Source organism: Streptomyces sp. NPDC050704 (assembly GCF_040654355.1).
GTDB lineage: Bacteria > Actinomycetota > Actinomycetes > Streptomycetales > Streptomycetaceae > Streptomyces.
Genome location: NZ_JBFAHW010000026.1, coordinates 55,753 through 111,999, shown reverse-complemented (window position 1 = coordinate 111,999; position 56,247 = coordinate 55,753). Strand labels below are relative to the sequence as shown.

Sequence of the window (56,247 nt, the reverse complement as noted above, 5' to 3'; positions counted from 1 at the left end):
CGCCGACACCCGGCACACCGCCGCGCTCGCGCTGGAGGCCGAAAAGGCGGGCGCGGACGGCCTGTTGGTCGTCACGCCGTACTACAGCCGCCCCCCGCAGGATGCCGTCGAGGCGCACTTCCTGGCGATCGCGGACGCCTCCGGGCTGCCGCTCACGCTGTACGACATCCCGGGCCGCACCGGCACCCGCATCGAGCCCGAGACGATGCTGCGGCTCGCGGAGCATCCGCGGATCGTGGCGGTGAAGGACTGCGCGTACGACCTGCTCGGTACACAGAAGGTCATCGGGCAGACGGACTTGGCCTACTACACGGGCTGCGACGAGTACGTGCTCGCGCAGTACGCGATCGGCGGTGCCGGATACATCAGCACGGTGGCGAATGTGACGCCTCGTCACTTCCGGTCCGTCATCGACGCGTTCGACGCCGGGAACACCGGCGAGGCTGCCCGGCTCCAGCAACTCACCATCCCGCTCACGGAGTTGATGATGGCCTCCGGTCTGCCCGGCACGGTGACGGCGAAGGCCCTGCTGGGCGCCCTCGGCCTGCCGTCAGGACCGGTCAGGGCACCGCTGCGGCCCGCCGGACGCGAGGCGACCGACGGGCTGCTGGCGGCGTACGAGGAACTGTCCGCCGTCTGATCAGCGTTCGGCGAAGACCGGATCCCAGCGCCCGGCCGCGCCGTCGTTCCCCTTGCGGAAACCGCTCAGCGGAACCACCTTGTCGCTGCCGATCGTGATGAGCACGAGCCGGTTGTGGAACTCGTTCGAGCCCGGCGTGATGTCCCAGGCGATGAGCCGCTTGTTGTCGACCCAGGCGAGCAACTGCTGACCGTGCACCTTGTGGAGCCGCTTGCCGGTGTAGGGGTCGTTGATCTCGGAGGCGGTCGTCTTGGCACCGCCCGCGAAGTCGCCCGCGGCGAGCTTGCCGTCCGGAGACAGCCCCGCCTCGACGAACCAGTGCAGGTACTTCTCGTTCGAGGGCGTGGGGACCTCCTTGCCCTCAAGGTCGTAGTACTGCTGGTGGGGCTCCGAGGTGAGCCCCGAGTAGACGAGCTTGCCGTCATGGCTGAAGGAGAAGTCCTGGCGGACGTTGAGATCGTCGCCGCTGTACGTGACCTCGCTCCAGGAGCCCTTGCCCGAGTCCACGTCGATGACGTAGAAGCCGGTCCGGTCGGACTCTCCGAACTGCCTGTCCCAGTCGTTCTTCTTGCCGTCGCCGTCGAGGTCGTAGTCCTGCTTGTACAGCAGGTCGGGGTTCTTGCTGTACGTCGTCGCGACGAGCTTGCCGCCGTCGGGCGAGAACTCGACCCCGGCCACGCCCCGGTCGACCGGGATCCAGCGCACGACCTTGCCGGTGAGCAGGTCGAGCAGGCCGATCCGCTTCGCCGGGAGGTCCTTCTCCAGGACGGCGGCAGTCCGCATGCCGGGAGCGACGTCGAGGAAGGACCACTTGGTGCTCTTCACGTACTTGCCGGTCTCCTGGTCGAGGAGCCGGTAGGTACGGGTCGAGACGGCGCGGTCGTCCGTCTCCTTGACGGTGCTCCGGGTGAAGTACGCGGCCAGCGCGGTGTTCCCCGCCGCGATCAGGTCGCGCGGCGGTGTCTGGTCCGGGTGGGCGATGATGTCGCTCTTGTTCATCTCGCTCGCGAGCCGCGGCTCGTCCGTGCCGGCGTCCAGCATCGGCACCGCCACCCCGACGGCGATCGCGACCACCATGGCGACCGCGGCACCGGCGATCGTACGGGTCCGGCGGCGCCGCCGGACGGCGAGGACGCGGCCCGCGAAGTCGGGCGGCGTGCTCGTGGCCTCCTCCGCGGCCTGCTCGTGCAGGGCGTCACGCACCAGCTGATCCATGTTCACGGGCGTACCTCCACGGGCGAGAAGTCACGGGAAGGGGTCTCTTCGCCGTCGGCGGGGCCGAGCGCGGCCAGCTCCGGCGCGAGGGCGCGCAGTTTGGCGAGCGAGCGGTGCGTGGTGGACCGCACGGTCCCGACCGAGCAGCCGAGGATGCGGGCCACGTCGGCCTCCGGCAGGTCCTCGAAGTAGCGCAGCACGAGGACGGTCCGCTGCCGCGCGGTCAGCCGCGCCAGCGCTCCCCGCATCACGATCCGCAACTCGGTCGCGGAGGAGGCGTCGTTCCCTCCGCTGCCCCCGGACCCTGCGGTCCCGTCGGGCGGCTCGGCTACCGTCAGCTCCCGCCGGCGCCACTTCAGCCGCCACCGGCTCACCTGCTGCCGGTACAGGATCTGCCGTACGTACGCCTCCGGCTCGTCGATCCGCTGCCAGCGTCCTGCGGCCTTGATCAGCGCGTTCTGCAGCAGGTCCTCGGCGGCGTGCCGGTCGCCGCCGCTGAGCAGCACCGCCGTCTTCAGCAACGCCGACGACCGGTTCTCCACGAACTCCCGGAACCGCTCGTGCCCTTGGGCATCCATCGTCACCTTCTCTTCCCCGGCGGGCCCTTCCCCGCTCCCACCCCTATGGACGACTCCGACCGACCTCCGCTATGCCGGGTGGCGCGAGGAGTTCTTGCGGCCCGGTGGTTCCTCGCACCCCAAAGACGAAAGGCAGGGGCTCAGCCCCGCCTTTCAGGGGCGCGGGGAACTGGGCGACCAGCCCCCACGCACCCGCAGCGAACACACGAGCGAGCGCCCTCCCACAGCAGCGGGAGGGCGCTCGCTTCATACAACCGCGTGGCTCAGTTGTGGCTGTGGAGGACCTCATTGAGGCCACCCCACACCGCATTGTTCGGCCGCGCCTCAACCGTGCCGGTGACCGAGTTACGACGGAACAGGATGTTGGACGCCCCGGAAAGCTCCCGCGCCTTGACGATCTGCCCGTCGGGCATCGTGACCCGGGTCCCGGCGGTGACGTACAGCCCGGCCTCGACCACACACTCGTCACCGAGGGCGATCCCGACGCCCGCCTCCGCACCGACCAGGCACCGCTCACCGATGGTGATGCGGACGTTGCCGCCACCGGACAGCGTGCCCATGGTGGACGCGCCGCCGCCGATGTCCGAGCCGTCGCCGACCACGACGCCGGCCGAGATGCGGCCCTCGACCATGGACGTGCCGAGCGTGCCGGCGTTGAAGTTCACGAAGCCCTCGTGCATGACCGTGGTGCCCTCGGCGAGGTGCGCGCCGAGGCGCACGCGGTCGGCGTCGGCGATCCGGACGCCCTTCGGCGCCACGTAGTCCGTCATGCGCGGGAACTTGTCGATGGACGTCACGGCCAGGTGCAGGCCCTCGGCGCGGGCGTTCAGGCGGACCTTCTCCACGTCGTCCACGGCCACCGGGCCGAGCGAGGTCCAGGCGACGTTGGCGAGGTGCGCGAACATGCCGTCGAGGCTCTGCTCGTGCGGCTTCACCAGACGGTGCGAGAGCAGGTGCAGGCGCAGGTACACGTCGTGCGCGTCGATCGGCTTCTCGTCGAGCGAGGCGATGACCGTGCGGACCGCGACCACCTCGACGCCACGGCGGGCGTCCGGGCCGATCGCTTTCGCGGCTCCCTCGCCGAGCAGTTCCACCGCGCGCTCGGCGGACAGCCGCTCGGTACCGGCCGGGCCGGGCGCGTCGGCCAGGCCGGGCGCGGGGAACCAGGTGTCGAGAACAGTGCCGTCGGCGGCGAGCGTGGCGAGCCCGGCGGCGACGGCGCCGGTGGTGCGTGTAGCAGTCGTGTCGGTCATGAGGGAAACCTAACTTGGCGAGGCCCGCCCGGGCCAACCGGTGCGCCCGGCGTCTCAGGTGCCGGGCGCACCGGCGGCCGTGGGCACCCCCGTGTCCCACGGCCACCGACTCAGGACTACCGCCACCGACTCAGGGCCGCTCCCCCTTGGCGTCGACGACGGCCGTTTCGAGCCGGGCGCTCTGGTCGACGATGTCCCCCGCCTTCCACGGCCGGGGCGGGGTCTCGCCGTCGGGGTACTGCTCCTCGTAGTCGCGCAGGACGACCCAGCGCTGCCCCACGAGCTCATAGGTGCTCGGGTCGATGAGGATCTCGGGGCGCTGGTTCGCCCGGGCGTTCACGTCCAGGTACACCGCGATGGCGTCACGTCCGGCGACGTCCTGGACCAGCCGGTCGCCGACGTCCACACCCGGCACCGTGGCGAGCGCCCGGTACACCTTGGCGAGTCCCTCCGGTGGCATGGGGTACGTGTCGAGGAGCACGCTCAGGGCCCGGAAGTCGTGCTGGGCCCGCGGCTCGTTCTCCCCCTCGCCGGACGGGTAGAACTCGCGCGCCTTCTTCAGCAGCTCCGCCGGGTCGTCCGGCAGCTGCTGGATGAACCGGAACCGCTCCCGGGGCGAGTGGTCGTCGCCCTCCTTCCAGTTCTCGAAGCGCGGGTCCGCGTACTTCATCCATTCCTCGTCGGTCCGCGGGGGCTCCTTCGAGCCGCCGGGCCAGCCGCCGCTCGACTGGGACATCGTCTTCTCGTAGATCCATTGGCCGGTGCCGGGCGCGCTGACCGGGTCGTACCGCTCGACGGTGTCCGCGGCCCGGCCGAGGACCTCCGCCGCGTCGCCCAGCGCTGTCTGCGAGGTGCCCGGAGTCACCCTGTCCGGCGAGCCGTCGCCACCGACCGTGCCGGCGACGAGCAGCGCGGCGGCCGTGACGGCGACGGCCGCTCCGACCGCGGCGAGCCGCCAGTCGGCGCGCAGCCGGCGGGTCCGGCCCTGTCCTTGCGCAGCCTCCGTGAGCCGGGTCCGCCCCGGAGCGAGCCGCGCCCGGTCGGGAGCGGGCGCGTCCGCGCGGAAGTCCCGCACCTGGGTCATCTCGTCCACGTCAGATCACCTCCTGGGTGTCGGGCACGAACGCGGGGTCGGCGCCCAGCGACGTACGCACTTTGCGCCGGGCCCTGCTGAGCCGGGAGCGGACCGTCCCGATCGGGATGTCCAGCGCCTGGGCGACCTCCTGGTAGCTGAGGTCGGCCCAGGCGACGAGCAGCAGTACGTGCCGGTCACCGGCCGGCAGCGCGGCCAGGGCGCCGGCGAGCGGTGCCTGCGCGGCGACCCGGGTCTCGGTCTCCTCGACCCAGGAGGCGGCGACGGGATCGTGCCCGGTGCGGGCCAGCGCCTTGAGCGCCCGTACCTCGGCGCGGCGCTGCTTGCCGATGAGGTTGCCCGCGATGCCGTACAGCCAGGGGCGCGCGTTGTCGCGCGTCGTGTCGTAGCGCCCACGGATGCGGAACGCCGTGAGGAAGGTGTCCGCGGTGATGTCGTCGGCCGCGCCGTCCCCCAGGCGCCGGGTGACATACCGGTGGATGTCGGGTGCGTACCGGTCGTAGAGCCGGGCGAACAGCTCCGGTTGCTCCAGCGACTGGGCGACGACGTCAGCGTCGTCGTGCACCTCTGCCTCCGGTGGCGGTGGTCCGCTCACGAGTCCTCCCCCTGCTGCGTCCTGCCGAGCCTTCCACCCCTGTTCCCCGCAGGCTCACAGAAAGTTCACGGTTCGCGGACAGCGGGCGGAGAGCAGCCACCGGAGGCGGAACCAGCCGCGGCGAGCGACGAGCAGCGAGTGATGAGCGGACGGTTCAGGGAATCACCCGTGCCAGCACCTCGCGCGCGTACTCCTCGTCGTACTCCGTCCCGGTCAGCAGGACCTGCAGACAGATCCCGTCCACCAGCGCGACGAGCGCCCGCGCGGTGACCGGGTCGGTACGGCGGCCGAGCTGCTCGGCGAAGTCGAGGCCGCACTCGGCGGCGACGGGGCGCAGGGCCGGGCGCCGGAGAGCCGCGAGGTAGAGCTCGTACTCCAGCTCCACCCCCGTACGGTCGCCCGCGAGCCACTCGCCGATCAGGCCGGCGAGTTCACCGGCGAGGTCGGTCCGGCTGTCGTCGAGGGCGCTGCGTGCGGCGACGGCCTTGGCGAAGCCCTGGTTGGCCTGGCGCAGCGCGGCGACCATCAGCTCGTCGAGGGTCTTGAAGTGGTACGTCGTCGAGCCCAGCGGCACATCCGCCTCGGCCGCGACCGAGCGATGGCTCAGCCCGCCGATGCCCTTGGCGGCCACCACCCGGATCGCCGCGTCGATGATCCGCTGCCGCCGCTCGGGGTCGTAACGCCGGACCATCGGCCGTCCTCCTCTGTGCGGTGCTCCATCAGTGCGCCCCGCCCAGGTTGAGCAGCACGACCCCGCCGATGATCAGCATGATCCCGGCCAGCTTCGCGACACCCAGCCCCTCCCCGAGAAAGACCGCCCCGATGGCCGCGATGGCCGCGGTGCCGACCCCGGCCCAGATCGCGTACGCCGTCCCGACCTGCACGGTCTTCAGCGTCTGCGCGAGCAGCGCGAAGGCGACGAGGTATCCGAGACCGGTCACCAGCGAGGGCCACAGCTTACTGAAGCCCTCGCTGTACTTCATCGCGGTCGTGGCGGCCACCTCGGCGGCGATGGCTCCGGTGAGCAGCAGATATCCCATGTGTACGAGTGTACGCATCGATGCGTACGACCGTACACAGCGAGGCCGCGACTCAGTCGAGGAGCGTCTCCTTCGGCCGCAGCACACAGAACTCGTTGCCCTCGGGATCTCCCAACACTCCGTTCTAGCGGTTCTGGAGTGTCGGCATGGTGGCATCGGTCCTGGTCAAGCCCGGTAGCGGGAACGCGTCCGTCCCTACCGAGGGGATGACGACCACTCGCAACCCCCTAGCCGGGACGGTCTACACCGAGACCCTTCGGGGCGTGCGGTGCGTCCGGCTCTCTGTTCTCACTGACGAGACGACCAGCCCCGAGCGGCAGCGCGAAGCCGACGACATCGCGGCGGCAACCCTCGGAATCGACTTCGGCGAGGGTGACGCGCTCCGCGAAGCCGTCGACCTGGACGTGAGCGCGTCCGCGTTCGGCCCCTTCGACCGTCCGCAACTCGGCGGATGGTTCGCCCGTCCCGACGACTTCGACGCACTTGTGTGGTGGCGTTTCGACCGTGCCATCCGGTCCATGAGCCACATGCACGAACTCGCGAAGTGGGCGCGCGAGCACCGCAAGATGCTGGTCTTTGCCGAGGGCATCGGCGGGGGTCGGCTGGTGTTCGACTTCCGCAACCCCATGGACCCCATGCCCGAACTCATGATGTTGATGTTGGCTTTCGCCACTCAGGTGGAGTCGCAGAGCATCAAGGACCGGGTCACCGGGGCCATGGCTGCCATTCGCAAGATGCCGTTGCGGTGGCGCGGCTCGCGTCCGCCGCACGGCTAGATGCCCGCCCCGATGCCCGAGGAACCGGTAGGCGGTGGAGGCCGACAGGCCGTTGTCGCAGGCAAGTTGGGAAAGCCGGGTGCCGTCGGGGAACCAGCGCAGGATGAACACCGCCTGCGGAAAGCAGCCCAACACACGTCTGCCCTTGCGGGTTCCGGCCACGGTGCGGTGATCACGCAGCAGCCGGGCCAGGTGCTCGGCGGTGGACCGCTTCACATCGAGCACGGCGGTGTATGTGACACTGATCGACACGTGAGGCCCCTCGGTCAGAACAATCCGTCGCAAGATCGTTCCTACCAGGGGCCTTACGCCTGCCCGGACTTGGGGACCGCACGGGCCCCCGCGTCAGCTTCGCGATCACAGCGAGCGAGGGGCACTTACCGGGAAAGACTCACTGACCCAACGGTAGAGGTGCGCGGTACCGGCCCCGACTCGGGGATATCGGCCGCAGAGTTCCCCGGTTCGAGTCCGGGGGTGGGCACGCAACGACGAGCACCAGGACGACGGCCAGGGGGTGAGCATGCGGTGTATTGACTGCACCGAGCCCGCCACTCACCGGGGCCACTGCGAGGGTCACTACCAGGTCTACGAACGGCGTGCTTCGGTACGTGCTCGGCGCGTCCGCCGTGCGGTGCTGGTCCGGGTGTTCTCGGGTGCCGCTCGGCTCCGTGCTCTGGTCGGTGCCCGTGGTGGTGCCCGGTGCGCCCGGTGCGGGTCGCTCGTCCTCGCGGACGTGGTGGACGTGGACCACGTGCAGCCGCTCACCCTCGGTGGCGAGGACACAGACGGGAACGTTCAACCACTCTGCCGTGACTGCCACTTGGCCAAGACCGATGAGGACTTCTCGGCAGGGACCATCACCGAGTCGTAAGCCACGCTGCAAGCCCGCTTCCCGTGGTCGTGGCGAGAGCTGCCACCAGCCATCCGGGGACTCGCTGGATCGTCAAGTGCAGCCCTCCCACCCTGAGTTCAAAGGCTGGTATTTGCTGCTGTTGGCGGGTGGTCTGGTGCTCCATCGAGTCCCCTCTACATCGGCGGTGCCCGGCGGCATCGGTCCTAGCTTGCCCGGCAACGGCATAAGGAACGCGTAAGGGGTTTTACGCGCAGTGACTGCACCTCTTATCTCGTCTTTATGTTCAGGTTGCTGGCCTGGGCCCTCGCTGGAGGTGGTTCCACATGCCCCGCAAGCCCCGCCCCCCGTGCTCGGTACCCGGCTACCCCTGCAACCGTCAAGGGCGAGGGGTTCGCGCCGCCACCAATCCGTTGATGACCAATACCCCGAGGACGGCAACAAAGAGGGTTGCAGCAAGCACCAGTTGGACTCGCTCCGTGACGTTACCCATCCGCAAGTAAGCCTTGCCACAACCGAGTTCGATGTCACTGGCGGGGGTGGAGGCAGCGCCGCTGCCACTCGTGTTCCTGGTCATGGACGCAGGACACCGCGTCTCGGGCGGTACGTCAAATTCCGCAGCTACCGGGGCGTTCAGATGATCAAAAACGAACAGAGCGCCCGATCCGAAGTGAATCACCGGGACGTGAGCCACGCGGCAAGTCCGCTTCCCGTGGTCGTGGCGAGGGCTGCCACCAGCCATCCGGGCACGTGCTGAAGCGTCACGTGCAGTCCACGGAAGCGGAGTTCGAGTTCGGGGCGTTGGTCGTTGTCTGTCGTTCGATGCATGCCCCTCATTCAGCCGCACGTGCGGCGGCATTGCCACGCCAGACCGGGTCCCATTTCGTGCCCACTTTTAAACGGGCGTCAGCCTCCGCTGTGGGGTACCTGCAAATGTTGGGCCGCATGTCAACCTCAAATCAATCCCACATCGGTCCCACATCGGCCCAACATTGGCGGCCCGCCCATGTTGGGCCGCATGTCAACCCCACATCAGTCCCACATCGGTCCCACATTGGCGGCCCGCCCCGGGTGGAGGTGCCCCCGTGCCCTGTAGACCCCGCCCCCCTTGCTCGGTACCCGGCTGCCCGGAACCGACCACGGGCGGACGCTGCCCCAAGCACGCCAAGGAAGCCGAGCAGCAGCGCGGGACGACCACGACCAAGGGAGGGATACGGGGTCAAGTGGGAACGCATCCGTGGTGCGTGCTGTGCAGCAAGACCGCGACAGTTGCCGACCACTTCCCCGAGTCTCGCCGCACTCTCGTTGCTCGGGGTGTGAGTGATCCGGACGCCTGGTCTCGGCTCCGTCCGCTGTGCACGTCGTGCCACAACAAGGAGACCGCGAAGCACCAGCCGGCGGTTGGGCTGCCGAGCGCGTGAAGCCTCGCCGGTCGTAGCCGACCAGGCGGGGACCCCCTCGCCCTCCCGCAAAAGAACGACAGGGAGGCAAAAAACTCGCGCCGGGGCAGCAGGAGACTTTGGAAGCCCCGGAAGAGAGCAGCCATCAGGAAGTGAGAATGTATGGCCGATAGATACAGACCAAAATCCGCCGTCCAGAGAGCACGCGAGGGCAACCCTTCAAAGACCGCAATCAAAGAAGGTGTGATCGTGCCGCGCGCGATCCTCGCCGAGCCGGATTGGAGCGAGGTATTCAAAGCCTCACCCGATCCCGTTGTTGAAGTGGTGAACGCCCGATGTCGGGAAGTCGCGTCCGAGGAATGGCGCCGCGTGGTGCCCGTGCTGGAAGTCTCCGCAGGTATCGGCGAGGTGGACCACGCCACCGTGAGAGACCTGTGCGTGTGCGTCGCCCGCATCGACCAGGCGGAGCGGGACCTTTCAGAGCGCGGGCTCATGGTGACCGCCGAGCGTGGCACTGTGCAGAATGGTGCGGCCACCATCGCGGCGCAGCACCGGACCCAACTCGCCCGGTACATCCGAGAGTTCGGGCTCTCGCCGAGCGCGCGAACTGCAATCACCGCACCTAATTTCGACGACATCGAGTCGGACGTGTGGGACTAATTCACCTCACAACAAGAGCCCCATATCTGACCTTCGTTGGTCCGGTGCGGGGATCTTCGCGTTTCCAGGCTGTCAGCGAGCGGCACGGAGTATTTCGGCACGCCCGTACAGTCCTGCAACTGGAAAAGAATTACACGCCCAGCCATACGGCTGTCAGATCCGGTGGGCGGGTGCGACTTAAATCAGCTTCGCCAAATACCATCAACAAGGTTCACGTTTTTGAAGCTTCCCTCTGTAACTCGCCGGGGTACTTCTTCCCATTCTCGGATCACTCGGCGCTTACCATCCGGAATGTAGGGCCAATCGATTCGACTGACCACCTTGCCCGCATAGATTGGCTCCCAAGAGAAGGCGTAAAAGGAGTCGATTTCCGGGGCTAGAGTTGCCAGACAGTGAAGAGTGCGGCGGTGGTACCACTTGCTGATAGCCGTAACTTTCAAACCGGATTCCACGGCTTCTCGCAAATAGGGAAGAGAGAGTTCTACATTCTGCCACGTGTTGGCAGCCTGATCCTCGCAACGGATGGCAGAGTCAGGAACGCCGCGCTCGACGAGGAGCTTGCGGAACTCATGTGCTTCTATAATGCCGGTGTGCCGATTGACTCCCCCGCTTACAATGATTAGCGGCGCTAGCCCCTTATTGTATTGCTCTGCTGCGATTTCAGCCGGCTGGCCTTGGTTCGTTCCGAAGATGAAGTGAGCGGTCGGTTCGTCCTGAGGCGGCGGTGCCTCAATGTCGACGAAACCAACGATTTCGCGGATCTGTTCCGCGCTAAGCTCCTCGCCGCTCATTGCGCCCTTCCGAGTGAGTGGATGGTTAGATTTTGTGTCCGGTCAATTGGCTAGTCACTTCCAGGTATATTGTTCGATATTCTTCCACCTGAAGAGCGTTAGTGAAGTTGCGTTCAAGAACACGGTTGAGTTTTCCAGCGAGCGTTACCGTCGGCCATGCCGGTCGGCTCCCTGCAAGAGCGGCATGCCCTGCGGACACAGCTTCGTCCAGGTTTCCGGCTCCCGCTTGGGCAAGTCCCAGGATCAGCAGGGCACGGGCATAGCTGGACGGATGCTCACCGCGCTGCCGCGCCTCTGGGCTGTAGAGCGTTTGAATCACACGGTTCGTCGCGGACACTGCATCTTCATGGCGCCCCAGCAGCATCAAGGACGTTGCTGTATATGGAGGATCTTCTCCCAAGGAAATCGAAAAAGCTCCCGTGACCTTCGCATCGGAAGGTAGTCCGGCCATTTCTTTTGAGGCGTAGCGCCTTGCCGTTTCCGTGCGATCGGCGTCGCCCGCCATTGCTGCTGCCCGCATTTCCTGTGTGGCAAGCTTCGCATGTACCAGAGTGCCCGCCGCTGTGACAGCTTGCCCTTGAGAGGCCAGCGCCACGGAATGATGCGGTCGTCCTTGATAGAAAGCGATCAGCGACTTCGTCAGAACAGCCCATCCCGACAGTTCCGGATGTCCTACTTCTTGACTTCGCCGCTCGGCGTCACTGCACCAGATATGAGATGCCGCATGCACCCCCATATCGCACGCAGCGATACCCAACAGGCAAGAGAGCCAACCAATAGATAGCGTTATTTCCCTGCGGCGCCCGTCAGGCATAGCAGCGTCGAGAAAACGGCTTGCATACGTCCTGACGGTAAGCAGTTCGTCGTACACATCAGCCGGAGGCATAGAGCAAATCGTCAAGGTGTAGTGATCGATTAGCTCACCCAGAATCTCAGGGAACACGCTCGTGCTGTCATTTCCCATTACTTCGAGAGCCTGAATGACGCGCTGGCCGCGATTCATCTGCGTCGCAGCCACTGACAGCGCGGCGGCAGTCGTGGAGACAAAAGCGCGCCGGTCTACGGATGGCGCCTCCCTCTGTTGCGCTTTCCCCTGGGAGTCAACCGCAATCTCACCGCTCGACTGTGTTTGATTTCCGCTGCTTTCCCACGGGCGCACCGCTAAGCCAAGCATGCCCCCGGGGATGCCAAACCCATCGGCAACGCGCTCAATGACTTCAGACCCCCGGATTCCCCTGACACCACGAATGATGTCGCTGACCCTAGAACTGGTCATCTTTCCGATGGCCGCCGCCATCACAGCGTGACTTGAGCCAGTACGGCGATTTACGAGACGGAAGATCTCTTGGAAGTTCCGGGCGGCACAAGATTGCCGCATGGCATCGCTGTTGAGGAGCGCGTCAGGGATCGTCAGCGGATATCCGCTCCGCTGAGCCGCACGGTCATCCATGTAGCCGCCTAACGGGAACTGAAGTGATCTACGTCCAGCGTAGCCCCAGGACTTCAGAGGGGAACCCCAAACGAGTTGGAACGGGGTTCCCCAAATGGGCTTGCGGGGTTCCCCGTTCGTGGTTCCCGGAGGTGTCCTGTCCGGCTGAAGCTCTTCAGACGGCGCGACCCACGTGCCGAACGGTCAGACCCCCGCGACGCGGCGAACGTCCGGGGGCGTGGTCACCAACCGGTAGGAGGTTGACGGCAGTGCCCAAAGCTACAACCAGACTTCTCGGAAGTCCCCAGCGCGCAGAGGCTGACACCGACGCGAGACAGGGTGAGTACACGACCTATGCGCCCTCAGGGGAGACGTGCCCCGACTGCACACAGCGGATCAAGTCGCTTGAACCCTGCCGCCGGGTTGAGCTTCGGCAAGCCTCACGCGGTCCGGCCGTTCGGTACCGGCACCTGGAGTGCCCCCAGTGACCGCCCCCGTGAAGCGGGCCCGCGTCCGCGTGAGCGCGTTACCTGCCCCTGAGCTGGTCAGTCTCGTAAATGATCCTGCCGGGCCGTATACGGGTTCGACTGAGGGCTGGTGGACGGAGTACGGCGGGGCGCTCGACACAGAGTCCGGGGTCGTCTATCTCCTCGGCCCCAACTCCCCTCCCTGCCCGCTCCCATGCCCCCGGCACCAGGGGGTGAGCAACAAGTGAGCGAACCGCCGCTGTTGCTCTTGGGCGCAGACCTGAGAACCCCTCGCGCCGACCGCGTAGACCCCGACAGGTGCCCGGTGTGCGCCCGGCTACGCACAAGCCTGACTGCCGCCATCACGACGAACAGTGCCGCAATGGCCCGCCGAGTCGTGATCGACACGCACACGCACACCTTCTCCGGCCACCCGAACGACCTCCGCAACGCGACCAGGGAGACCAGCCAGTGACCATGACCGATGACCGAGACCTCCTGGCGCCCACTGGCGAACTCACGGGCACGGTCGGGGACGACGTGCTGACCGTTCACAAGCTCAGCGAGGGAAACCCAGTATGCGGCGCTACCGGCAGGGTCACCGAGTGGCAGCGAGCAGCCACGTGCCCTACCTGTCTGGAGACAGATGAGAGCTGATGCCCTGAGGTCCTCGCAGGACAAGCCCCACCCGCGCACATGAAAACGCCCCGTGCGGCCCAAGTGCCGTGCGGGGCTTCTGTGTTGCCTGACCAGCCGATACGCTCAGAACCGGTAGTCAGAAGTGTTGGGGTCAGCCAGAGTGACCCAGGTGGCGTCCTCGCCCTGACCGACGTCCACCCTTCGTGCTCCGAGCGCGAGGATCCTCCCCCAGCCTCCGGTCGGGGGGCCCACCTCGCTTCGTTCGACTTCGACGGCCTGGCCGTCCGGGGTGAGGTCAATTTGCAGCCGGTTCTTGAGCGTCTTGCGCTCGCCGACCGGCGCGAAGCAGATGCCGGGCAGGGCTTGCGGGCCGGCCCCGATGACGATCTCGGCCTCGGCCTCGAACAGCACGCGCCAGTCGAGGACTTGACACCAGAAGCGGGCGAGCGACGGCAGATCGTGCGCGTCGACGAGGACTTGGTACAGGGAAACGGCCATACGCCACAGTCCTCCCTCGCGTTCCGGCCCCGGACAACCCACTGTCCGGATGTGCGCAGGACAGCGCCCCGGTTTGCTCATTTTCCTTATGGCCCAAGGAAGTTACCGCTGGGTACAGTGCGGCACTCCGAACCGCCGCCCCCGTCTCAATGGAGAGATCATGAGCACAGGAGTCCCCCGCCGCCGCGGCCGGTGGCCGCGCGCGCTGGCCGCCGGAGCGCTCACCGCGGCCGCGCTGACCATGGCGCCTTCGGCCGACGGAGCACCGACACCCTCGGCCGACGGAACACAGGGCCGCACCGAGACCCCGGTGTCCTCGGCCTCCCCGGTCAAGGGCATCACCGAGACCTCGGTCTCGGTACGGATCCCGCTGCCCGCCTCCGCCGGCAGCCGCCCGGCGCGCTGCGACCGGCTGTCGTATCTGCGGTACCGCTCCTCGGCCGGGCCGTCGAAGTCCGCCGACGCGGACCGGATCCTGGTCGCCCAGCCCGGCATCCTGGAGGGCGCGGGCGCCTTCGACAGCGTGGCCCGCAACACGGTGAAGGCGGCGGCCGAGAAGGGCGAGCACATCGAGTTCTGGGCGCTGGACCGCCGCTCCAACTGCCTTGAGGACAACGCGGGAATCGCAACGGGCAACGCGAACAAGGCCGTTGACTACTACTACGAGGGCAAGAAGGTCGACGGGCGCGCCTTCGACGGCTTCCTGACGAGTGATCAGGTGGGCTGGCTCGCCGAGGTCGGCCTGGAGCAGACGGTCCGGGACCAGTACGACCTGCTGGCCGCCGAACTGCCCGACCAGAAGCTGCGCAAGGAGAAGGTGCTGTGCGGCGGGCACTCGCTCGGCGGTGTCCTCACCGGCGTCTTCGCCACCTGGGACTTCGACGGGAACAAGGCGACGACGGCCGACGCGGGCTTCAACCAGTGCGGCGGCTACTTCGCGCTGGACACGACGATCTCCACGTCACTCGACGACCTGAACGGCAACACGTCCGGCTCCCAGGGACCGCTGGACGGACTCGTCCCGGACACCGGCATCGGGTACGCCGCCGTACAGGCCGGCCTGCGCACGAACACCCTCCCCCGCTTCCTCGCACTCCCCGCGGTGATCAACCCGGAGACGATGAACCTCCTGTCGATCAACGGCCTGGCCGCCGCCGAGGCACCGGACGCCGAGGCCACGATCCCGGACGAACTGCCCACCAGTTCCAACATCGAGACGACGGTCCGCACGCTGTTCTCCAAGAACACGGACGTGTTCCTCGCGGGCAAGCCCACCCTCCGCGACTTCCGGCTCACCAACGAGGCGGTCCTGGGCACCTTCATGGACGACAACTCGGCCTCACTGGCCTTCATCCAGACCAGCGTGGGTTTCTACGACAGCCCGGACCGCGGCCGCGTCGTCGACAAGAACTTCCCCTTCCCGAACGACGCCGAGGGCTCACCGGCCTTGGGCGGTACGGAACTCAAGGCGATCCCGGACGAACCGAACGGCCCCCTCTACACCTGGCGCAACTTCGACCGGGTGGGCGCCGCCGACGACCCGGTGTACCGCTCCGCCGACGGCACGCCGTTCACCACGGCCGCCAAGGAGGTCTCGGACATCGACGAGTTGGCCCGCAGCCTCTCCGAGCATCCGCTGGACTTCACCGAGGACTACTTCCCCACCAAGCTGGTGACGGACATCCAACTGGTGAAGGACCCGCAGATCGCGAAGCACATGGTGCACCCCGACGGCCTGACCGCGAACCCCAGGATCACCTTCCTCGCGGGCGACGGCATCCTGGCGGACCACATCCCGGCGGACGAGAACCCGGTGGTCCTGCCCGGCTACCAGCACCTGGACGTGCTCACGGCGGCCCCGGTCCAGAATGACGGCTCCCGCGAGAAGATCGCCGCAGGCCTGTCGGCATTCGCGACGCCGTAAGTCCCCACTCGGGCCCTGAGCTCCACTTATTGACCCTTGAACCACCTTGCTCGGGGCCCGAGTTCCAAGATCGTCTCCAAGTGGCCGACAACGGTCTTGAGTTCCAGGATGAAACCGCTCTCAGAAACGTCTACTCGCAGACCACATGGTCCACTAATGTTTCACCCGTCGCACACGCGGATCCCCCGGCCACAGCCGTCCCGTGTGTCCGCGACCTCCGCTCCTGCTGTGCCCACACACATGACCCACCGATGTGCCGCAGCACATGACCGATCCGCGTGCGCCTCCGGCGACGCTGGGGGACCGCACATGTCAGAACGAAATCCCGGGTCGGCGCCCGACCCGTCCGCACACCCTCCGAAGGTGTGGGAAACCGGCGAAGCCCTGGACGAGTCCCGGATACCGGGGACGCGCAGGCTCTGGCTGGCCGGAGCGCTCCTCCTGTCGGTCCTCACCGCCACCGTGACGGCGGTCTCTTTACTGGAGAACGGTACGGACAGCGGCTCGAAGGACCGCACGGAGAACACCACCTCCGCCGCGAACGAGCCGGTCCTGCCCGACCCGCCCCCGGCCGCGCCGCCCACCGGGAAGAGCGGACTGGCCTCCCCGGAGTCCTCCGACGCCACCCCGGACGGTTCCTCCTCGCCCGAGGCACAGCAGGGCGACCCGGAGCCCGACCCGGCCCCTCGGCCGTCGAAGCCCGCCTCCTCCGAGAAGCCGCCCACGAAGCCGCCCTCGTCCTCCTCGTCGATGAAGTCCGTCCAGGCGGTCAACTACCCCGGCCGCTTCTGGCACCTCGGCGGCGACACCGTACGCCTCGACCCGATGAGCGCCGGCAGCTCGTCCGGGACGAGGCAGGACGCCACCTTCAAGCTGGTCCCCGGCCTCGCCGACGCCGACTGCCACTCCTTCTACGTCACCGACGGGCGCTACCTGCGCCACAAGGACTTCCAGCTGCGCGCCGAACTCGACAACGGTTCCTCGCTCTTCGAGAAGGACGCCACGTTCTGCCCCCGCCCCTCGGCGTTCTCCGGCGCCATCATGCTGGAGGCGGTCAACTACCCCGGCCGCTTCGTACGGCACCGCAACTTCCAGCTCCGTCTGGACCCGTTCCAGAACAGCAACCTCTACCGGGCCGACTCAGCGTTCCGGCTGGTCAAGGGCCTGGGCTGAGCTACCAGACAAATGTGGCCCCCGGCTCGATGCCGGGGGCCACACACGTACACGCGGAACTCAGACGAATACAGCCGAACGAACTCAGACGTTGAAGCCGAGCGCCCGAAGCTGGTCGCGGCCGTCGTCCGTGATCTTGTCGGGGCCCCACGGCGGCATCCACACCCAGTTGATGCGGAGCTCGTTGACGATGCCGTCCGTCGCGGACTTGGCCTGGTCCTCGATGACATCCGTCAGCGGACAGGCCGCCGACGTCAGGGTCATGTCGATCGTCGCGATGTTCGCGTCGTCGATGTGGATGCCGTAGATCAGCCCGAGGTTGACGACGTCGATGCCCAGTTCCGGGTCGACGACGTCGTACAGCGCCTCGCGGACCTCTTCCTCCGAGGCCGGTTTGATCTCAATGGTCTCGCTCATGCGGTCTTCCTTTCGGCTTCGGCTTCGGCCTCGCCCAGAGCCTGGGCCGTCGCGTCCTTCCACGCCATCCAGCTCAGCAGCGCGCACTTCACACGGGCGGGGTACTTGGAGACCCCGGCGAACGCGACCGCGTCCTCCAGGACCTCCTCCATCGCGTCGTCCGGCTCGACACGGCCCTTGGACTGCATCAGCACCAGGAAGGTCTCCTGGATCTTCTGGGCCTCGGCGAGCTCCTTGCCGACGAGCAGGTCGTTCAGCACGGAGGCCGAGGCCTGGCTGATCGAGCAGCCCTGGCCCTCGTACGAGACGTCACTGATCGTCGTGCCGTCGTACTTCACGCGCAGCGTGATCTCGTCGCCGCACGTCGGGTTGACGTGGTGCACCTCGGCGTCGCCATCCCGCAGACCGCGCCCGTGCGGGTGCTTGTAGTGGTCCAGGATGACTTCCTGGTACATCGAATCCAGCTTCACGATCCCAGCCAGCCCCTCAGCCGAAGAAGTTCCGTACGTGCTCCAGCCCGTCGACCAGTGCGTCGACCTCGGTCGGCGTGGAGTACAGATAGAACGACGCTCGCGTGGTCGCAGGAATTCCGTACCGCAGGCAGACCGGGCGTGCGCAGTGGTGTCCGACCCGGACCGCGATGCCCTGCTCGTCCAGGACCTGGCCCACGTCGTGCGGGTGGATGTCACCGAGCGTGAAGGAGATCGCGGCGCCGCGGTCCTCGGCCGTGGTGGGGCCGATGATGCGCAGTCCGGGGACGTCGTTGAGCCTCTTCACCGCGTACTCGGTGAGCGCGTGCTCGTGGGCGAGGATCTTGTCCATGCCGATCGCGCTCAGGTAGTCGATCGCCGCGCCGAGACCGACCGCCTGCGCGATCGGCGGGGTGCCCGCCTCGAACTTGTGGGGCGCCGGTGCGTACGTCGACGAGTGCATCGACACCGTCTCGATCATCTCGCCGCCGCCCAGGAACGGCGGCAGGTCCTCCAGCAGCTCCTGGCGGCCCCAGAGGACGCCGATGCCGGTCGGGCCGCACATCTTGTGGCCGGTGAAGGCCACGAAGTCGGCCTGCAGGGCCTGTACGTCCATCGGCATGTGCGGGGCGGCCTGCGAGGCGTCGATGCAGACCAGCGCGCCGACCTCCTGCGCGCGGCGCACTATCGCCTCGACCGGGTTGATCGTGCCCAGGATGTTCGACACCAGCACGAAGGAGACGATCTTCGTCTTCTCGGTGATGATCTCGTCGATGTTGGACAGGTCGAGCCGGCCGTCGTCGGTGAGGCCGAACCACTTCAGCTTCGCGCCCGTGCGCTGCGACAGCAGCTGCCAGGGAACGATGTTGGAGTGGTGCTCCATCTCCGTGATGACGATCTCGGTCTCGTGGTCGACCCGGTAGGGCTCGTCGGCCCAGCCCAGCATGTTGGCCACGAGGTTGAGCGACTCGGAGGCGTTCTTGGTGAAGATCACCTCGTCGCGGCTCGGCGCGTTGATGAACTCGGCGACCTTGTCGCGCGCGCCCTCGTACAGCGCCGTGGCCTCCTCGGCGAGTACATGCACACCGCGATGGACGTTGGCGTTGTGGCGCTCGTAGTACTCGTTGAGGGCGTCGAGCACCTGGCGCGGCTTCTGGGAGGTCGCCGCGTTGTCCAGGTACACGAGCTTCTTACCGTCGTGGACCTCGCGGTCCAGGATGGGGAAGTCCTTGCGGATCGCCTCGCCCAGCAGGTTGGGCACGGTGAGGAGGCCCGGCAGCTGTGTCACTCGGATGCGCCACCCTTCGTGTATCCCTCGTAGCCCTCGTTCTCCAGCTTGTCGGCGAGCTCTGCGCCGCCGGACTCGACGATGCGGCCCGCGGAGAAGACGTGGACGTAGTCGGGCTTGATGTAGCGCAGGATGCGCGTGTAGTGCGTGATGAGCATGGTGCCCACCTCGCCGCTCTCGCGGACGCGGTTGACGCCCTCGGAGACGACGCGCAGGGCGTCGACGTCCAGGCCGGAGTCGGTCTCGTCGAGGATCGCGACCTTCGGCTTGAGGAGCTCCAGCTGGAGGATCTCGTGACGCTTCTTCTCACCGCCGGAGAAGCCCTCGTTCACGTTGCGCTCGGCGAAGGCCGGGTCCATGTTGAGACGCTCCATGGTCTCCTTGACCTCCTTCACCCACGTCCGCAGCTTGGGGGCCTCACCGCGGATGGCGGTGGCGGAGGTGCGCAGGAAGTTGGAGACCGAGACGCCGGGGACCTCGACCGGGTACTGCATCGCCAGGAACAGGCCCGCGCGGGCGCGCTCGTCGACGGACATCCCCAGGACGTCCTCGCCGTCGAGGGTGACGGTGCCGCTGGTGATCGTGTACTTGGGGTGACCCGCGAGCGAGTAGGCGAGAGTCGACTTGCCGGAGCCGTTCGGGCCCATGATGGCGTGCGTCTCGCCCTGCTTCACGGTCAGGTCGACGCCTTTGAGGATCTCCTTGGTGGAGTTGTCGGCCTCGACGGTGACGTGCAGGTCTCGGATTTCAAGCGTTGCCATGGGTTGCCTCAGGACTCCTGGGAAAGGGAGACGAGCACATCGTCCCCTTCGATCTTTACGGGATATACGGGGACGGGGCGCGTCGCGGGAAGGCCGGACGGCTTGCCGGTGCGCAGGTCGAAGCTGGAGCCGTGCAGCCAGCACTCGATCTGGCAGTCCTCCACCTCGCCCTCGGAGAGCGAGACGTTCGCGTGCGAGCAGATGTCGTGGATCGCGAACACCTCGCCCTCGGTCTGCACGACCGAGACCGGCGTGCCGTCGAGTTCCACCCGCTTCGGGGTGTCATCCTCCAGCTCGCTCAGCCCACAGGCGCGTACGAAGGCAGCCATCAGACCGACGCCTCCAGCTCCTCGTCGATCTTCACGAGAAGGCGCTCTTCGATGTCGTCGACACCGATCTGCTGGACCAGCTCGGCGAAGAAGCCGCGGACCACCAGACGGCGGGCCTCGTCGGCGGGGATGCCGCGGGCCATCAGGTAGAAGAGCTGCTCGTCGTCGAAGCGGCCGGTCGCCGAGGCGTGGCCGGCACCGACGATCTCGCCGGTCTCGATCTCCAGGTTCGGCACCGAGTCGACACGGGCGCCGTCGGTCAGAACCAGGTTCCGGTTCATCTCGTAGGTGTCCGTGCCCTCGGCCGTGGCCTCGATGAGGACGTCGCCGATCCACACCGCGTGGGCGTTGTCGCCCTGGAGCGCGCCCTTGTAGGCGACGTTCGACTTGCAGTGCGGGGTGTTGTGGTCGACCAGGAGTCGATGCTCCTGGTGCTGTCCTGCGTCCGTGAAGTACAGGCCGAACAGCTCGGCCTCGCCGCCGGTGCCTGCGTAGGCGACCCGCGGGTGGAGGCGTACGAGGTCGCCGCCGAAGGTGACGACGAACGACTTGAAGGTGGCGTCGCGGCCGATCAGCGCGTTGTGCTGGGCCACGTGCACGGCCTTGTCGTCCCAGTCCTGGATGGACACGACGGTCAGCTTGGCGCCGTCGCCCAGGATGTAGTCGACGTTGGCGGCGAGCACGGCGTCACCGGTGTGGTCGAGGACGACGACGGCCTCGGCGAAGGCTCCCAGCTCGATGACCTGGTGGCCGTACGAGACCCCGCCCTCGCCGTGCACGGCGATGCGGATCGGCTCGGTGAGCACCGTCTCCTTGGGGACGGTGACGACACCGGCCTTCTCGAACGCCGAGTACGCCTGGGCGGCGACGCGGTCCACCGGGGTGCCGGCCTTGCCGAGCCGGGCGTCGTCACGGCCGACGGCCTCGACGACGACGCCCTCGGGCGCGTCGATGTCGACCTTCAGGCCGTCGCCGGTGGCGACCGCGGTGCCGTCGTGCAGCCCGCGCAGTCGCTCCAGCGGCGTGAACCGCCACTCCTCCTCGCGGCCGTGCGGGACCGGGAAGTCCGCCACGTCGAAGGAGGGCGGCGCGCTCATGCGCGTGGCGACGGTCGACTCGGCGGCCACCGCGATCTGGCCCGCGGTGGTGGACCCCACGGGGATGTTCTGAGCCTCAGCCATGGCTGTCGGTCTGCTCTCTTTCCTGCGTCAGTTGCGATCCTCGGCCCGCCCGGAGGGGCGGGCCGTCAGCTGCCGGACGGGCGGCGGGTCAGCCGACCGCGCCTTCCATCTGCAGCTCGATCAGCCGGTTGAGCTCAAGGGCGTACTCCATGGGCAGCTCCTTCGCGATGGGCTCGACGAAGCCGCGCACGATCATCGCCATCGCCTCGAACTCCGTCAGACCACGGCTCATCAGGTAGAAGAGCTGGTCGTCGGAGACCTTGGAGACGGTCGCCTCGTGGCCCATGGACACGTCGTCCTCGCGGACGTCCACGTAGGGGTACGTGTCGGAGCGGGAGATGGTGTCGACGAGCAGCGCGTCGCAGAGCACGTTGGACTTCGAGCCGTGCGCGCCCTCGCCGATCTCCACCAGACCGCGGTAGGAGGTACGGCCGCCACCGCGGGCGACGGACTTCGACACGATGTTGGACGAGGTGTTCGGCGCCATGTGGACCATCTTGGAGCCGGCGTCCTGGTGCTGGCCCTCGCCGGCGAAGGCGATGGACAGGGTCTCGCCCTTGGCGTGCTCGCCCATCAGGTAGACGGCCGGGTACTTCATGGTGACCTTGGAGCCGATGTTGCCGTCGATCCACTCCATGGTCGCGCCCTCGTACGCCACGGCGCGCTTGGTGACCAGGTTGTAGACGTTGTTCGACCAGTTCTGGATGGTCGTGTAACGGCAGCGGGCGCCCTTCTTGACGATGATCTCGACCACCGCGGAGTGCAGGGAGTCCGACTTGTAGATCGGCGCGGTGCAGCCCTCGACGTAGTGGACGTAGGCGTCCTCGTCGACGATGATCAGCGTCCGCTCGAACTGGCCCATGTTCTCCGTGTTGATACGGAAGTAGGCCTGGAGCGGGATCTCGACGTGCACGCCCTTCGGCACGTAGATGAAGGAGCCGCCGGACCACACCGCGGTGTTCAGCGACGCGAACTTGTTGTCGCCGACCGGGATGACGGTCCCGAAGTACTCCTTGAAGAGCTCCGGGTGCTCCTTCAGGGCCGTGTCGGTGTCCAGGAAGATGACGCCCTGCTCCTCCAGGTCCTCACGGATCTGGTGGTAGACGACCTCGGACTCGTACTGGGCCGCGACACCGGCGACGAGGCGCTGCTTCTCCGCCTCGGGGATGCCGAGCCTGTCGTACGTGTTCTTGATGTCCTCGGGCAGATCCTCCCAGGACTCCGCCTGCTTCTCCGTGGAGCGCACGAAGTACTTGATGTTGTCGAAGTCGATGCCCGAGAGGTCCGAGCCCCAGTTGGGCATGGGCTTCTTCTCGAAGAGCCGCAGGCCCTTGAGACGGAGCTTGGTCATCCACTCCGGCTCGCTCTTCTTCCCGGAGATGTCCCGGACGACGTCCTCGTCGATGCCGCGCTTGGCAGAGGCACCGGCCTTGTCGGAGTCGGCCCAGCCGTATTCGTACGTACCCAGGCCCTCGAGTTCGGGGTGAGCAGTCTCCGTGGGGAGAGTCATGCGGGGTTCCTCCCGGCCGTGCTTGCAGATGCGTTATCGGTATTGATATCGGTGTGGGTCTTGTGACTCGCCTTGGGGATGAACGTCGTGCAGACGCCGTCGCCGTGGGCGATGGTCGCCAGTCGCTGCACATGGGTGCCGAGCAACTGGGAGAAGATCTCAGTCTCCGCCTCGCACAGCTGCGGAAACTGCTCGGCGACATGAGCGACCGGGCAGTGGTGCTGGCAGAGCTGCTCGCCGACCGGTGCGCTGCGCGCCGTAGCAGCGTACCCGTCCGCGCTCAGGGCCTTGGCCAGCGCTTCCGCGCGCTTGTCGGGGGCGGCGGCCTCGACGGCCTTGCGGTACGCCCCGGCCTGTGCGGCCATCCGGGCGCGGGCGAAGGCCACGACGGCCTCGTCCCCGCCCTCGCGCTCCGCGATCCAGCGCAGGGCGTCGGCGGCGAGCTTGTCGTAGGACTGGTCGAAGGCGTCCCGGCCGCAGTCGGTCAGGGCGAACACCTTGGCGGGCCGACCGCGTGTACGGGCGCCGTAGACCCGCTGCTCGCGGGCCTCCACGACGTCGTCGGAGACGAGTGCGTCGAGGTGGCGGCGCACGGCGGCCTGGGTGAGTCCCAGCCGTCCGGCGAGGTCGGCCACGGTCGACGGTCCGTGGTCCAGGATGGAGCGCGCGACGCGGTTGCGCGTGGAGCGCTCACCGGTCGCGAGTTCCTCCTGCGGAGCCTCGCCAACGTTTTTCACAACACCATTGTTGCGTAATTCCTCAGAGTCTGACAACCCGCGTCCACGGCGACGACGGTGCCGTGCATCACTTAGGCAAACCTAAGCTGACCTGGGAGAACGATCTTTGATCGATCAATTCGGTGGCGCGGTGCCACCTTCTCCAGGAGACTGCCCAACCATGCCGACACCCCCTCCGACCGGCCCTCTCGTCACGCGCGACACCCTCGCCGCGGACCTGAGCGCCGTGGGCGTACGCCCCGGCGAGACCCTCCTCGTGCACTCCTCACTCAGCTCACTCGGCTGGGTCAACGGCGGCGTGGTCGCCGTCGTCCAAGGAGTGCTCGACGCCCTCGGTCCGGACGGCACACTCGTGGTTCCGACCCAGTCCGGCGCCCTCTCCGACCCGGCGCTGTGGAGCAATCCGCCGGTGCCCGAGGAGTGGTGGGAGACGATCCGCGCCACGATGCCGGCGTACGACCCGCTCATCACCCCCACTCGCGGGGTGGGCGTGGTCCCGGAGACCGTACGCACCTGGCCGGGCGCTCTGCGCAGCGCGCATCCGCAGACCTCGTTCGCGGCGCTCGGACCGCGCGCGGCGGAGATCACCGAAGGGCATGCCCCGGACTGCCGGCTGGGCGAGCACAGCCCGCTGGCCCGCCTGGAGGAGCTCGGCGCCCGGGTGCTGCTGCTCGGCGCGGGCTACGACTCCTGCACCAGCTTCCACCTGGCCGAGTACCGGATTCCGTCGCCGCGGGTCGAGGTGGGACGGCCGGTCCGCACCCCGGAGGGCCCGCGCTGGGAGGTCGTGACGGAGGTGTCGATCAGTGCGGAGCGGTTCGACGAACTGGGCGCCGACTTCGAGCGGGACCGCCCTGTCGTACGGGGCAGGGCGGGCGCGGCCGACGTACGTCTGTTCCCGGTGGCCGAGGCGGTGGCGTACGCGCAGCGGTGGCTGGCACTGCACCGCCCGCGCGAGGAGTGGATCACGGACGACACCCCCACCGTGCGCCGCTCGTGACGCGACCCGCCCTCGGGAGCCGGCCCGGTCGTCCCTAGACTTGGCGCTCATGCGAAGTGAGGCCGCCCATGCGAAGTGAGCCCGTCGTCCGGGTGCGGAACCTGGTGAAGCGGTACCGGACGAAAACCGCGGTGGACGGCCTCGATCTGGAGGCCGGGGCAGGCATCACCGCCGTGCTCGGCCCCAACGGGGCGGGCAAGACGACCACGGTCGAGACCTGCGAGGGGTACCGCAGGCCGGACTCCGGCACGGTCCGGGTGCTGGGCCTTGACCCGGTGCGCGAGGCTTCCGCGCTGCGTCCCCGCATCGGCGTGATGCTCCAGTCCGGCGGTGTCTACTCCGGCGCCCGCGCCGACGAGATGCTCCGCCACGTGGCCAAGCTGCACGCGCACCCGCTGGACGTGGACACCCTGATCGAGCGCCTGGGCCTCGGCGGCTGCGGCCGTACGACGTACCGGCGGCTGTCCGGCGGCCAGCAGCAGCGGCTCGCGCTGGCGATGGCCGTGGTCGGCCGCCCGGAGCTGGTCTTCCTGGACGAGCCGACGGCGGGCCTCGACCCGCAGGCCCGCCGGGCCACCTGGGATCTCGTACGCGATCTCCGTGCGGACGGTGTCTCGGTCATCCTGACCACGCACTACATGGACGAGGCCGAGCAGCTCGCCGACGACGTGGCGATCCTCGACGCGGGCCGGGTCATCGCCCAGGGCACCCCCGAGGAGCTGTGCCGCGGCGGCGCCGAGAACACCCTGCGCTTCAGCGGCCGCCCGGGCCTCGACGTGGCCTCGCTCCTCAAGGCCCTCCCGGCGGACTGCACGGCGGTCGAACTGACGCCGGGCTCCTACCGGGTCGGCGGCAAGATCGACCCGCAGCTGCTCGCGACCGTCACCACCTGGTGCGCCCAGCACGGAGTGATGCCGGAGAAGATCTCGGTGGAGCGGCACACCCTGGAGGACGTCTTCTTGGAGCTCACCGGTAAGGAGCTGCGCGGATGACCGCGACCGGCACGTTCACGCCGAAGCCGGGGGCGGCCCCGCTGCCCCGCATGATCGCGGCGCAGGCGGCCCTTGAGACGAAGATGCTGCTCCGCAACGGAGAGCAGCTCCTCCTCACGGTCGTCATCCCGACGCTGCTGCTGGTGCTGTTCAGCGCGGTGGACGTCGTCGACACGGGCGAGGGGAAGGCGGTCGACTTCCTGGCCCCGGGCATCCTCGCGCTCGCCGTGATGTCGACGGCGTTCACCGGCCAGGCGATCGCGACGGGCTTCGAGCGGCGCTACGGCGTGCTGAAGCGGCTCGCCGCCTCGCCGCTGCCGCGCTGGGGCCTGATGACGGCCAAGACCCTCTCCGTCCTGGTCACCGAGGTCCTCCAGGTGGTCCTCGTGACGGTGATCGCCTTCGCGCTGGGCTGGTCGCCGCAGGGCAACCCCTTCGCCGTACTGCTGCTCCTGGTCCTGGGCACGGCGGCGTTCTCGGGCCTCGGCCTGCTGATGGCGGGCACGCTGAAGGCGGAGGCCACGCTGGCCGCCGCGAACCTGGTCTTCCTGCTGCTCCTGGTCGGCGGCGGCGTCATCGTCCCCCTCGACAAGTTCCCGTCCGGCGCCCAGGACGTGCTGGGCCTGCTGCCCATCTCAGCGCTCTCGGACGGCCTGCGGGACGTGCTCCAGCACGGGGCCGGGATGCCGTGGGGCAACCTCGGAATCCTCGCCGTATGGGCGGTCGTGGGCCTGGCAGCCGCCGGGAAGTTCTTCCGCTGGGAGTGAGCGGAAGCATCGTGCCGGGACCCTCGTGAAAGCGTGCACAAGCGGCCCCCTACGATGGAACCCGTGCCGAACGTGACCCGAGCGGACGCCGCTCAAGCCGTGCGCAACCCGCTGGCCTTCATCGCCGAACGCTGGACCCCGTCACCGCGGACGGTCCGGCGCGCCGCCCTCGCCGCCCTCGTCATGGCGGTGCTGATCGTGGTCACCGGTGGTGCCGTCCGGCTGACCGGCTCGGGCCTCGGCTGCCCGACCTGGCCCAAGTGCACCGACGACTCGCTCACCACCACGAGCGCGATGGGTGTGCACGGAGTCATCGAGTTCGGCAACCGCATGCTGACGTACGTCCTGTCCGCCGCGGTCGGCTGGGCGATCATCGCCGCCCGTTCGGAGAAGCCGCGGCGGCGCAGCGTCACGCGGCTCGGCTGGGCCCAGTTCTGGATCGTCATGAGCAACGCGGTCCTCGGGGGCATCGTCGTCCTGGTGGGCCTCAACCCGTATACGGTCGCCGCCCACTTCCTCCTCTCCACCGCCCTGATCGCCGTCGCCACGGTGATGTGGCAGCGCACCCGCGAGGGCGACGGGGAGCCGCGTCCACTGGTCGGCAAGTCGGTGCAACAGCTCGTGTGGTTCCTGGTCTCGGTCACCCTCCTGCTGATCGCGGTGGGCACGGTCGTCACCGGCGCGGGCCCGCACGCCGGTGACTCGAGCGAGGTCGAGCGCATCCCGCTGAACTGGGAGAACGTCACCAAGCTGCATGCCGTGCTGGCCTGGATCGTGGTGACGCTGGCCTTCGCCCTCTGGTTCGTCCTGAAGGCCGTCGACGCCCCCAAGGCCCCGCTGCACCGCACCCGCGACCTCTTCCTGGTGCTCCTCGGCCAGGGCGTCATCGGCTACGTCCAGTACTTCACCGACCTCCCGGAGGTCCTGGTCGGCCTCCACATGTTCGGCTCCTGCCTGGTGTGGATCGCGACCCTCCGCGTCCTGCTGGCAATGCGGGAACGACCGGACGCCACGCCGGACCTGCCGGGCCAGTCGACGGAGTCGGCGCTCACCCGCGCCTGAGTCGTCACCCCACCCCGTAAACCCGTCGCGCGTTCCCCGCCGCGATCAGCCCCGCCACCCGCTGCGCGTCGACCAGCGACCAGGCGCCCTCGGCCACCCAGGTGCCGAGCACCCGGGCGAGCGCGTCGCGGAAGAGACGTGCTCCGACCACATGGAGTTCGGGCAGACCCTGTGCCCCGCTGGAGAAGAGGAGCTTGCCGAAGGGGGCGAGTTCCAGGATCTCGGAGAGTACGGCGGAGGCGCGGGCGCCGGTGCGGACGAGGGCGGCGCCCAGGTCGGCGTACACATGCGGGAAGACCCCGGCGAGATGCGCCGCGTGCCGGTGGTACGGGTAGCCGTGCAGCAGTACGAGGTCGGTGCCGAGGCCGGCCGTGGCCCGGGCGAAGTCGGTGAGCAGGACGGGGTCGGTGCGGTCGATGCGCAGGCCGGGCTCGCCCAGTCCGGCGTGCAGCTGGAGCGGCAGGCCGGAGGCGACCGCGATCCACAGCAGGTGTCTGAGCACGACCGGATCGCTCAGCGTCCCGCCCACCCGGCGGCTCGCCAGCCAGCGCCCCGCCGCACCCCGCACCTCGCCCGGTCCCGGCGGCTCCGGTGCGAGTGCCAGACCGTGCCGGATGCCCGCCATCGAGGTGAAGGCCACGGCGTTCGCGGCCGCCCCGTGCACCGACTCTGCGAGGTTGGCGAGAAACGACTCGACGGTTCCGGAGGTGTCGGCGACCTGTTCGGCGAGCAGCTCCAGGCGGACGATCTCGTGGGCGTCGGCGGCGCCGGAGGAGGCCATCTCGCCGGGCCCTGTCAGGTCGCCCGGCAGGCCCGTGTCGACCAGATAGGTCGTGATCCCGGTCCCCCGCAGCAGCCTGCGCCCCGACTCCAGGACACCGAGTTCGCGGCGTCGCGCGAGATAGCGGGCGGGCGGGCAGTGCGGCTCCAGACCGAGGAGCGGCGGACACCAGCGGCGTACGGCGAAACCGGTCTGGGTGTCGAAGAAGGTGGTGCCGGCGGCGGGCGGGCCCTCCCCACGGGCCAGGTGGGCCTCGAAGGTGCCGAGGCCCAGCTCCGTCCGCAGCACGCCGTGACAGTACTGGTCCACCAGTGACGGCGTTTCGATCATCCGGACTCCCCCACGGGTGGGCCCTGCCATTTACAGGGCTTAACGGGTGAGGTGGGTCTCGGGTGTTGGGGCGGGGTGGTGCAGGTTGTTATGAAGCTGCGGGTCCGTTTGGGCTGGTCGCGCAGTTCCCCGCGCCCCTAAAGGGGCCCGGCAGCTGAGGCTGGTTCAGCTGTTGCTGGGGCCGCCCAGTTGGATGCCTGCCATGCGCTGCCACTCGTACGGGCCGGTCTTGACCTTGGCTGCGAATTCGCCGTCGAAGTCCTCGTGGACGGTGATGCCGGACTTCGTCACCGCCTGTTCGGCGATCGTGTGGGTCGGGGCCACGAGGTCGCCCCAGGTGCCGTCCTCGGCGACGAGGACGATCCGGGCGCCCTTCTGTCCGAGGTACGCGATCTGCCCCTCGGCGCCGCCGTGGGCCTGGGCGAAGGCGGAGATCTGCTTCGCGAGCTTCGCCACACGGCGCTCGACCTTGGCGTCCTGCTTGGCGCCCTCGTCAACCTGCTGGGTATCTGCCATGCCCAGATGCTACCGACGGGTAGATCACCTGACGACGCCCGCCCCGAGTGGCCTTGCCCACGCACCCCGCCCCGTAAGGGGCGCGGGGAACTGCGCGACCAGCCACAACGCACCCGCAGCCGACGACGCACCCCGACCGCCCCCTCAGGCGTCAGCGAAGGTCAGCGCAAGAAGGGGTCCACCGCCACTGCCACGAACAGCAGCGAGACGTAGGTGATCGACCAGTGGAAGAGCCGCATCTCCTTCAGCTTGGCGCCCACGGCGCCGTCCTTCGCCCGGTTCTGCAGGCCGTGCGCCTCCCAGAGCCAGAAGCCACCGCTCACCAGGGCGACCACCGTGTAGAACCAGCCGGTGTAACCGAGCGGGGTCAGCAGCAGGGAGACAGCGACCATCGCCCAGCTGTAGAGGACGATCTGCCGCGCGACGACCCGGTTGGAGGCGATGACGGGAAGCATCGGCACGCCCACGCGCGCGTAGTCCTCCCTCACCTTCATGGAGAGCGGCCAGTAGTGCGGCGGCGTCCAGAAGAACATGACCATGAAGAGGATGATCGGGGCCCACGACATGGAGTTGGTGACCGAGGACCATCCGATGAGGACCGGTAGACAGCCGGCGATGCCGCCCCACACGATGTTCTGCGAGGTACGCCGCTTGAGGATCATCGTGTAGACGATGACGTAGAAGAGCAGCGCTCCCAGCGACAGCCAGGCGGACAGCCAGTTGACGGTCAGGCCGAACAGCAGGGTGGAGACCACGGCGAGCGTGATGCCGAAGGCGAGGCACTCCCGTGGGCTGACCATGCCGGTGACCAGCGGACGCTGCGACGTACGGTCCATCAGCGCGTCGATGTCACGGTCGATGTACATGTTCAGGGCGTTGGCGCCGCCCGCGGAGAGGAAACCCCCGAGGCAGGTCAGGAGCACCAGCTTCAGATCCGGCACACCCTGCTGCGCCAGGAACATCACCGGAACCGTGGTGATGAGCAGCAGTTCGATGATTCGCGGCTTGGTGAGAGCGACGAACGCCATGACCCGGGCCCTGAACGGCCGGTGGTTCGTGCCCCGCTTCGTACCCCGGCTCCCCGTGAGCACTCCCGCAGGACGGGATTCAACGGCCGTCACGCACACCCCTGACAGAGACATCCCAGCAAGCCCCGAGTGTGAACACCCGGTAAAGGCTCGCGCGTACCACGCCACTGTAGACGTTGCCCAGACCCCGGCCTTCGCGGGGGTCGGGTCGTGTTGAAAGGCCCCCGCGAAGGACGGAACGGCAGGGCATTGAGTAGTCGGATGAGCGGCTCCGTATTCATCTGCCGAATGCGGAACGCGCCGGTCGGGAGGCGGAACGGGGAGAGTCCCGGCAGTCTGGAATGACTCGAAAAACTGCGCGTTCCCACGGGGGTAGGCTCGACAGCGGCCGGTGGGCGCCACGTGCACCGGCATTCGACATGTTGACCATGTGGAGAGGAGCCCTGACCCAGGGTGAGCACCAAGCCGACCACAACAGACCTCGAGTGGACCGAACTGGACCAGCGGGCTGTCGACACCGCCCGCATCCTGGCCGCCGATGCCGTACAGAAGGTCGGCAACGGCCATCCGGGTACGGCGATGAGCCTGGCCCCCGCCGCGTACACCCTCTTCCAGAAGGTGATGCGGCACGACCCGGCGGACCCGGACTGGACCGGCCGCGACCGGTTCGTGCTGTCCGCGGGCCACTCGTCCCTGACCCTCTACACCCAGCTGTACCTGGCCGGCTTCGGCCTGCGGCTGGACGACCTGAAGGCCTTCAGGACGTGGGGTTCGAAGACCCCCGGTCACCCCGAGTACGGCCACACTACGGGCGTCGAGACGACGACAGGACCGCTGGGCCAGGGCGTGGCCAACGCGGTGGGCATGGCGATGGCCGCCCGCTACGAGCGCGGCCTGTTCGACCCGGAGGCCGCCCCCGGCACCTCCCCGTTCGACCACCACATCTTCGCGATCGCCGGTGACGGCTGCCTCCAGGAGGGCATCTCCGCCGAGGCGTCCTCCATGGCCGGGCACCAGAAGCTGGGCAACCTGGTCCTGCTGTGGGACGACAACCACATCTCGATCGAGGGCGACACCGAGACCGCCGTCTCCGAAGACACGGTGAAGCGGTACGAGGCGTACGGCTGGCATGTGCAGCGGGTGGCCCCCAAGGCGGACGGCGACCTGGACCCGGCCGCCCTGTACGCGGCGATCGAGGCCGCCAAGGCCGTGACGGACAGGCCGTCGTTCATCGCGATGCGCTCGATCATCGCCTGGCCGGCGCCGAACGCGCAGAACACCGAGGCCGCGCACGGCTCGGCGCTCGGCGCGGACGAGGTCGCCGCCACCAAGCGGGTCCTCGGTTTCGACCCGGAGCAGTCCTTCGAGGTCGCCGACGAGGTCCTCGCGCACACCCGCGGGCTGGGTGAGCGCGGCCGTCAGGCCAAGGCCGAGTGGGAGAAGTCGTTCCAGGAGTGGCGCAACGGGCAGCCGGAGCGGGCGGCCGAGTTCGACCGCATCGCCGCCGGCGAGCTGCCGGCCGGCTGGGAGGAGAAGCTCCCCGTCTTCGAGGCGGGCAAGGGAGTGGCCACCCGGGCCGCGTCCGGCAAGGTCCTCCAGGCGCTGGGTGCGGTCATCCCGGAGCTGTGGGGCGGCTCGGCCGACCTCGCCGGGTCGAACAACACCACGATCGACAAGACGTCGTCGTTCCTGCCGGCCGACAACCCGCTGCCGGAGGCGAACCCCTACGGGCGCACCCTGCACTTCGGTATCCGTGAGCACTCGATGGCCGCGGAGATGAACGGCATCGCGCTGCACGGCAACACCCGTATCTACGGCGGCACCTTCCTGGTGTTCTCCGACTACATGCGCAACGCGGTCCGGCTGTCGGCGCTGATGCACCTGCCGGTCACCTATGTCTGGACGCACGACTCGATCGGTCTGGGCGAGGACGGCCCCACGCACCAGCCCGTCGAGCACCTCGCCTCGCTGCGCGCCATCCCCGGTCTCAACGTCGTCCGTCCCGCGGACGCCAACGAGACGACGATCGCCTGGCGCGAGATCCTGCGCCGCTACACCAAGGTGTTCGGCAAGGGCGCCCCGCACGGCCTGGCGCTCACCCGGCAGGGCGTGCCGACGTACGAGCTCAACGAGGACGCCGCCAAGGGCGGTTACGTGCTCTTCGAGGCCGAGGGCGGCACGCCCGAGGTCGTCCTCATCGCGACCGGTTCCGAGGTGCACGTGGCCGTGGAGGCGCGCGAGCAGCTCCAGGCCGCGGGCACGCCGACGCGGGTGGTCTCCATGCCGTCCGTGGAGTGGTTCGAGGAGCAGGACCAGGGGTACCGGGACTCGGTGCTGCCGCCGTTCGTCAAGGCGCGTGTCGCGGTCGAGGCCGGCATCGGTCTGACCTGGCACCGGTACGTCGGGGACGCGGGCCGCATCGTTTCCCTGGAGCACTTCGGCGCTTCGGCCGACGGCAAGGTGCTCTTCCAGGAGTTCGGCTTCACTGCCGAGAACGTCGCCTCCGCCGCCCGGGAATCGATCGCCGCAGCCCAGCGCTGACGCTGACATACGACACGTAGGAGATGCATTTTCCATGACAGACGCACTCAAGCGCCTCTCCGAGGAAGGCGTCGCGATCTGGCTGGACGACCTGTCGCGCAAGCGGATCACGTCCGGCAACCTCGCCGAACTGATCGACCAGCAGCACGTCGTGGGCGTCACCACCAACCCCTCCATCTTCCAGAAGGCCATCAGCGGCGGCGACGGCTACGAGCAGCAGCTCACCGACCTCGCCGCCCGCAAGGTCACCGTCGAAGAGGCCGTCCGCATGATCACGACGGCGGACGTCCGTGACGCCGCCGACATCCTGCGGCCGGTCTTCGACGCCACCCAGGGCCAGGACGGCCGGGTGTCCATCGAGGTCGACCCGCGCCTGGCGCACAACACCAAGGCGACCGTCGCCGAGGCCAAGCAGCTGGCCTGGCTGGTGGACCGTCCCAACACGCTCATCAAGATCCCGGCGACCAAGGCGGGCCTGCCCGCGATCACCGAGACGATCGGCCGGGGCATCAGCGTCAACGTCACGCTGATCTTCTCGTTGGAGCGCTACCGCGAGGTGATGGACGCGTACCTGGCCGGTCTCGAGAAGGCCAAGGCCGCCGGTATCGACCTCTCCACCATCCACTCGGTGGCCTCCTTCTTCGTGTCCCGCGTGGACACCGAGATCGACAAGCGGATCGACGCGCTGGGCACCGACGAGGCCAAGGCCGCCCGCGGCAAGGCCGGTCTGGCCAACGCCCGGCTCGCCTACCAGGCGTACGAGGAGGTCTTCTCCTCCGACCGCTGGGCCGCCCTGGACCGGGCGCAGGCCAACAAGCAGCGTCCGCTGTGGGCCTCCACCGGCGTCAAGGACCCGGCCTACAAGGACACCCTGTACGTCGACGACCTGGTCGCGCCGAACACGGTGAACACCATGCCCGAGGCGACCCTCCAGGCCGCCGAGGACCACGGACAGATCACCGGCAACACCATCGCCGGCACCTACGAGCAGGCCCGCGCCGAGCTCGACGCCGTCGAGAAGCTCGGCATCGCGTACAACGACGTCGTCCAGCTCCTGGAGGACGAGGGCGTCGAGAAGTTCGCGTCGTCCTGGAACGACCTGCTCAAGTCGACCGAGGCGGAGCTCAAGCGCCTCGCCCCTTCGGAGGGCTGAAATCTTGTCAAGCAGCAATCCGCTGCGTGACCCGGCGGACCGACGGCTCCCGCGTATCGCGGGGCCGTCGGGCCTCGTCATCTTCGGGGTCACGGGCGATTTGTCCCGTAAAAAGCTGATGCCTGCTGTTTACGACCTCGCCAACCGCGGTCTGCTGCCACCGGGCTTCTCGCTCGTGGGCTTCGCCCGCCGCGAGTGGGCGAACGAGGACTTCGCCCAGGAGGTCCACGACGCCGTCAAGGAGCACGCCCGTACGCCCTTCCGCGAGGAGGTCTGGCAGCAGCTCATCCAGGGGATGCGCTTCGTCCAGGGCACCTTCGACGACGACGACGCGTTCGAGCGGCTGCGCGAGACGATCGGCGAGCTGGACAAGGCACAGGGCACGGGCGGCAACTTCGCCTTCTACCTCTCCGTACCGCCGTCCGCCTTCCCGGTGGTCATCCAGCAGCTGAAGAAGCACGGCCTGGCCGACCAGTCGAGCGGTTCCTGGCGGCGCGCGGTCATCGAGAAGCCGTTCGGCCACGACCTCAAGTCGGCCGAGGAGCTCAACGCGACGGTCGAGGAGGTCTTCAACCCGGACCAGGTCTTCCGTATCGACCACTACCTGGGCAAGGAGACGGTCCAGAACATCCTGGCGCTGCGCTTCGCCAACCAGATGTTCGAGCCGATCTGGAACCGGTCGTTCGTGGACCACGTGCAGATCACGATGGCCGAGGACATCGGCATCGGCGGCCGCGCCGGCTACTACGACGGCATCGGCGCCGCCCGCGACGTCATCCAGAACCACCTGCTCCAGCTGATGGCCCTCACGGCCATGGAGGAGCCCGCCTCCTTCGACGCGGACGCGCTCGCCGCCGAGAAGACCAAGGTGCTCGGCGCGGTGAAGCTGCCGAAGGACCTGGGCAGCAGCACGGTCCGCGGGCAGTACGCGGAAGGCTGGCAGGGCGGCGAGCGGGCCGTCGGCTACCTCCAGGAAGACGGCATCGACCCCAAGTCGAAGACCGACACGTACGCGGCTATCAAGCTGGAGGTGGACAACCGCCGCTGGGCGGGCGTCCCCTTCTATCTCCGTACGGGCAAGCGCCTGGGCCGCCGCGTCACCGAGATCGCCGTGGTCTTCCAGCGCGCCCCGCACTCCCCCTTCGACCACACGGCGACGGAGGAGCTGGGCCAGAACGCGATCGTCATCCGCGTCCAGCCCGACGAGGGCATCACGGTCCGCTTCGGCTCCAAGGTGCCCGGCACCTCCATGGAGATCCGGGACGTCTCGATGGACTTCGCGTACGGCGAGTCGTTCACCGAGTCCAGCCCCGAGGCGTACGAGCGGCTGATCCTCGACGTGCTGCTCGGCGACTCGAACCTCTTCCCGCGCACCGAGGAGGTCGAGCTGTCCTGGGAGATCCTCGACCCGATCGAGGAGTACTGGGACAGGCACGGCAAGCCCGCGCAGTACCCGTCCGGAACGTGGGGGCCCGTCGAGGCGGACGAAATGCTCAAGCGAGACGGACGGAGCTGGCGTCGCCCATGAAGATAGACCTCACGGACACCACGGCCAGCAAGATCAACAAGGCGCTCGTGCAGGGCCGCCGGGCCATCGGCACACCCGCCGTCGGCATGGTCCTCACCCTCGTCATCGTCACCGACGAGGAGAACGCCTACGACGCGCTGAAGGCGGCCAACGAGGCGTCCCGCGAGCACCCTTCGCGCACCCTCGTGGTCGTCAAGCGCGTCTCCCGCTCACCCCGCGACCGCACGCAGTCGCGCCTCGACGCCGAGGTACGGGTGGGTGTGGACGCGGGCACCGGCGAGACGGTCATCCTGCGGCTCTACGGCGAGGTCGTCAACCACGCCCAGTCGGTCGTCCTGCCGCTGCTGCTGCCGGACGCGCCGGTGGTGGTCTGGTGGTCGGTGGACGCTCCGCGCGACCCGGCCAACGACCCGCTGGGCGCGCTGGGCCAGCGGCGTGTCACCGACAGCTTCGCGGCGGAGAAGCCCGTCGACGAACTGCGGGCCCGCGTCGAGAGCTACGAGCCGGGCGACACCGACCTGGCCTGGGCGCGGATCACCCCGTGGCGCTCGATGCTGGCCGCCGCCCTCGACCAGATCAGCTGCGAGGTCATCTCCGCCGAAGTGGCGGGCGAGGAGTTCAACCCGAGCGTCGAGCTGCTCGCCATGTGGCTCGCCGACCGGCTCCATGTGCACGTCCGGCGCGCGATCTCCGCCGGTCCCGGCCTGACCCAGGTACGGATGGAGACGACCGGCGGCCCCATCACGCTGCACCGGTCGGACGGCGCGATGGCCACGCTGGCCCTGCCGGGCCAGCCGGACCGCGCGGTGGCGCTCAAACGCCGCGAGACGTCCGAGCTGCTCGCGGAGGAGCTGCGCAGGCTCGATCCGGACGACACGTACGCGTCCGCCCTGCGGTTCGGCGTGGACCGTCTTGGCGGGTCGCAGTCCGCGTCACAGCGGGCCGAGACGCCCCCTCGGGTCATGGCACCCCTTCCGGTCCGGACGGTGCCGGACGCCCCGACGGGCTCCGCCGCGTCGGGCGACGGCGACACCGGCCGGCCCACTCCGGCGCAGATGCCCCCGGTCAAGAAGGCAGACCCCCAGTGAGCACTCCCCAGCTGGTCGTCCACCACGACAAGGAGCTGATGGCGCAGGCCGCCGCGGCCCGGCTGATCACGAAGATCGTGGACGCGCAGGCCTCGCGCGGTTACGCCTCGGTCGTCCTGACCGGTGGCCGCAACGGCAACGGCCTGCTCGCCGCGCTCGCGGCCGCGCCCGCCCGGGACGCCGTCGACTGGGCCCACCTCGACCTGTGGTGGGGCGACGAGCGGTTCCTGCCCGAGGGCGACCCGGAGCGCAATGTCACCCAGGCCCGCGAGGCGCTCCTCGACTCGGTGCCGCTGGACCCGAAGCGCGTGCACGCCATGCCCGCGTCGGACGGCCCGTACGGCAAGGACGCTGACGCGGCGGCGGCGGCCTACGCGGCCGAACTCGCCGAGGCGGCCGGTCCGGAGAACCATGGCCCGGTCCCGTCCTTCGACGTGCTGATGCTGGGCGTCGGCCCCGACACCCACGTGGCGTCGCTCTTCCCGGAGCTGCCGGCGGTCCGCGAGACGGAGCGGACGGTGGTGGGTGTGCACGGCGCGCCGAAGCCGCCGCCGACCAGGGTCACCCTGACCCTGCCCGCGATCCGGGCGGCCCGTGAGGTGTGGCTGCTCGCGGCGGGCGAGGACAAGGCACAGGCCGCGGCCATCGCCCTGTCGGGCGCGGGCGAGATCCAGGCCCCGGCCGCCGGTGCGCACGGCCGGTCGCGCACCCTGTGGCTGCTGGACGCGGCGGCGGCCTCCCAGCTGCCGCGCTCCCTGTATCCACCGGCTTCGCCGTAACGAGCCCTGCTCCGAAGGCAGTTGATGCCGGGTCCCGCGAAACTGCGGGACCCGGCATTTCCGTCAAGGAGCCGTACGGCTACCGGCGGCCGCGCAGCTCCCGGTACTTGGTCACCAGCGCCTTCGTCGACTCGTCGAGGCCCGGCACCTCCGCACCCTCGGTCAGCGCGGGCTCGACGCGCTTGGCGAGCACCTTGCCGAGCTCGACGCCCCACTGGTCGAAGGAGTCGATGTTCCAGATCGCGCCCTGCACGAACACCTTGTGCTCGTAGAGGGCGACGAGCTGACCGAGCACCGACGGGGTGAGCTCGCGCGCGAGGATCGTGGTCGTCGGGTGGTTGCCCTTGAACGTCTTGTGCGGCACCAGTTCCTCGGGCACGCCCTCCGCCCGCACCTCGTCCGGCGTCTTGCCGAAGGCCAGCGCCTGCGTCTGCGCGAAGAAGTTGGCCATCAGCAGATCGTGCTGCGCCTTGAGCCCGTCGCTGAGCTCGGCGACCGGCTCGGCGAAACCGATGAAGTCCGCCGGGATCAGCTTCGTGCCCTGGTGGATGAGCTGGTAGTACGCGTGCTGCCCGTTGGTGCCCGGCGTGCCCCACACGACAGGCCCGGTCTCCCACTCCACGGGAACGCCGTCGCGGCCGACGTACTTGCCGTTGGACTCCATGTCCAACTGCTGCAGGTACGCGGTGAACTTGCTCAGGTAGTGCGAGTACGGCAGCACCGCGTGCGCCTGCGCGTCATGGAAGTTGCCGTACCAGACGCCCAGCAGGCCAAGGAGCAGCGGCACGTTGGACTCGGCGGGTGCGGTCCTGAAGTGCTCGTCGACGAGATGGAACCCGTCCAGCATCTCCCGGAAGCGGTCCGGGCCGATCGCGATCATCAGCGACAGGCCGATCGCCGAGTCGTACGAGTAGCGCCCGCCGACCCAGTCCCAGAACTCGAACATGTTGGCCGTGTCGATCCCGAAGTCCGCGACCTTCCCGGCGTTCGTCGACAGCGCCACGAAGTGCTTGGCGACGGCCTCCGGGCCGGCCTTCAGCCCGGTCAGCAGCCAGTCGCGGGCCGAGGTCGCGTTGGTGATCGTCTCGATGGTGGTGAAGGTCTTCGAGGCGATGATGAACAGTGTCTCGGCGGGGTCCAGGTCCCGGACGGCCTCGTGCAGGTCGGCCCCGTCCACGTTCGACACGAAGCGGACCGTCAGCTCGCGGTCGGTGAAGGACCGCAGCACCTCGTACGCCATCGCCGGGCCGAGGTCGGAACCGCCGATGCCGACGTTGACCACGTTCCTGATGCGCTTGCCGGTGTGCCCTGCCCACGCGCCGGAGCGAACCCGCTCGGCGAAGCCGGCCATCTTGTCGAGCACGGCATGCACGGCCGGCACGACGTTCTCGCCGCCGACCTCGATTACGGCGTCGCGCGGGGCGCGCAGCGCGGTGTGCAGGACCGCGCGGTCCTCGGTGGTGTTGATCCGCTCGCCCCGGAACATGGCGTCCCGCAGCCCGAACACGTCCGTGGCGGCGGCCAGCTCGCGCAGCAGCCGCAGCGTCTCGTCGGTGACCAGGTGCTTGGAGTAGTCGACGTGCAGCTCGCCGACCTGAAGCGTGTATCCGGCGCCGCGTCCGAGGTCCCCGGCGAACAGCTCGCGCAACCCCGCCTCGCCGAGTTCCTCCCGGTGCTTGGCCAGAGCGGTCCACTCGGGCGTCTGGTTGAGCCTGATACGGCTGTCTGCGTTCATCTCGGGCTTCCGCCTCTTTCCTGCCTGCGCTGCTACCTGCCTGCCCCACTACCGGTCCCAACCTAATTGATCAGGACGTGCGAAAGCAGCGCGGTCGGAACAGCCACCACTGACAATCGGCCTTGTGGTGTGCGTCCGGAGCGTACGGAGCATTGCGTCCGAGCCGGACAAGAAAGAGGCGTACGGGAAATACGTCCGGCCCGGCTCGCCAAAACAAGTCCGGCCGGACACTTCTCGGTGTCCGGCCGGATCTCAACTCCTAGATTTCGCCCCGCAGTTTGGCGAGCGCCTCGGCGAGGATCGCCTCGCCGTCCGCGTCACTGCGCCGCTCCCGTACGTACGCGAGGTGCGTTTTGTACGGTTCGGTGCGCGGCGGGTCCGGCGGGTTGTCCCGGTCCTGTCCGGCGGGAAAGCCGCAGCGCGGGCAGTCCCAGGTGTCGGGGACCTGCGCGTCACTGGCGAAGCTGGGCTGCGTCTCGTGCTCGTTGGAGCACCAGAAGGAGATGCGCAGCCGCGGCGCGGACTCGCCGCGCTCGGCCTCGCCCATCGGCCCCGCCCCGACCCGGCTTCCTCGGATCGCGTTGCCACTTGCCACGGTCGTAACTCCCTGCGTGATGGTGCCGCGAAGCGAGTCGGCGTGACGCTTCGCTGCGAGCGCCTCAGTCTACGTACGGCCCAACGCGCGTCCAGTGATTGGAGTTACACCCCGCCCACAGACGCAAGCCCCATGATAGGCCGCGCCTGCGGGCGCGTACCGGACATGGGGCCTTACGTGCGGAAAGTGCTTGCGTAATGTGCGGTTGTGCTGTGGTGCGGGTGGCGGCCGGTGGTCAGTTGTTGACCTTCATCAGGATGCCCAGCACGACAATGCTCGCGAACCACAGCAGACCGACCACCACGGTGATGCGGTCGAGGTTGCGCTCGGCGACCGAGGAGCCTCCGACGGACGACTGCATGCCGCCACCGAACATGTCGGAGAGGCCGCCGCCCTTCCCCTTGTGCATCAGCACCAGCAGCATCAGCAACAGGCTGAAGACGATCAGGGCGATCGAGAACCCCATAACCACGGCTGGACCAACTTCCTCGGACTTAGACGGACGACGGGGGCCGGTGCTTCAGGTACGAAGCCGCCCGGCCCCCGCAAGGGTACGACGTAACGCCGCTACCGCATACTCACTGGTGGCGGAACCGGGTCCTCACTGGTCGCGGAACCGGACGATCTTGACGAACTCCTCGGCGTCGAGGGAGGCACCGCCGACGAGAGCGCCGTCGATGTCGGGCTTCGCCATGATCTCCGCGACGTTCCCGGCCTTGACCGAACCGCCGTACTGGATACGGACCTGGTCGGCCAGTTCCTGGGAGTACAGCTCGGCGAGGCGGCCGCGGATCGCCCCGCAGACCTCCTGGGCGTCGTCGGAGCCGCAGACCTTGCCGGTCCCGATCGCCCAGACCGGCTCGTACGCGATCACGATGGACTCTGCCTGCTCGGCCGGTACGTCCTTGAGGGCGCCGTCGACCTGCGCGAGCGTGTGGGCGACGTGGCCGCCCTCCTCACGGACCGCCAGCTCCTCGCCGACGCACAGGATCGGGGTGAGGCCGTGCTTGAACGCGGCCTTGACCTTGGCGTTGACGACGTCGTCGGTCTCGTTGTGGTACTGCCGGCGCTCGGAGTGGCCGACCGCCACGTACGTGCACTTGAACTTGGCCAGCATCAGTCCGGAGATCTCGCCGGTGTAGGCACCGGAGTCGTGTGCCGAGAGGTCCTGGGCGCCGTACTTGATCTTGAGCTTGTCACCGTCGATCAGGGTCTGCACGGACCGCAGGTCGGTGAAGGGCGGCAGGACGGCGACCTCGCAGGCCTCGTAGTCCTTGTCGGCCAGGGCGAAGGCGAGCTTCTGGACGTGTGCGATGGCCTCAAGGTGGTTGAGGTTCATCTTCCAGTTGCCCGCCATCAGGGGCGTACGAGTCGTCATGCGGGGTCAGTCCTCCAGTGCGGCAAGGCCGGGGAGCGTCTTGCCCTCGAGGTATTCGAGGGAGGCGCCGCCGCCGGTCGAGATGTGGCCGAATGCCGTCTCGTCGAAGCCCAGGATGCGGACGGCCGCGGCGGAGTCGCCACCGCCGACGACCGTGAAGGCCGGGGAGTCGAGGAGAGCCTGGGCGACCGTCTTGGTGCCCTCGGCGTAGTCGGGGTGCTCGAAGACGCCCATCGGACCGTTCCAGAAGACGGTGGCCGCGTCGGCGAGCTTGGATGCGTACAGCTTGCGGGTCTCGGGGCCGATGTCGAGGCCCATCCGGTCGGCCGGGACGGCGTCCACGGCGACGGTGGTGGGGTTGGCCGGGGCCTTCGTCTTCAGGTCCGGGAACTCTGCGGCGACCAGCACGTCGACCGGCAGGACCAGCTCGACGCCGTTCTTCTCGGCGCGCTCGATGTACTCCTGGACGGCCGGGAGCTGGTCCTCCTGGAGGAGGGAGGCGCCGACCTCGTACCCCTTGGCCTTGAGGAAGGTGAACATCATGCCGCCGCCGATGAGCAGCCGGTCGGCCTTGCCGAGGAGCTGGTCGATGACGGCGAGCTTGTCGGAGACCTTGGAACCGCCGAGCGCGACCACGTAGGGACGCCGGACCTCCGCGGTGAGCTTCTTCAGGACGCCGACCTCGGTGGCGATGAGGTGGCCCGCGTAGTGCGGCAGCCGCGCCGGGAGGTCGAAGACCGAGGCGTGCTTGCGGTGCACGGCACCGAAACCGTCGCCTACGTAGACATCGGCCAAAGCCGAGAGCTGGTCCGCGAACTCGCCGCGTTCGGTGTCGTCCTTGGACGTCTCACCGGCGTTGAAGCGCAGGTTCTCGATGACCGCGACCTGGCCGGGCTGCAGGCCGTTCACGGCGTCGTGGGCGGCGGGGCCGACGGTGTCCTGGGCGAACGCGACGGGCGCGCCGAGGAGTTCACCGAGCCGCTCGGCGGCGGCCAGCAGCGAGAACGCGGGGTCCGGGGCGCCCTTGGGGCGGCCCAGGTGCGAGGCGACGACCACCTTGGCGCCCGCTTCCGCGAGGGCCTTGACGGTCGGCAGGACGGCGCGGATGCGGCCGTCGTCGGTGATGCGGCCCTCGGCCAGCGGCACGTTCAGGTCGGCACGGACGAAGACCCGCTTGCCGTCCACGCCTTCGGCGAGAAGTTCGTCGATCGTCTTCATAAGGGGACTCCTAGGAGAGCTCTGTTGTCCTGGCTGGCTGATCGCCCGGTCCAGCCAAACGTGAGCACAGGGCTCGTGCAGCGGCTGTGCGCTGCCCGAGCCCTGTGCTCACATCGAGGTGCCTGCTCTGGGACTCAGAGCTGCTCGCCGACGAAGACCGTGAGGTCGACGAGGCGGTTGGAGTAGCCCCACTCGTTGTCGTACCAGCCGAGGATCTTCACCGAGTTGCCCTCCTGGACCATGGTCAGGGAGGAGTCGAAGGTGCAGGAGGCCGGGTCGCCGACGATGTCCGAGGAGACGATCGGGTCCTCGGTGTAGGTCAGGTAGCCCTTGAGGTCGCCGTCGTCGGCGGCCTTCTTGAACGCGGCGTTGACCTCGTCCTTGGTGACCTCGCGCTGCAGCGTCACGACCAGGTCGGTGGCCGAGCCGGTCGGGACCGGGACGCGCATCGCGATGCCGTCGAGCTTGCCCTTGAGCTGCGGGAGGACCAGGGCGGTGGCCTTCGCGGCACCGGTGGTGGTCGGGATGATGTTCTCGGCGGCGGCGCGGGCGCGGCGCAGGTCCGAGTGCGGGAAGTCCAGGATCCGCTGGTCGTTCGTGTACGCGTGGACCGTGGTCATCAGGCCCTTGACGATGCCGAAGTTCTCGTCGAGAACCTTGGCCATCGGCGCCACGCAGTTGGTGGTGCAGGAGGCGTTCGAGATGACGTGGTGGTTCGCCGGCTCGTACTTGTCCTGGTTGACGCCCATCACGATCGTGATGTCCTCTTCCTTGGCCGGAGCCGAGATGAGGACCTTCTTGGCGCCGCCGGTGATGTGCTTCTCGGCGTCGGCCTTCTTGGTGAAGATGCCGGTCGACTCGATGACGATGTCGACGCCCAGCTCGCCCCACGGGATGTCGGCGGGGTTGCGCTCGGAGAGAACCTTGATCGTCTTGCCGTCGACGGTGATCGTGTCGGCGGTGTGCGACACCTCGGCCTTGAGTCGGCCCAGAATGGTGTCGTACTTCAGAAGATGGGCGGTGGTCGCGGTGTCACCCAGGTCGTTGACAGCCACGATCTCGATGTCTGCACCCTGCTCCAGCAGCGCGCGGAAGTAGTTACGACCGATGCGGCCAAAGCCGTTGATGCCTACGCGGATCGTCACGAAACCGATCTCCTCGTTGGTGCGCCGGCTGTGGACGCCGGCGAGTTGTATGGGATGTCCCCGACCGCCTACGACCCTACCTCCCTGACGCCTCCGTGGTGACATCGAGATGCCCCATACACGGCAGGGCGGTCCGTACCCGACAGTAGGGTACGGACCGCCCGGGCTGCACGCCCCTGTCGCCCGTGTCAGCGCAGGGCCGCCAGGGCCTTGCCGAGCAGTGCCTTGCGGTCGGCCGCCGCCGTGACGTGCTCCAGACCGAAGCCCAGCAGCACGGTGTCGCGCGTGGTGACCGCTCCGTACGTCTTGAAGAGTTCGCCGGACAGACCCCAGTCCTTCACGACCGCGGGGCTGCCCGCGGGCGGCCCGGGGACGCCCCAGGCGCCGAGCGAGGACTCGAAGCCCTCGGTCGCGCCGGCCGTGCCGCCGATCACCACGGAGGCGTTGTCGGCGAGGACTCCGTGTCCGCCCGTGCCCGGGTCGCTGATGTAGCCGAGAGACACCTCCACCGTCTTTCCGGCGTAGGCCGAGAGGTCGAACTCGACCTGCTGCCAGCCGTCGGAGGATCCGGTGAAGCTGTTCCAGGAGCCGCTCGTGCCGGTGGGCGTGCAGCCGCCCGCGCCCTGGGTCAGATAGCGCTTGAGGGCGGGGTGCGCCTGGATGAGGTACCCGGCCTCGCACTCGGCGGGCACCGCGGTGCCGGTGGCGCCGCCCTTCTCCGGGAGTGTGGTCCAGTCGTCGGCCCCTGCGGTGTGCGCTTCGAGCACCGCGTGGTCGTAGCCGCCCTCGGTGTCCCAGAGGAGCCGGCTGCGCAGGGCGGGCGCGTCGGCCGCGCTCACCCCGGTGAGGTCGATGGTGCGGGTGAGCCGGTTCCAGGCGTAGTCGGAGTGGGTGACGGCCGCCATGCCCGTGCCTTCGTAGGGGCCGTACGGGTTGACGGTTCCGGGGTACTGGCCCGCTCCCGCGCTCGCGAACTGCGGGTACTTGTCGGCGGGCAGGGTGTCCGAGGTGACGCCGAACGCCCCCGCCGCGTTCAGCGGGTTGCCGGGTGCGTCACCGAGGGGTCCCGCGAAGCCCGCGAGCTTGCCCGAGCCGTTGAAGGCCGTGGTGCCCGGGGTCGTCGTACGGGAGTAGGCGCCGAGGTAGTACTGGCTGAAGTCGTTCGTCGTGGCACGCGGCAGGGCCACCGTGCCGCCCGCCTGCTCGCCCGCCTCGATCAGCTTGCCGCCCTCGTTGAGGAAGGCGCGCAGCTGGAGCTGGGTGGCGGAGCCGGGGCGGTCGGCGCCGGTGTAGTGGACGACCGTCCTGAAGTGGCCGAGGACGCCGAGCGCGTCGGGTACGCCCTGCGTGGCGACGTCCCAGACGACTGCCCTGCGGCCGTTGGCCTTCAGGGCGTCGACGTACGTCCGGGCCTGTGTCGCGGCGGCTCCCTCTTCGGCGATCACCAGGGTGTCGGCGCGCGGCCGTTCGGCGATCGTGTACGTGAAGTGCTCACTGGAGGTGGGCTTTCCGCTTCGGGTCTTGCCGGTGAACCAGACCTCGACCTCGTCGCCCGGTTCGCCGTGCCGCACGGGCGCGCGGTACTCGTCGAAGAAGAGGTTGTCCTCGCCGCCGAAGGTCTCGCCGCCCTTCCAGGGCTTGAGCGCCTGGTCCTGTGTACGGCCGCCGTCGACGCGGTACCTGAGCTCCTTGTCGCGTACGGACTTGCGGGCGACCACGGAGATCTCCTGGTCGGCGCCGCGCGAGTACGAGGTGGTGAAGGCGGCCGGGTTGAAGTCGGGGGCGTCGACGCCGACCGGGGATTTCGGCTGGTCGGGCCGGGCGGCGGACTCGGCGACCGAGAGGGCGAACGGGATGTTCTTCGCGAACTCCTGCTGGATCAGCTTCTCGTCGTCCGGGAAGGTGAAGATCGACTCGCAGTCCGCCGCGTTCCAGGCGTCGTTCGGATCGACGTTCGAGGCCGTCTGGCAGGTCGACATCTCCGGGGTGAACATCGCCGTGCCGTTGACGTTGGACGCGTGGCCGTCGGCCTCGCCGTTCGTCGTGTACAGCTCGGAGGAGACCTGCGGGCGGTAGCCGGGGATCGCGGGGTTCTCGGGCGTACCGGCCAGGGCCTTGTAGGCCACGTCGTCGGGGGACGGTGTCGCCACCTGCCAGCCGACTCCGTAGAGGATCAGTTCGGCGGCGGAGTGGTAGTTGATGCCGTACTCGAAGTCGATGCGCCGCTGGAAGGTGTCCAGGGCCTTGGTCTCGGGCTCGGAGCCGGGGCTCGCGCCGCGATAGGTCTGGCTGGTGGGGTACGGGGACGAGCCCTCGTCGTCGTAGCCCCACTTGTAGGCGAAGTTGCGGTTGAGGTCGACGCCGTCGCCCACCGTCACGGCACCGTCGCCGTTGACGTCCCGCATGTTCTTGCGCCACTGGCGGTCGCCGTCGGCGTCGAACGTGAAGTCGTAGCCGTCGGGGTTGGCGGAGAGGACGAACCACAGCTCGGTGGAGTCCACGAGCCTGGTGATGCGCCGGTCCTTGCCGTAGCTGTCCAGGTAGTGGTGCATCAGGCGCCTGGTCATCTCGGGCGTGATCCACTCACGGGCGTGCTGGTTGGACAGGTACAGCATGGACGGTTTGGCGCCGTCCTTGGTCTTCTTGGCGCCCTTGGTGAGCTTGAGGGCCAGGATGTCCTGCCCCTGGAGGGTCTTGCCGATGGAGACGACCTTCGTCAGGGACGGGTGCTGCTGCCCCGTCCTGATGATCTCCTCCTTGAGGTTGCCCTTGCCGCTGTACGGGCGGTAGACGCCGTCCCCCGCGGCCGCCACGCGCGCGCGTGCCTTCGTCGAGAGCTTGTGCTCGGTGAGGTCGACACCCTTCTTCTCCAACTGGTCGGCCTGTTTGCCGGTGAGGTAGACCTCGACCGTGGCCGTGCCCTTCTCCGGTGCCTGCTCCCCCAGCTCGTGCCCGTCCTGGCCCGCCGCGAGGAGCAGGGGTACCTGTTCCTTCGTGACGTCGGCACGGAACACCTTGACCTCGTCGGCGCCCGGGTCGGGCGTGGCACCGGGTTCCGCCTGTGCCACGGGCGCGATGGCCACTCCGCCGAGCAGGAGCACGCCGGCAGCGAGGATCGATCTCGCTCTTCGTCTCATGAGCCCCCCTTGCAATCGTCCGCCACAGCAGCGAACAGATGCCAGGCTCATGACACTTCATGGTCAAGTCAAGAGCGCCTCGACGAAAGCAAAACGCCGGTGCGGTTACCCCAAATGGGCGTGCGCACCGGCGTGTTGGAATTCGCGGGTCGATCAGCGGTTCGATTCGCCAGGTGTCCGCGGATCAGCCCACGAGGTTGTCGGCCATCTCCTCGGTGAGGGTGGACTCCGTACTGGGAATGCCCAGGTCCTGGGCCCGCTTGTCGGCCATCGCGAGCAGCCGGCGGATACGGCCCGCGACGGCGTCCTTGGTCAGCGGCGGGTCGGCGAGCGCGCCCAGCTCCTCCAGGGAGGCCTGCTTGTGCTCGATGCGCAGCCGGCCGGCCGCCGCGAGGTGCTCGGGAACCTCCTCGCCGAGGATCTCCAGGGCGCGCTGTACGCGGGCTCCGGCGGCGACGGCGGCGCGGGCCGAGCGCCGCAGGTTGGCGTCGTCGAAGTTGGCGAGCCGGTTGGCGGTGGCGCGGACCTCGCGGCGCATCCGCCGCTCCTCCCAGGCCAGCACCGACTCGTGCGCGCCGAGGCGGGTCAGCAGCGCCCCGATGGCGTCTCCGTCGCGTACGACGACCCGGTCCACGCCGCGCACCTCGCGGGCCTTGGCGGGGATCGACAGGCGGCGGGCGGCGCCGACCAGTGCGAGCGCGGCCTCGGGCCCGGGGCAGGTCACCTCCAGCGACGAGGAGCGGCCGGGCTCGGTGAGCGAGCCGTGGGCCAGGAACGCACCGCGCCAGGCCGCCTCGGCGTCGCAGGTGGCCCCCGAGACCACCTGCGGCGGCAGACCCCTGATCGGGCGTCCGCGGCCGTCCACGAGCCCGGTCTGGCGGGCCAGCTGGTCACCGCCCGCGACGACCCGCACGACATAGCGGGAGCCGCGGCGCAGCCCGCCGGGAGCCATCACGATCAGTTCGGAACTGTGGCCGAAGATCTCCAGAATGTCCCGCTTCAGCCGTCGCGCCGCCATCGCGGTGTCCAGCTCCGCCTCGATCACGATGCGGCCGCTCACCAGGTGAAGGCCGCCCGCGAACCGCAGGATGGCGGAGACCTCCGCCTTTCTGCAGCAGGTCCGGGTGACGGGAAGCCGGGAAATCTCGTCCTTCACCGCTGCCGTCATCGCCATGGGCCGATCCTTCCATGCATCCGAAAAATACGGTCGTACGCGGCGGCCAACAGCTCCGGATCGTGCCTCGGAGACCCGTCGGTCCGGGCCACGGGCGCCAGCTCGACCGCGGCTCCGAGCCGCTGGGCGGCATCGGTGAGTAAATCGCGGTCGGGCACGGCGGCCTCGTCGGCGAGCACCACGTCCAGGGCGAGTTTAGGGGCGTGTCGTCCCAAAACCTCCAAATGACGCTGCGGGGAGAAGCCATCGGTTTCTCCGGGCTGCGGGGCGAGGTTCAGTGGGAGGACCCGGCGGGCCTTCGTCTCGGTGAGGGCGTCGAGCAGTTCGGGCACGAGCAGATGGGGGATCACCGAGGAGAACCAGGAGCCGGGGCCGAGGACCACCCAGTCCGCGTCGAGGACCGCCGCGACGGCCTCGGGGACGGCGGGCGGGTCGTTCGGCACGAGGTGCACGGACTGCACCTCGCCGGGTGTGAGTGCCACGTTCGCCTGGCCGCGGACCGTGTCGATGCCCTCGGGGTGCTCCGGGTCGTGGCCCTTGACCAGGGCCTGGAGTTCCAGCGGGACGGCGGACATGGGCAGCACCCGGCCGTGCGCGCCCAGGAGTCTGCCGACCAGGTCGAGGGCCTGGACGTGGTCGCCGAGCTGCTCCCAGAGAGCGACGATCAGCAGATTGCCGACCGCGTGCTCGTGCAGCTCGCCCTGGGACTGGAAGCGGTGCTGGATGACGCGGGCCCAGGTCTGGCCCCAGTCGTCGTCGCCGCACAGGGCGGCCAGCGCCTTGCGCAGGTCGCCGGGCGGCAGGACGCCCAGCTCGTCACGGAGGCGTCCGCTGGAACCGCCGTCGTCGGCGACCGTCACGACCGCGGTGAGGTCGCCGGTGATGCGGCGCAGTGCGGTGAGCGAGGCGGACAGGCCCATGCCGCCGCCGAGCGCGACGACCTTGGGCTGTGTGCCGCGGCGGCGCGGTTTGCCGCCGCGGCTCTCGGCGGGCAGGCCGCCGCGGCTTTCGAGGCCGATCCGCCGCAGCCTGCTCAGCCGCAGAGAACGTCCGGTCATTCGCGGCCCATGTCCCGGTGGACGACGACCGTCTCCACTCCCTCGGCCACCAGGCGGGCGGCGAGCTTCTCCGACGTGGCGACGGAACGGTGCTTGCCGCCGGTGCAGCCGACCGCGATGGTCACGTACCGCTTGCCCTCGCGGCGGTAGCCGGTCTGGATGAGGCGCAGCAGCTCGGCGTACCGGTCGAGGAACTCCTTGGCGCCGGGCTGGTTGAAGACGTACGCCGAGACCTCCTCGTTGAGGCCGGTGTACTGGCGCAGCTCCGGGACCCAGTGCGGGTTGGGCAGGAAGCGCATGTCCACGACCAGGTCGGCGTCGACCGGCAGGCCGTACTTGAAGCCGAAGGACATGACGGTGGCCCGCAGCTCGGGCTCCTCCTCGCCGGCGAACTGGGCGTCCATCTTGGCGCGCAGCTCGTGCACGTTCAGGCTGGAGGTGTCGATCACCAGGTCGGCGTCGCCGCGCAGCTCGCGCAGCAGCTCGCGCTCGGCGGCGATGCCGTCGACGATGCGGCCGTCGCCCTGGAGGGGGTGCGGGCGGCGCACCGACTCGAAACGGCGCACCAGGGCGTCGTCGGAGGACTCCAGGAAGACGATCCGCCGGGTGACCTGCTTGGCCTCCAGGTCGGCGAGGGACTCGCGGAGGTTGTCGAAGAAGCGGCGGCCGCGGACATCGACGACGACCGCGATCCGGGCCACGTTGCCCTGGGAGCGGGCGCCGAGCTCCACCATGGTGGGGATCAGCGCGGGCGGCAGGTTGTCGACGACGAACCAGCCGAGGTCCTCCAGACACTTGGCGGCGGTGGACCGGCCCGCGCCCGACATCCCGGAGATGATCACCAGCTCCGGGATGGCCGCCTCGGGAACGCCGGCCGCCGTTTCGATGGTCGTGCCCGTACTCACTTGCTCTCCGTCTTCCTGGGCTGCTTCAACGGCTGATTCCTGTTGCGCGTGATCTTCCGCTTCTCGCCGTGCGTGATCTTCGCGTGCTTCGCCGTGCGGTTTCTCGGTGTGCGCCGTGCGTCGTACCGAGGGTTCTTCCTGCTCGTGCTCGGTCATCTCTCCTGCCCCCGTCGTTCGTCCGAGGCGCCCGCGGACACGGGCTCCCCCGGGGAACCCGCCGTCGTCTCGGGTACCCCGTCTGCTGCATCCGCTGCGTCTGCTGTGTCTGCTGTGTCTTCCATGATCTCTCCAGTCGCCGTGTTCACGGCGGGTGCGGCCGGGGCCGCCCGGGCGAGGGCCACGGCGATCGCCTCGGCCGTCTTGCGGCCTATGCCGGGGACCTCACAGATCTGGTCGATTGTCGCGGACCGCAGCTTTTTCACCGAACCGAAATGCTTGATCAACGTCTGCTTGCGCGCCTCGCCGAGGCCCGGCACGTCGTCCAGCGGGCTCGCCTTGAAGCGCCGGGCCCGCTTGGCGCGCTGGTAGGTGATCGCGAAGCGGTGCGCCTCGTCGCGTACACGCTGAAGAAGATAGAGCCCCTCGCTGGTACGTGGCAGCACCACGGGGTCGTCCTCGTCGGGCAGCCAGACCTCTTCGAGGCGCTTGGCGAGACCGCAGACGGCGATGTCGTCGATGCCGAGCTCGTCCAGCGCCTTCTGGGCCGCCGCGACCTGCGGCTGCCCGCCGTCGACGACGACCAGCTGCGGCGGGTACGCGAACCGCTTGGGCCGCCCGTCCTCCTCGGTGAATCCGGTCTCGCCGTCCGCCCACTCGCCGGTCTTCTCCTTCTCGGCGATGTACCGCTTGAAGCGGCGGGTGAGGACCTCGTGCATGGACCGGACGTCGTCCTGGCCCTCGAAGCCCTTGATCTGGAAGCGCCGGTACTCGCTCTTGCGCTGGAGGCCGTCCTCGAAGACGACCATCGACGCCACGACGTCGTCGCCCTGGAGGTGCGAGATGTCGTAGCACTCGATCCGCAGCGGCGCGCTCTCCAGGTCGAGGGCCTCGGCGATCTCCTCCAGCGCCCGGGAGCGGGTGGTCAGGTCGGAGGCCCGCTTGGTCTTGTGCAGCCCCAGCGCCTGGAGCGCGTTGCGCTGCACCGTCTCCATGAGGGCCTTCTTGTCGCCGCGCTGCGGGATGCGCAGCGACACGTTCGAACCGCGCCGGGCGGTGAGCCACTCCTGGACGGGCTCCACGGGGTCGGGCAGCGCCGGGACGAGCACCTCCTTGGGTACGGAGTCGCCGGTCTCCTCGCCGTACAGCTGCTGGAGCGCGTGCTCGACCAGGTCTCCCGTGGTGACCGCCTCGACCTTGTCGGTGACCCAGCCGCGCTGGCCGCGCACCCGGCCGCCCCGTACGTGGAAGATCTGCACGGCGGCTTCCAGCTCGTCCTCGGAGAGGGCGATCAGATCGGCGTCCGTCGCGTCGGCGAGCACGACCGCGCTCTTCTCCATGGCCTTCTTGAGGGCCTCGATGTCGTCGCGCAGCCGCGCCGCCCGCTCGTACTCCATCTCCTCGGCCGCGTCCGTCATCTGCTGCTCCAGGCGGCGGATGTACGTCCCCGTGCGGCCGGCCATGAAGTCGCTGAACTCCTCGGCGAGTTCGCGGTGCTCCTCGGCGGAGACGCGCTCGACGCAGGGGGCGGAGCACTTGCCGATGTAGCCGAGCAGACAGGGGCGGCCGGTACGCGCGGCGTTCTTGAAGACACCGGCCGAGCACGTGCGTACGGGAAAGACGCGCAGCAGGAGGTCCACGGTGTCGCGGATCGCCCATGCGTGCCCGTACGGACCGAAGTAGCGCACGCCCTTCTTCTTCTGACCGCGCATCACCTGCACGCGCGGGAACTCCTCGTTCATGGTCACCGCGAGATACGGATAGCTCTTGTCGTCGCGGTACTTGACGTTGAACCGGGGGTCGAACTCCTTGATCCAGGAGTACTCCAGCTGCAGCGCCTCGACCTCCGTGGACACCACGGTCCACTCCACCGACGCGGCCGTGGTGACCATCGTGCGCGTACGCGGGTGGAGCCCGGCCAGGTCCTGGAAGTAGCTGGCCAGGCGCTGGCGCAGGCTCTTCGCCTTTCCGACGTAGATCACCCGGCGGTGTTCGTCGCGGAATTTGTACACCCCGGGCGAGTCGGGGATCTGTCCCGGCTTGGGGCGGTAGCTGGAGGGGTCGGCCATGTCTCACACCCTACTGGCGGGGTGTGACAGCGCGACGGCCTGTCAGACCCTCGCCCGGAGCCGGCCCGGGTCTACCGCGATTCCAGGAAGGTGAGGACGGCCAGCACGCGACGGTGGTCGTCGGCGGCCTCCGGGAGATGCAGTTTCCCCAGGATGCTGCGGACGTGTTTCTCGACCGTGCCCTCGGTCACCCACAGGCGGCGGCCGATGCCGGCGTTGGAGCGGCCCTCGGCCATGAGCTCCAGGACCTCCCGCTCCCGCGCGCTGAGGAAGGACAGCGGGTCGTCGCGGCGCTGGGCCGAGACCAGTTCCCGCACCAGGGAGGGGTCGACGACCGAGCCGCCCTTGCGGATCCGCTCCAGGGCCTCGATGAAATCGTCCACGACCGTGACCCGGCTCTTGAGCAGATAACCGATCCGGCGGCCGCCGGCCAGCAGCTCCAGCGCGTCCTCGACCTCCACGAACGCGGACAGGACGAGGATGCCGAGATCCGGGTGGCGCTCGCGGATGCTGCGGGCCGCCTTCAGTCCCTCCGTGGAATGGGTGGGAGGCATTCTTATGTCGACGATCACCAGATCCGGGACGTGCTCCTCGACCAGTTCCAGGAGCCGGCCCGCGTCCCCCGCCTGGCCCGCCACCTCGTATCCGAGCCGCTCGCAGAGACTGGCCAGACCCTCCCTGAGCAGGACGTCGTCGTCGGCCAGGACCACTCTCCCGCGCGCGGGAGGCTGTGCCGCGTCCATGGTGCTCCCCCGTCCGCTCGCCCGACCGGTGCGGTACGCGTCCAACAGCCTGCCGGACATGGCCGGTTACGGCTAGCGGGAGGTGGGCAATTGAGGAGGACCGGAACCCGTTTCGGGGGCTGGCCGTGACGACACGGAGACAGTTCGGGGCAATGCTCGTACCAGTGCAGATGCAGGTGGACCGGCCGCCCCGGGCGAGGGGCGGCGGGTCGATGACCGAAGGGCTGCGGGAGATGCGACAGACACGGATCGAGAAGCGACGACGGCCGGTCCGTGTCCGTCGGTACGAGGACGAGGAGCCGTACGCCGGCGGTGCGTTGTCCGGCCTCGACCCCCGCGACCCCGACATCGTGCGGGCCAAGCGCCTGCGGTCGGCACAGCAGGGCGGGACCCCCCGCCCCTGAAGCCGGACGGTGGCCTCACCGTCCGTGAAGGCAGCCCGGAGCGTGCGCACGTCTTCGAGTCCAAGACTCCCCCTCGTGGACTTACCGCCGCGTGCGCTCCGGGCCGTCACACGTCCGGCGGCGGCTCCCCCCTCGCGTCCGCGGAGACCTCCGGCAGCGGCAGCCGTACGGTCGTCGTGGTGCCGCTGCCCGGTGGGCTGCTGATGCTCAGCCTGCCGCCGATCGCCTCGACCCGGTCGGTGAGCCCGATCAGTCCGGAGCCGCCGCCCTGGTCCGCTCCCCCGATCCCGTCGTCGCCGATGACGACCTCCAGGACGTCGTCGTACGTTCGCGCCCGCACGTCGACCACGCTCGCGCGCGCGTGCTTGGCGGCGTTGGTGAGGCATTCGGAGGTCACGTAGTAGACGGCCACCTCGATCTGTTCCGGGAGGCGGGCCGGCGGAAGCTCCAGGTCCAGCTCCACGGGGACGGCGGAGCGCCGGCCCAGGGCGCGCAGGGCCGGGCCCAGGCCGCCCTTGGAGAGGATGGCGGGATGGATGCCGCGGGAGATCTGGAGCAGGTCCTCGAAGGCGTCGTCCAGGCCCTTGCTGATGTGCGTCAACTGCTCGACGAGTTCGGCCGGCTGGTCCGCCGTCATGGACTCGGCCGTCCGCAGGTCCAGCTGGAGCGAGACGAGACGCTGCTGGACGCCGTCGTGCAGATCGCGCTCGATGCGCCGCCGCGACGCGTCACCGGCGGCCACCACGCGCGCGCGTGAAGCGGCCAGTTGGGCGCGGCTGTCGGCGTTGGCTATGGCGGTGGCGATCAGTTCGGTGAAGTCGGCGAGGCGCGACTCGGTGCCCCTGGGCAGCGGTTCGGGGCGCGAGGCGGATGCGACGACGGCACCCCACAGTCGGTCGTCGACGACGATCGGCGCCCCCACGGACCGGCCGATGCGAGCCGCCCGCCGTGTCCCGGCCACCGCGGTCGCCGCCTCCCGGACCTCGGCTCCCCCCGCCTCGGCCGGGCGGGCGGAGCCCAGGACGGTGGCGGCGCCGTCGGCCCCGTACCGCAGGACGGCCGCGGAACTCGTGCTCAGCAGCAGCCCCACCTCGCGGGCGACGGCGGTGAACACCTCGTGCGGCGGGACACCGCGGGCCACCAGGGTGGCGACGCTGCGCAGCGCGGCCTGTTCGCGGGCGGCGCGGCGGCTCTCGGTGACATCGCGCGCGGCGGCGTAGATGAGGCCCTCGTCGAGGACCGGGCGGCAGCTCCACTGGAGCCAGCACTCGGTGCCGTCGCCCCGGACGTAGCGGTTCTCGAACTCTACGACTTCGGCGCCGCCCGCCAGCCGGTCGAGGATGGCGCGGGTGCGGGCCCGGTCCTCCTTGTGCACGAATTCGAGGAAAGGCCGGGACAGCAGCGTCCTGCCGGGGTGTCCCAGGGTCTTCTCGAACGCCGGGTTCACGCGCTTGAAGTAGCCGTCGAGACCGCTGATGCACAGCAGGTCGAGGGAGAGGTTGAAGATGCTCTCCAGTTCCTGCTCGGCCTTGCGGCGCCGGCTGTGGGCCGCGGCGAACGACGCCATGGTGCCGTTCATGCCGCGCAGCAGCTGTGCCCAGGTCCCGTCGAAGGCGGCGACGTCCGCGCGGTGGCCGAGCCGGTTGTCGTCGATCGCCGTGTTCATGGTGCGGATCTCGGCGGCGAACCGCTCGCCGGCCACCCGGAGTTCGCGGAAGGTGTCGGCGACGGCGCCGATCTCGTCGCGTCCCGCGTAGCGCATGTCGTACGACAGGTCGCCGTCTGTGAAGGCCTTGGCCCCGGCGGACACCTCGGTGAGCGGGCGGGTGATCGAGCGCCGCAGGGCGAGGGCGAGGACGGTGACGGCGAGAAGGACCACGACGAAGAGGGCCAGTTCGCTTTCGCCGCGGGCCTCGGCGGCGTCCAGGTCGTGGTCGGCGGCGGCCGCGAGTTCGTCGGCGGCGGTGTCCGCGATGCCGCGCAGAGCGGTGAGGCGGTCGGTGGACACGGTCAGCCAGCGGTCCAGGGAGGGCAGTTTCGCGGTGTCGCCGGATCCGAGGGCCTCGCGCGTGGCGCGGACGGTGCGGCCCGCGGGCTGGAGCAGCACGGTCGACAGCCTCACCTGAAGCCGCCCCGACACGTTCTGCCGGAACGTGTCGAGCTGGGCGGCCTCCAGTGCCTGCCAGCGGTCGGCGGTTGCGGCCCGGCCGTCCTCGGGCGCGGACGCGAACAGGAGGGCCAGCTCGACGCGTTCGCGGTCGGCGGCCTCGATCGCCTCCAGGACGGCCAGGTAGCCGTCGGCGGACTGTCCGGAGTCCCGCGAGGGACGGCTCGAGTCGAGGTCGTGGACTGTGTTCAGGAGGTCGTTGGTGATGCTCGCGTACTTCCGCTCGATCTGTGTTCCGGTCAGCGAGCCGCTGCCCGACTCCAGCCTGGTCGCGAAGAGTTTGCGGCCCGTCGCGTCGAGCTGGCCCAGGACGTCCGGCTGCCCGCTGGTGTCCGCGGCCCTGCCGTTCGCGACGGTGAGCGTGCGGTCCGTGGCACGCCGGGCCGCGGCCCGCTCGTCCGTCACGCCCGGCCCGTCCGGGCGCGCCTCCACGAGGACCTCGGCGAGGCGCTCGCGGGCCAGCGCCTCGGTGAGCTCGGCCAGGGCGAAGGACACGCGCGTGGCGGAGCTGAACTCCCGCAGGGTGCGCGCCTCCCGCCACTCGGTCACGGCCGAGAAGACCGTGAAGGCGAGCAGCCCGGAGACCGGCAGGAGGACGAGCAGCATGAGCTTGGTGCCGACGCGCAGCCGGGCGAGGAACGGGACCCTGGCGTGCGCGTGTCCGGTTCCGCCGGACCGCTGTACGCCGGCGGACCTCCGTAGGGCGCCGACGCGCCTGCGTATGCCGGTTCTCATGGCCCGGCCGACGGATAGCCCTGGTGTTCGGCCAGGTCCTTGTCGATCCGGCGGACGGCCTCGTCGAGAGTCGCCTTGACGGGAGCGCCGTCCACCATGATCTCGGCGGAGGCCCACGAGAAGGCCTCGGTGATCGCCGGGTAGGCCGGGGTCTGCGACCGCGGCCGTGCGACACCGCTCTTCAACTGCTCGATGAACAGCCGCTCGACGCCGCCTTCGGCGAACCTCGGCGAGAGCGCGACGGCACTGTCCGTCGCCGGGATCGCACCGTTGGCCCGGCTCATGCGGTCGACCTCCCGCGGCTTCAGGAGGTACGCGAGGAACCGCCACACCGCGTCCCCGTCGGTGG

General features: G+C 69.1%; 51 protein-coding genes and 2 pseudogenes (2 of these 53 cut by a window edge). 16 read left to right on the top strand and 37 right to left on the bottom strand.

The window, feature by feature from the left end; translation table 11 throughout:
* Window positions 1-640: the 3' portion of a 4-hydroxy-tetrahydrodipicolinate synthase gene (gene dapA, locus AB0I18_RS18010; RefSeq protein ID WP_363106458.1), read on the top strand. 275 nt of this gene lie to the left of the window's left edge; 640 of the gene's 915 nt are visible here — the last part of the coding sequence; the start codon falls outside the window, past its left edge; its stop codon occupies window positions 638-640.
* Here the strand turns inward: dapA and AB0I18_RS18005 are convergent, their stop codons facing one another.
* The 7 genes from AB0I18_RS18005 to AB0I18_RS17975 all read right to left on the bottom strand — a co-directional run bounded on the left by AB0I18_RS18005 (window position 641) and on the right by AB0I18_RS17975 (window position 6,414).
* A complete protein-coding gene (locus tag AB0I18_RS18005) occupies window positions 641-1,861 on the bottom strand; it encodes a WD40 repeat domain-containing protein (protein WP_363106457.1) in 1,221 nt (406 codons plus the stop codon).
* Complete coding sequence (locus AB0I18_RS18000; protein ID WP_363106456.1) at window positions 1,858-2,433, bottom strand: SigE family RNA polymerase sigma factor; 576 nt, start codon at window positions 2,431-2,433, stop codon at window positions 1,858-1,860. The genes AB0I18_RS18005 and AB0I18_RS18000 overlap by 4 nt, the downstream gene beginning before the upstream one ends.
* A gap of 263 nt (window positions 2,434-2,696) precedes the next feature.
* Window positions 2,697-3,686 (bottom strand): 2,3,4,5-tetrahydropyridine-2,6-dicarboxylate N-succinyltransferase, encoded by a 990-nt coding sequence (dapD, locus tag AB0I18_RS17995; RefSeq protein ID WP_363106455.1) that lies wholly within the window; start codon window positions 3,684-3,686, stop codon window positions 2,697-2,699.
* 130 nt (window positions 3,687-3,816) lie between these two features.
* Window positions 3,817-4,770, bottom strand: coding sequence for a CU044_5270 family protein (locus AB0I18_RS17990; protein WP_363106469.1), 954 nt, complete (start codon window positions 4,768-4,770; stop codon window positions 3,817-3,819).
* A 10-nt stretch (window positions 4,771-4,780) separates the two neighbouring features.
* Window positions 4,781-5,374, bottom strand: a complete 594-nt coding sequence (locus AB0I18_RS17985; protein ID WP_363106454.1) for a sigma-70 family RNA polymerase sigma factor — start codon at window positions 5,372-5,374, stop codon at window positions 4,781-4,783.
* Between the two features lie 154 nt (window positions 5,375-5,528).
* Window positions 5,529-6,065 (bottom strand): TetR family transcriptional regulator, encoded by a 537-nt coding sequence (locus AB0I18_RS17980; RefSeq protein WP_363106453.1) that lies wholly within the window; start codon window positions 6,063-6,065, stop codon window positions 5,529-5,531.
* 28 nt (window positions 6,066-6,093) lie between these two features.
* The gene (locus AB0I18_RS17975; RefSeq protein WP_363106452.1) at window positions 6,094-6,414 is read right to left on the bottom strand and encodes a multidrug efflux SMR transporter; all 321 of its coding nucleotides are present in this window, start codon (window positions 6,412-6,414) and stop codon (window positions 6,094-6,096) included.
* A 206-nt stretch (window positions 6,415-6,620) separates the two neighbouring features.
* On the opposite strand from AB0I18_RS17975, the pseudogene AB0I18_RS17970 reads away from it, so the two are divergent.
* Window positions 6,621-7,187: pseudogene (locus tag AB0I18_RS17970) on the top strand (recombinase family protein); the annotation flags it as partial.
* Window positions 7,188-7,196: 9 nt separating this feature from the next.
* Here AB0I18_RS17970 and AB0I18_RS17965 read toward each other — a convergent pair.
* Window positions 7,197-7,442 (bottom strand): annotated as a pseudogene (locus AB0I18_RS17965) (IS5/IS1182 family transposase); the annotation flags it as partial.
* Window positions 7,443-7,710: 268 nt separating this feature from the next.
* Between AB0I18_RS17965 and AB0I18_RS17960 the strand changes: the two are divergent.
* Window positions 7,711-8,061 (top strand): HNH endonuclease signature motif containing protein, encoded by a 351-nt coding sequence (locus AB0I18_RS17960; RefSeq protein ID WP_363106451.1) that lies wholly within the window; start codon window positions 7,711-7,713, stop codon window positions 8,059-8,061.
* A gap of 654 nt (window positions 8,062-8,715) precedes the next feature.
* Here AB0I18_RS17960 and AB0I18_RS17955 read toward each other — a convergent pair.
* Window positions 8,716-8,868, bottom strand: coding sequence for a hypothetical protein (locus AB0I18_RS17955; protein WP_363106450.1), 153 nt, complete (start codon window positions 8,866-8,868; stop codon window positions 8,716-8,718).
* Window positions 8,869-9,602: 734 nt separating this feature from the next.
* On the opposite strand from AB0I18_RS17955, the gene AB0I18_RS17950 reads away from it, so the two are divergent.
* On the top strand, window positions 9,603-10,100 hold the full coding sequence (locus tag AB0I18_RS17950) for a phage terminase small subunit P27 family (protein WP_363106449.1): 498 nt from the start codon (window positions 9,603-9,605) through the stop codon (window positions 10,098-10,100).
* Window positions 10,101-10,282: 182 nt separating this feature from the next.
* On the opposite strand, the gene AB0I18_RS17945 is transcribed toward AB0I18_RS17950, so the two are convergent.
* The 3 genes from AB0I18_RS17945 to AB0I18_RS17935 form a co-directional block, all read right to left on the bottom strand.
* Window positions 10,283-10,891 (bottom strand): YdcF family protein, encoded by a 609-nt coding sequence (locus AB0I18_RS17945; RefSeq protein ID WP_363106448.1) that lies wholly within the window; start codon window positions 10,889-10,891, stop codon window positions 10,283-10,285.
* 25 nt (window positions 10,892-10,916) lie between these two features.
* Complete coding sequence (locus AB0I18_RS17940; RefSeq protein WP_363106447.1) at window positions 10,917-12,341, bottom strand: hypothetical protein; 1,425 nt, start codon at window positions 12,339-12,341, stop codon at window positions 10,917-10,919.
* Between the two features lie 1,208 nt (window positions 12,342-13,549).
* Window positions 13,550-13,924 carry a VOC family protein gene (locus AB0I18_RS17935; protein ID WP_363106446.1) on the bottom strand — a complete coding sequence of 125 codons (375 nt, stop codon included), beginning with the start codon at window positions 13,922-13,924 and terminating at the stop codon, window positions 13,550-13,552.
* Window positions 13,925-14,084: 160 nt separating this feature from the next.
* Between AB0I18_RS17935 and AB0I18_RS17930 the strand changes: the two genes are divergently transcribed.
* The gene (locus AB0I18_RS17930; RefSeq protein ID WP_363106445.1) at window positions 14,085-15,848 is read left to right on the top strand and encodes a hypothetical protein; all 1,764 of its coding nucleotides are present in this window, start codon (window positions 14,085-14,087) and stop codon (window positions 15,846-15,848) included.
* 363 nt (window positions 15,849-16,211) lie between these two features.
* Window positions 16,212-17,021, top strand: a complete 810-nt coding sequence (locus AB0I18_RS17925; RefSeq protein WP_363106444.1) for an AbfB domain-containing protein — start codon at window positions 16,212-16,214, stop codon at window positions 17,019-17,021.
* Window positions 17,022-17,105: 84 nt separating this feature from the next.
* Here the strand turns inward: AB0I18_RS17925 and AB0I18_RS17920 are convergent, their stop codons facing one another.
* The 8 genes from AB0I18_RS17920 to AB0I18_RS17885 form a co-directional block, all read right to left on the bottom strand.
* Window positions 17,106-17,438 carry a metal-sulfur cluster assembly factor gene (locus tag AB0I18_RS17920; protein WP_363106443.1) on the bottom strand — a complete coding sequence of 111 codons (333 nt, stop codon included), beginning with the start codon at window positions 17,436-17,438 and terminating at the stop codon, window positions 17,106-17,108.
* A complete protein-coding gene (gene sufU / locus AB0I18_RS17915; protein ID WP_363106442.1) occupies window positions 17,435-17,908 on the bottom strand; it encodes a Fe-S cluster assembly sulfur transfer protein SufU in 474 nt (157 codons plus the stop codon). Before sufU ends, AB0I18_RS17920 begins: the two co-directional genes overlap by 4 nt.
* Window positions 17,909-17,924: 16 nt before the next feature.
* Window positions 17,925-19,196, bottom strand: coding sequence for a cysteine desulfurase (locus AB0I18_RS17910; RefSeq protein WP_363106441.1), 1,272 nt, complete (start codon window positions 19,194-19,196; stop codon window positions 17,925-17,927).
* Entirely contained in the window at window positions 19,193-19,957 is a 765-nt protein-coding gene (sufC, locus tag AB0I18_RS17905) for a Fe-S cluster assembly ATPase SufC (RefSeq protein WP_363106440.1), read from the bottom strand. The genes AB0I18_RS17910 and sufC overlap by 4 nt, the downstream gene beginning before the upstream one ends.
* Window positions 19,958-19,965: 8 nt before the next feature.
* Complete coding sequence (locus tag AB0I18_RS17900) at window positions 19,966-20,286, bottom strand: non-heme iron oxygenase ferredoxin subunit (RefSeq protein ID WP_363106439.1); 321 nt, start codon at window positions 20,284-20,286, stop codon at window positions 19,966-19,968.
* On the bottom strand, window positions 20,286-21,467 hold the full coding sequence (gene sufD / locus AB0I18_RS17895) for a Fe-S cluster assembly protein SufD (protein ID WP_363106438.1): 1,182 nt from the start codon (window positions 21,465-21,467) through the stop codon (window positions 20,286-20,288). Before sufD ends, AB0I18_RS17900 begins: the two co-directional genes overlap by 1 nt.
* 88 nt (window positions 21,468-21,555) lie before the next feature.
* Window positions 21,556-22,977 (bottom strand): Fe-S cluster assembly protein SufB, encoded by a 1,422-nt coding sequence (gene sufB / locus AB0I18_RS17890; RefSeq protein WP_363106437.1) that lies wholly within the window; start codon window positions 22,975-22,977, stop codon window positions 21,556-21,558.
* The gene (locus AB0I18_RS17885; protein ID WP_363106436.1) at window positions 22,974-23,714 is read right to left on the bottom strand and encodes a metalloregulator ArsR/SmtB family transcription factor; all 741 of its coding nucleotides are present in this window, start codon (window positions 23,712-23,714) and stop codon (window positions 22,974-22,976) included. The genes sufB and AB0I18_RS17885 overlap by 4 nt, the downstream gene beginning before the upstream one ends.
* A 160-nt stretch (window positions 23,715-23,874) precedes the next feature.
* Here AB0I18_RS17885 and AB0I18_RS17880 point away from each other — a divergent pair, with 160 nt between their 5' ends.
* From AB0I18_RS17880 to AB0I18_RS17865, 4 genes are all read left to right on the top strand, one after another.
* Complete coding sequence (locus tag AB0I18_RS17880) at window positions 23,875-24,714, top strand: AAC(3) family N-acetyltransferase (protein WP_363106435.1); 840 nt, start codon at window positions 23,875-23,877, stop codon at window positions 24,712-24,714.
* Window positions 24,715-24,782: 68 nt separating this feature from the next.
* Window positions 24,783-25,706 (top strand): ABC transporter ATP-binding protein, encoded by a 924-nt coding sequence (locus AB0I18_RS17875; protein ID WP_363106434.1) that lies wholly within the window; start codon window positions 24,783-24,785, stop codon window positions 25,704-25,706.
* Window positions 25,703-26,473: an ABC transporter permease gene (locus AB0I18_RS17870; RefSeq protein WP_363106433.1), complete on the top strand. Its 771-nt coding sequence runs from the start codon at window positions 25,703-25,705 to the stop codon at window positions 26,471-26,473. Before AB0I18_RS17875 ends, AB0I18_RS17870 begins: the two co-directional genes overlap by 4 nt.
* A 54-nt stretch (window positions 26,474-26,527) precedes the next feature.
* Window positions 26,528-27,535 carry a COX15/CtaA family protein gene (locus AB0I18_RS17865; RefSeq protein ID WP_363106432.1) on the top strand — a complete coding sequence of 336 codons (1,008 nt, stop codon included), beginning with the start codon at window positions 26,528-26,530 and terminating at the stop codon, window positions 27,533-27,535.
* A gap of 4 nt (window positions 27,536-27,539) precedes the next feature.
* Here the strand turns inward: AB0I18_RS17865 and AB0I18_RS17860 are convergent, their stop codons facing one another.
* From AB0I18_RS17860 to AB0I18_RS17850, 3 genes are all read right to left on the bottom strand, one after another.
* The gene (locus AB0I18_RS17860; protein WP_363106431.1) at window positions 27,540-28,646 is read right to left on the bottom strand and encodes an amidohydrolase family protein; all 1,107 of its coding nucleotides are present in this window, start codon (window positions 28,644-28,646) and stop codon (window positions 27,540-27,542) included.
* Window positions 28,647-28,811: 165 nt separating this feature from the next.
* Complete coding sequence (locus tag AB0I18_RS17855; protein WP_363106430.1) at window positions 28,812-29,162, bottom strand: hypothetical protein; 351 nt, start codon at window positions 29,160-29,162, stop codon at window positions 28,812-28,814.
* A gap of 161 nt (window positions 29,163-29,323) precedes the next feature.
* A complete protein-coding gene (locus AB0I18_RS17850) occupies window positions 29,324-30,289 on the bottom strand; it encodes a heme o synthase (protein WP_363106468.1) in 966 nt (321 codons plus the stop codon).
* 354 nt (window positions 30,290-30,643) lie between these two features.
* Here AB0I18_RS17850 and tkt point away from each other — a divergent pair, with 354 nt between their 5' ends.
* The 5 genes from tkt to pgl are packed head-to-tail and all read left to right on the top strand — an operon-like array spanning window position 30,644 to window position 37,279.
* Complete coding sequence (gene tkt / locus AB0I18_RS17845; protein WP_363106429.1) at window positions 30,644-32,731, top strand: transketolase; 2,088 nt, start codon at window positions 30,644-30,646, stop codon at window positions 32,729-32,731.
* Between the two features lie 34 nt (window positions 32,732-32,765).
* Window positions 32,766-33,884: a transaldolase gene (tal, locus tag AB0I18_RS17840; RefSeq protein ID WP_363106428.1), complete on the top strand. Its 1,119-nt coding sequence runs from the start codon at window positions 32,766-32,768 to the stop codon at window positions 33,882-33,884.
* 1 nt (window position 33,885) lies between these two features.
* A complete protein-coding gene (zwf, locus tag AB0I18_RS17835) occupies window positions 33,886-35,412 on the top strand; it encodes a glucose-6-phosphate dehydrogenase (RefSeq protein WP_363106467.1) in 1,527 nt (508 codons plus the stop codon).
* Window positions 35,409-36,500, top strand: a complete 1,092-nt coding sequence (gene opcA / locus AB0I18_RS17830; protein ID WP_363106427.1) for a glucose-6-phosphate dehydrogenase assembly protein OpcA — start codon at window positions 35,409-35,411, stop codon at window positions 36,498-36,500. Before zwf ends, opcA begins: the two co-directional genes overlap by 4 nt.
* Entirely contained in the window at window positions 36,497-37,279 is a 783-nt protein-coding gene (pgl, locus tag AB0I18_RS17825; protein WP_363106426.1) for a 6-phosphogluconolactonase, read from the top strand. Before opcA ends, pgl begins: the two co-directional genes overlap by 4 nt.
* A gap of 79 nt (window positions 37,280-37,358) precedes the next feature.
* Here the strand turns inward: pgl and pgi are convergent, their stop codons facing one another.
* The 12 genes from pgi to AB0I18_RS17765 all read right to left on the bottom strand — a co-directional run bounded on the left by pgi (window position 37,359) and on the right by AB0I18_RS17765 (window position 52,592).
* The gene (pgi, locus tag AB0I18_RS17820) at window positions 37,359-39,014 is read right to left on the bottom strand and encodes a glucose-6-phosphate isomerase (protein WP_363106425.1); all 1,656 of its coding nucleotides are present in this window, start codon (window positions 39,012-39,014) and stop codon (window positions 37,359-37,361) included.
* Between the two features lie 259 nt (window positions 39,015-39,273).
* Window positions 39,274-39,609, bottom strand: coding sequence for an RNA polymerase-binding protein RbpA (locus AB0I18_RS17815; protein WP_189108633.1), 336 nt, complete (start codon window positions 39,607-39,609; stop codon window positions 39,274-39,276).
* 235 nt (window positions 39,610-39,844) lie between these two features.
* Entirely contained in the window at window positions 39,845-40,075 is a 231-nt protein-coding gene (secG, locus tag AB0I18_RS17810) for a preprotein translocase subunit SecG (RefSeq protein WP_030358806.1), read from the bottom strand.
* Window positions 40,076-40,210: 135 nt separating this feature from the next.
* The gene (tpiA, locus tag AB0I18_RS17805) at window positions 40,211-40,987 is read right to left on the bottom strand and encodes a triose-phosphate isomerase (protein WP_363106424.1); all 777 of its coding nucleotides are present in this window, start codon (window positions 40,985-40,987) and stop codon (window positions 40,211-40,213) included.
* A 6-nt stretch (window positions 40,988-40,993) separates the two neighbouring features.
* Entirely contained in the window at window positions 40,994-42,205 is a 1,212-nt protein-coding gene (locus tag AB0I18_RS17800; protein ID WP_363106423.1) for a phosphoglycerate kinase, read from the bottom strand.
* A 134-nt stretch (window positions 42,206-42,339) separates the two neighbouring features.
* Window positions 42,340-43,350, bottom strand: a complete 1,011-nt coding sequence (gap, locus tag AB0I18_RS17795; RefSeq protein WP_363106422.1) for a type I glyceraldehyde-3-phosphate dehydrogenase — start codon at window positions 43,348-43,350, stop codon at window positions 42,340-42,342.
* Window positions 43,351-43,538: 188 nt separating this feature from the next.
* Window positions 43,539-46,487, bottom strand: coding sequence for a M14 family zinc carboxypeptidase (locus tag AB0I18_RS17790; protein ID WP_363106421.1), 2,949 nt, complete (start codon window positions 46,485-46,487; stop codon window positions 43,539-43,541).
* A gap of 184 nt (window positions 46,488-46,671) precedes the next feature.
* Entirely contained in the window at window positions 46,672-47,661 is a 990-nt protein-coding gene (gene whiA, locus AB0I18_RS17785) for a DNA-binding protein WhiA (RefSeq protein WP_363106420.1), read from the bottom strand.
* A complete protein-coding gene (gene yvcK / locus AB0I18_RS17780; protein ID WP_363106419.1) occupies window positions 47,652-48,719 on the bottom strand; it encodes a uridine diphosphate-N-acetylglucosamine-binding protein YvcK in 1,068 nt (355 codons plus the stop codon). The genes whiA and yvcK overlap by 10 nt, the downstream gene beginning before the upstream one ends.
* Window positions 48,716-49,780: an RNase adapter RapZ gene (rapZ, locus tag AB0I18_RS17775; protein WP_363106418.1), complete on the bottom strand. Its 1,065-nt coding sequence runs from the start codon at window positions 49,778-49,780 to the stop codon at window positions 48,716-48,718. The genes yvcK and rapZ overlap by 4 nt, the downstream gene beginning before the upstream one ends.
* Window positions 49,777-51,849 (bottom strand): excinuclease ABC subunit UvrC, encoded by a 2,073-nt coding sequence (gene uvrC / locus AB0I18_RS17770; protein WP_363106417.1) that lies wholly within the window; start codon window positions 51,847-51,849, stop codon window positions 49,777-49,779. Before uvrC ends, rapZ begins: the two co-directional genes overlap by 4 nt.
* Before the next feature lie 71 nt (window positions 51,850-51,920).
* Entirely contained in the window at window positions 51,921-52,592 is a 672-nt protein-coding gene (locus AB0I18_RS17765) for a response regulator transcription factor (protein ID WP_363106416.1), read from the bottom strand.
* Between the two features lie 152 nt (window positions 52,593-52,744).
* Between AB0I18_RS17765 and AB0I18_RS17760 the strand changes: the two genes are divergently transcribed.
* Window positions 52,745-52,996, top strand: coding sequence for a hypothetical protein (locus tag AB0I18_RS17760; protein WP_363106415.1), 252 nt, complete (start codon window positions 52,745-52,747; stop codon window positions 52,994-52,996).
* A gap of 106 nt (window positions 52,997-53,102) precedes the next feature.
* On the opposite strand, the gene AB0I18_RS17755 is transcribed toward AB0I18_RS17760, so the two are convergent.
* Together AB0I18_RS17755 and AB0I18_RS17750 are read right to left on the bottom strand one after the other, a co-directional pair.
* The gene (locus tag AB0I18_RS17755) at window positions 53,103-55,898 is read right to left on the bottom strand and encodes a PAS domain S-box protein (RefSeq protein WP_363106414.1); all 2,796 of its coding nucleotides are present in this window, start codon (window positions 55,896-55,898) and stop codon (window positions 53,103-53,105) included.
* Window positions 55,895-56,247: the final stretch of an extracellular solute-binding protein gene (locus tag AB0I18_RS17750; RefSeq protein WP_363106413.1), read on the bottom strand. The gene runs 1,027 nt beyond the window's last position; only the last 353 of its 1,380 coding nucleotides appear in the window; its start codon lies beyond the right edge, outside the window; the stop codon is at window positions 55,895-55,897. The genes AB0I18_RS17755 and AB0I18_RS17750 overlap by 4 nt, the downstream gene beginning before the upstream one ends.

Coding starts and splice junctions, on each gene's coding strand:
- sufD (WP_363106438.1), bottom strand. CDS start 21,467: ATGGCTGAGGCTCAGAACATCCCCGTGGGGTCCACCACCGCGGGCCAG.
- AB0I18_RS17935 (WP_363106446.1), bottom strand. CDS start 13,924: ATGGCCGTTTCCCTGTACCAAGTCCTCGTCGACGCGCACGATCTGCCG.
- AB0I18_RS17855 (WP_363106430.1), bottom strand. CDS start 29,162: ATGGCAGATACCCAGCAGGTTGACGAGGGCGCCAAGCAGGACGCCAAG.
- AB0I18_RS17865 (WP_363106432.1), top strand. CDS start 26,528: ATGGAACCCGTGCCGAACGTGACCCGAGCGGACGCCGCTCAAGCCGTG.
- AB0I18_RS17940 (WP_363106447.1), bottom strand. CDS start 12,341: ATGGATGACCGTGCGGCTCAGCGGAGCGGATATCCGCTGACGATCCCT.
- pgi (WP_363106425.1), bottom strand. CDS start 39,014: ATGAACGCAGACAGCCGTATCAGGCTCAACCAGACGCCCGAGTGGACC.
- AB0I18_RS17955 (WP_363106450.1), bottom strand. CDS start 8,868: ATGCATCGAACGACAGACAACGACCAACGCCCCGAACTCGAACTCCGC.
- AB0I18_RS17920 (WP_363106443.1), bottom strand. CDS start 17,438: ATGAGCGAGACCATTGAGATCAAACCGGCCTCGGAGGAAGAGGTCCGC.
- AB0I18_RS17880 (WP_363106435.1), top strand. CDS start 23,875: ATGCCGACACCCCCTCCGACCGGCCCTCTCGTCACGCGCGACACCCTC.
- AB0I18_RS17945 (WP_363106448.1), bottom strand. CDS start 10,891: ATGAGCGGCGAGGAGCTTAGCGCGGAACAGATCCGCGAAATCGTTGGT.
- AB0I18_RS17900 (WP_363106439.1), bottom strand. CDS start 20,286: ATGGCTGCCTTCGTACGCGCCTGTGGGCTGAGCGAGCTGGAGGATGAC.
- AB0I18_RS17800 (WP_363106423.1), bottom strand. CDS start 42,205: ATGAAGACGATCGACGAACTTCTCGCCGAAGGCGTGGACGGCAAGCGG.
- AB0I18_RS17990 (WP_363106469.1), bottom strand. CDS start 4,770: ATGACCCAGGTGCGGGACTTCCGCGCGGACGCGCCCGCTCCCGACCGG.
- AB0I18_RS17930 (WP_363106445.1), top strand. CDS start 14,085: ATGAGCACAGGAGTCCCCCGCCGCCGCGGCCGGTGGCCGCGCGCGCTG.
- uvrC (WP_363106417.1), bottom strand. CDS start 51,849: ATGGCCGACCCCTCCAGCTACCGCCCCAAGCCGGGACAGATCCCCGAC.
- AB0I18_RS17950 (WP_363106449.1), top strand. CDS start 9,603: ATGGCCGATAGATACAGACCAAAATCCGCCGTCCAGAGAGCACGCGAG.
- tal (WP_363106428.1), top strand. CDS start 32,766: ATGACAGACGCACTCAAGCGCCTCTCCGAGGAAGGCGTCGCGATCTGG.
- AB0I18_RS17870 (WP_363106433.1), top strand. CDS start 25,703: ATGACCGCGACCGGCACGTTCACGCCGAAGCCGGGGGCGGCCCCGCTG.
- tpiA (WP_363106424.1), bottom strand. CDS start 40,987: ATGACGACTCGTACGCCCCTGATGGCGGGCAACTGGAAGATGAACCTC.
- AB0I18_RS17980 (WP_363106453.1), bottom strand. CDS start 6,065: ATGGTCCGGCGTTACGACCCCGAGCGGCGGCAGCGGATCATCGACGCG.
- yvcK (WP_363106419.1), bottom strand. CDS start 48,719: ATGACCGGACGTTCTCTGCGGCTGAGCAGGCTGCGGCGGATCGGCCTC.
- sufB (WP_363106437.1), bottom strand. CDS start 22,977: ATGACTCTCCCCACGGAGACTGCTCACCCCGAACTCGAGGGCCTGGGT.
- AB0I18_RS17755 (WP_363106414.1), bottom strand. CDS start 55,898: ATGAGAACCGGCATACGCAGGCGCGTCGGCGCCCTACGGAGGTCCGCC.
- AB0I18_RS17875 (WP_363106434.1), top strand. CDS start 24,783: ATGCGAAGTGAGCCCGTCGTCCGGGTGCGGAACCTGGTGAAGCGGTAC.
- AB0I18_RS17765 (WP_363106416.1), bottom strand. CDS start 52,592: ATGGACGCGGCACAGCCTCCCGCGCGCGGGAGAGTGGTCCTGGCCGAC.
- AB0I18_RS17760 (WP_363106415.1), top strand. CDS start 52,745: ATGCTCGTACCAGTGCAGATGCAGGTGGACCGGCCGCCCCGGGCGAGG.
- whiA (WP_363106420.1), bottom strand. CDS start 47,661: ATGGCGATGACGGCAGCGGTGAAGGACGAGATTTCCCGGCTTCCCGTC.
- AB0I18_RS17860 (WP_363106431.1), bottom strand. CDS start 28,646: ATGATCGAAACGCCGTCACTGGTGGACCAGTACTGTCACGGCGTGCTG.
- rapZ (WP_363106418.1), bottom strand. CDS start 49,780: ATGACCGAGCACGAGCAGGAAGAACCCTCGGTACGACGCACGGCGCAC.
- sufC (WP_363106440.1), bottom strand. CDS start 19,957: ATGGCAACGCTTGAAATCCGAGACCTGCACGTCACCGTCGAGGCCGAC.
- dapD (WP_363106455.1), bottom strand. CDS start 3,686: ATGACCGACACGACTGCTACACGCACCACCGGCGCCGTCGCCGCCGGG.
- AB0I18_RS17975 (WP_363106452.1), bottom strand. CDS start 6,414: ATGGGATATCTGCTGCTCACCGGAGCCATCGCCGCCGAGGTGGCCGCC.
- opcA (WP_363106427.1), top strand. CDS start 35,409: ATGAAGATAGACCTCACGGACACCACGGCCAGCAAGATCAACAAGGCG.
- AB0I18_RS18000 (WP_363106456.1), bottom strand. CDS start 2,433: ATGGATGCCCAAGGGCACGAGCGGTTCCGGGAGTTCGTGGAGAACCGG.
- AB0I18_RS17960 (WP_363106451.1), top strand. CDS start 7,711: ATGCGGTGTATTGACTGCACCGAGCCCGCCACTCACCGGGGCCACTGC.
- secG (WP_030358806.1), bottom strand. CDS start 40,075: ATGGGGTTCTCGATCGCCCTGATCGTCTTCAGCCTGTTGCTGATGCTG.
- AB0I18_RS17790 (WP_363106421.1), bottom strand. CDS start 46,487: ATGAGACGAAGAGCGAGATCGATCCTCGCTGCCGGCGTGCTCCTGCTC.